General features: G+C 72.1%; 50 protein-coding genes and 1 tRNA gene (2 of these 51 running past the window's edge). 36 read left to right on the plus strand and 15 right to left on the minus strand.

Annotated features, from left to right (window positions below):
• Nucleotides 1–916, minus strand: the 5' portion of a protein-coding gene (locus O7629_RS31340) for a DUF559 domain-containing protein (protein ID WP_278173855.1). It extends 65 nt beyond the left edge of the window; 916 of the gene's 981 nt are visible here — the first part of the coding sequence; its start codon is at nt 914–916; the stop codon falls past the left edge of the window.
• 256 nt (nt 917–1172) lie between these two features.
• On the opposite strand from O7629_RS31340, the gene O7629_RS31345 reads away from it, so the two are divergent.
• Together O7629_RS31345 and O7629_RS31350 are read left to right on the plus strand one after the other, a co-directional pair.
• Nucleotides 1173–3560 carry a hypothetical protein gene (locus O7629_RS31345; protein ID WP_278173856.1) on the plus strand — a complete coding sequence of 796 codons (2388 nt, stop codon included), beginning with the start codon at nt 1173–1175 and terminating at the stop codon, nt 3558–3560.
• 25 nt (nt 3561–3585) lie between these two features.
• Complete coding sequence (locus O7629_RS31350; RefSeq protein WP_278173858.1) at nt 3586–4752, plus strand: hypothetical protein; 1167 nt, start codon at nt 3586–3588, stop codon at nt 4750–4752.
• 25 nt (nt 4753–4777) lie between these two features.
• On the opposite strand, the gene O7629_RS31355 is transcribed toward O7629_RS31350, so the two are convergent.
• Complete coding sequence (locus O7629_RS31355; protein WP_278173860.1) at nt 4778–5002, minus strand: winged helix-turn-helix domain-containing protein; 225 nt, start codon at nt 5000–5002, stop codon at nt 4778–4780.
• 211 nt (nt 5003–5213) lie between these two features.
• Here O7629_RS31355 and O7629_RS31360 point away from each other — a divergent pair, with 211 nt between their 5' ends.
• Complete coding sequence (locus O7629_RS31360; protein ID WP_278173861.1) at nt 5214–5588, plus strand: hypothetical protein; 375 nt, start codon at nt 5214–5216, stop codon at nt 5586–5588.
• Between the two features lie 61 nt (nt 5589–5649).
• Here O7629_RS31360 and O7629_RS31365 read toward each other — a convergent pair whose 3' ends face one another.
• The gene (locus tag O7629_RS31365; RefSeq protein WP_278173863.1) at nt 5650–6408 is read right to left on the minus strand and encodes a cyclase family protein; all 759 of its coding nucleotides are present in this window, start codon (nt 6406–6408) and stop codon (nt 5650–5652) included.
• 155 nt (nt 6409–6563) lie between these two features.
• Here O7629_RS31365 and mfd point away from each other — a divergent pair, with 155 nt between their 5' ends.
• The 3 genes from mfd to O7629_RS31380 are packed head-to-tail and all read left to right on the plus strand — an operon-like array spanning nt 6564 to nt 12077.
• Complete coding sequence (gene mfd / locus O7629_RS31370; RefSeq protein WP_278173864.1) at nt 6564–10319, plus strand: transcription-repair coupling factor; 3756 nt, start codon at nt 6564–6566, stop codon at nt 10317–10319.
• A gap of 13 nt (nt 10320–10332) precedes the next feature.
• Nucleotides 10333–11028, plus strand: a complete 696-nt coding sequence (locus O7629_RS31375) for a hypothetical protein (protein WP_278173865.1) — start codon at nt 10333–10335, stop codon at nt 11026–11028.
• On the plus strand, nt 11025–12077 hold the full coding sequence (locus O7629_RS31380) for a MazG family protein (RefSeq protein ID WP_278173867.1): 1053 nt from the start codon (nt 11025–11027) through the stop codon (nt 12075–12077). Before O7629_RS31375 ends, O7629_RS31380 begins: the two co-directional genes overlap by 4 nt.
• Here the strand turns inward: O7629_RS31380 and O7629_RS31385 are convergent.
• Together O7629_RS31385 and O7629_RS31390 are read right to left on the minus strand one after the other, a co-directional pair.
• The gene (locus O7629_RS31385; RefSeq protein ID WP_278173869.1) at nt 12021–12683 is read right to left on the minus strand and encodes a signal peptidase II; all 663 of its coding nucleotides are present in this window, start codon (nt 12681–12683) and stop codon (nt 12021–12023) included. The two genes, O7629_RS31380 and O7629_RS31385, sit on opposite strands and share 57 nt — an antisense overlap.
• Before the next feature lie 59 nt (nt 12684–12742).
• Nucleotides 12743–13279 carry a hypothetical protein gene (locus O7629_RS31390; RefSeq protein WP_278173872.1) on the minus strand — a complete coding sequence of 179 codons (537 nt, stop codon included), beginning with the start codon at nt 13277–13279 and terminating at the stop codon, nt 12743–12745.
• A gap of 158 nt (nt 13280–13437) precedes the next feature.
• Between O7629_RS31390 and O7629_RS31395 the strand changes: the two genes are divergently transcribed.
• Complete coding sequence (locus O7629_RS31395) at nt 13438–15054, plus strand: DUF885 domain-containing protein (protein WP_278173874.1); 1617 nt, start codon at nt 13438–13440, stop codon at nt 15052–15054.
• Here O7629_RS31395 and nudC read toward each other — a convergent pair.
• Entirely contained in the window at nt 15040–15966 is a 927-nt protein-coding gene (nudC, locus tag O7629_RS31400; protein WP_278173876.1) for an NAD(+) diphosphatase, read from the minus strand. The two genes, O7629_RS31395 and nudC, sit on opposite strands and share 15 nt — an antisense overlap.
• A 10-nt stretch (nt 15967–15976) precedes the next feature.
• On the minus strand, nt 15977–16687 hold the full coding sequence (locus O7629_RS31405) for a hypothetical protein (protein ID WP_278173877.1): 711 nt from the start codon (nt 16685–16687) through the stop codon (nt 15977–15979).
• A gap of 215 nt (nt 16688–16902) precedes the next feature.
• On the opposite strand from O7629_RS31405, the gene eno reads away from it, so the two are divergent.
• The 13 genes from eno (at nt 16903) to O7629_RS31470 (ending at nt 28819) form a co-directional block, all read left to right on the plus strand.
• Nucleotides 16903–18186, plus strand: a complete 1284-nt coding sequence (gene eno / locus O7629_RS31410; protein WP_278173878.1) for a phosphopyruvate hydratase — start codon at nt 16903–16905, stop codon at nt 18184–18186.
• 138 nt (nt 18187–18324) lie between these two features.
• The gene (locus tag O7629_RS31415) at nt 18325–19026 is read left to right on the plus strand and encodes a septum formation initiator family protein (protein ID WP_278174769.1); all 702 of its coding nucleotides are present in this window, start codon (nt 18325–18327) and stop codon (nt 19024–19026) included.
• Nucleotides 19027–19055: 29 nt separating this feature from the next.
• Nucleotides 19056–19577, plus strand: coding sequence for a DUF501 domain-containing protein (locus O7629_RS31420; RefSeq protein ID WP_278174770.1), 522 nt, complete (start codon nt 19056–19058; stop codon nt 19575–19577).
• A 9-nt stretch (nt 19578–19586) separates the two neighbouring features.
• Entirely contained in the window at nt 19587–20114 is a 528-nt protein-coding gene (locus O7629_RS31425) for an amino-acid N-acetyltransferase (RefSeq protein ID WP_278173880.1), read from the plus strand.
• A gap of 108 nt (nt 20115–20222) precedes the next feature.
• Entirely contained in the window at nt 20223–21227 is a 1005-nt protein-coding gene (locus O7629_RS31430; RefSeq protein ID WP_278174772.1) for a Ppx/GppA phosphatase family protein, read from the plus strand.
• A 141-nt stretch (nt 21228–21368) separates the two neighbouring features.
• The gene (locus O7629_RS31435; RefSeq protein WP_278173881.1) at nt 21369–22076 is read left to right on the plus strand and encodes a dienelactone hydrolase family protein; all 708 of its coding nucleotides are present in this window, start codon (nt 21369–21371) and stop codon (nt 22074–22076) included.
• Between the two features lie 91 nt (nt 22077–22167).
• Entirely contained in the window at nt 22168–22902 is a 735-nt protein-coding gene (locus tag O7629_RS31440; protein WP_278174774.1) for a uracil-DNA glycosylase, read from the plus strand.
• Nucleotides 22903–22949: 47 nt separating this feature from the next.
• Nucleotides 22950–23699: a DUF4129 domain-containing protein gene (locus tag O7629_RS31445; protein ID WP_278173882.1), complete on the plus strand. Its 750-nt coding sequence runs from the start codon at nt 22950–22952 to the stop codon at nt 23697–23699.
• A complete protein-coding gene (locus tag O7629_RS31450; protein WP_278173883.1) occupies nt 23692–24276 on the plus strand; it encodes a hypothetical protein in 585 nt (194 codons plus the stop codon). Before O7629_RS31445 ends, O7629_RS31450 begins: the two co-directional genes overlap by 8 nt.
• Nucleotides 24273–25310 carry a MoxR family ATPase gene (locus O7629_RS31455; protein ID WP_278173884.1) on the plus strand — a complete coding sequence of 346 codons (1038 nt, stop codon included), beginning with the start codon at nt 24273–24275 and terminating at the stop codon, nt 25308–25310. Before O7629_RS31450 ends, O7629_RS31455 begins: the two co-directional genes overlap by 4 nt.
• A gap of 16 nt (nt 25311–25326) precedes the next feature.
• The gene (locus O7629_RS31460) at nt 25327–26796 is read left to right on the plus strand and encodes a DUF58 domain-containing protein (RefSeq protein ID WP_278173885.1); all 1470 of its coding nucleotides are present in this window, start codon (nt 25327–25329) and stop codon (nt 26794–26796) included.
• On the plus strand, nt 26793–27356 hold the full coding sequence (locus O7629_RS31465; protein WP_278173886.1) for a hypothetical protein: 564 nt from the start codon (nt 26793–26795) through the stop codon (nt 27354–27356). Before O7629_RS31460 ends, O7629_RS31465 begins: the two co-directional genes overlap by 4 nt.
• Before the next feature lie 113 nt (nt 27357–27469).
• Nucleotides 27470–28819 (plus strand): NAD(P)/FAD-dependent oxidoreductase, encoded by a 1350-nt coding sequence (locus tag O7629_RS31470; protein WP_278173887.1) that lies wholly within the window; start codon nt 27470–27472, stop codon nt 28817–28819.
• Here the strand turns inward: O7629_RS31470 and O7629_RS31475 are convergent.
• Complete coding sequence (locus tag O7629_RS31475) at nt 28812–30674, minus strand: hypothetical protein (protein ID WP_278173888.1); 1863 nt, start codon at nt 30672–30674, stop codon at nt 28812–28814. The genes O7629_RS31470 and O7629_RS31475 overlap by 8 nt on opposite strands.
• Before the next feature lie 138 nt (nt 30675–30812).
• Between O7629_RS31475 and O7629_RS31480 the strand changes: the two genes are divergently transcribed.
• The 3 genes from O7629_RS31480 (at nt 30813) to O7629_RS31490 (ending at nt 32281) form a co-directional block, all read left to right on the plus strand.
• A tRNA-Leu gene (locus O7629_RS31480) sits at nt 30813–30893 on the plus strand.
• A 179-nt stretch (nt 30894–31072) separates the two neighbouring features.
• A complete protein-coding gene (locus O7629_RS31485) occupies nt 31073–31894 on the plus strand; it encodes a Bax inhibitor-1/YccA family protein (protein ID WP_278173889.1) in 822 nt (273 codons plus the stop codon).
• Between the two features lie 69 nt (nt 31895–31963).
• Nucleotides 31964–32281: a hypothetical protein gene (locus O7629_RS31490; protein WP_278173890.1), complete on the plus strand. Its 318-nt coding sequence runs from the start codon at nt 31964–31966 to the stop codon at nt 32279–32281.
• A 79-nt stretch (nt 32282–32360) separates the two neighbouring features.
• On the opposite strand, the gene O7629_RS31495 is transcribed toward O7629_RS31490, so the two are convergent.
• Nucleotides 32361–33140 (minus strand): SGNH/GDSL hydrolase family protein, encoded by a 780-nt coding sequence (locus O7629_RS31495; RefSeq protein ID WP_278174776.1) that lies wholly within the window; start codon nt 33138–33140, stop codon nt 32361–32363.
• Nucleotides 33141–33208: 68 nt separating this feature from the next.
• A complete protein-coding gene (locus O7629_RS31500) occupies nt 33209–34288 on the minus strand; it encodes an SGNH/GDSL hydrolase family protein (RefSeq protein WP_347403706.1) in 1080 nt (359 codons plus the stop codon).
• Nucleotides 34289–34575: 287 nt separating this feature from the next.
• Here O7629_RS31500 and O7629_RS31505 point away from each other — a divergent pair, with 287 nt between their 5' ends.
• Nucleotides 34576–34932, plus strand: coding sequence for a YkvA family protein (locus O7629_RS31505; RefSeq protein ID WP_278173891.1), 357 nt, complete (start codon nt 34576–34578; stop codon nt 34930–34932).
• 120 nt (nt 34933–35052) lie between these two features.
• Nucleotides 35053–36429, plus strand: coding sequence for a cystathionine beta-synthase (locus tag O7629_RS31510; protein WP_278173892.1), 1377 nt, complete (start codon nt 35053–35055; stop codon nt 36427–36429).
• A gap of 360 nt (nt 36430–36789) precedes the next feature.
• On the opposite strand, the gene O7629_RS31515 is transcribed toward O7629_RS31510, so the two are convergent.
• Nucleotides 36790–37344: a GNAT family N-acetyltransferase gene (locus tag O7629_RS31515; protein ID WP_278173893.1), complete on the minus strand. Its 555-nt coding sequence runs from the start codon at nt 37342–37344 to the stop codon at nt 36790–36792.
• A gap of 808 nt (nt 37345–38152) precedes the next feature.
• On the opposite strand from O7629_RS31515, the gene O7629_RS31520 reads away from it, so the two are divergent.
• Nucleotides 38153–39220, plus strand: coding sequence for a helix-turn-helix transcriptional regulator (locus O7629_RS31520; protein WP_278173894.1), 1068 nt, complete (start codon nt 38153–38155; stop codon nt 39218–39220).
• Between the two features lie 50 nt (nt 39221–39270).
• Here O7629_RS31520 and msrA read toward each other — a convergent pair whose 3' ends face one another.
• Complete coding sequence (gene msrA / locus O7629_RS31525) at nt 39271–39927, minus strand: peptide-methionine (S)-S-oxide reductase MsrA (protein ID WP_278173895.1); 657 nt, start codon at nt 39925–39927, stop codon at nt 39271–39273.
• Nucleotides 39928–40063: 136 nt separating this feature from the next.
• Between msrA and O7629_RS31530 the strand changes: the two genes are divergently transcribed.
• The 3 genes from O7629_RS31530 to ilvA all read left to right on the plus strand — a co-directional run bounded on the left by O7629_RS31530 (nt 40064) and on the right by ilvA (nt 43932).
• Nucleotides 40064–41206, plus strand: coding sequence for a cystathionine gamma-synthase (locus O7629_RS31530; protein WP_278173896.1), 1143 nt, complete (start codon nt 40064–40066; stop codon nt 41204–41206).
• A gap of 117 nt (nt 41207–41323) precedes the next feature.
• Nucleotides 41324–42715, plus strand: coding sequence for an amidase family protein (locus O7629_RS31535; RefSeq protein ID WP_278173897.1), 1392 nt, complete (start codon nt 41324–41326; stop codon nt 42713–42715).
• Complete coding sequence (gene ilvA, locus O7629_RS31540) at nt 42712–43932, plus strand: threonine ammonia-lyase (RefSeq protein ID WP_278173898.1); 1221 nt, start codon at nt 42712–42714, stop codon at nt 43930–43932. The genes O7629_RS31535 and ilvA overlap by 4 nt, the downstream gene beginning before the upstream one ends.
• 62 nt (nt 43933–43994) lie before the next feature.
• On the opposite strand, the gene greA is transcribed toward ilvA, so the two are convergent.
• Together greA and O7629_RS31550 are read right to left on the minus strand one after the other, a co-directional pair.
• Nucleotides 43995–44495, minus strand: a complete 501-nt coding sequence (gene greA / locus O7629_RS31545) for a transcription elongation factor GreA (protein ID WP_278173899.1) — start codon at nt 44493–44495, stop codon at nt 43995–43997.
• A 154-nt stretch (nt 44496–44649) separates the two neighbouring features.
• Nucleotides 44650–45084 (minus strand): DUF4307 domain-containing protein, encoded by a 435-nt coding sequence (locus O7629_RS31550; protein ID WP_278173900.1) that lies wholly within the window; start codon nt 45082–45084, stop codon nt 44650–44652.
• Nucleotides 45085–45212: 128 nt separating this feature from the next.
• On the opposite strand from O7629_RS31550, the gene mca reads away from it, so the two are divergent.
• From mca to purE, 7 genes are all read left to right on the plus strand, one after another.
• Nucleotides 45213–46097, plus strand: a complete 885-nt coding sequence (gene mca / locus O7629_RS31555) for a mycothiol conjugate amidase Mca (RefSeq protein WP_278173901.1) — start codon at nt 45213–45215, stop codon at nt 46095–46097.
• A 51-nt stretch (nt 46098–46148) separates the two neighbouring features.
• Entirely contained in the window at nt 46149–46406 is a 258-nt protein-coding gene (locus O7629_RS31560; RefSeq protein ID WP_278173902.1) for a hypothetical protein, read from the plus strand.
• A 270-nt stretch (nt 46407–46676) separates the two neighbouring features.
• Nucleotides 46677–49277, plus strand: coding sequence for a bifunctional diguanylate cyclase/phosphodiesterase (locus O7629_RS31565; RefSeq protein WP_278173903.1), 2601 nt, complete (start codon nt 46677–46679; stop codon nt 49275–49277).
• A complete protein-coding gene (locus O7629_RS31570; protein ID WP_278173904.1) occupies nt 49274–49876 on the plus strand; it encodes an HAD-IA family hydrolase in 603 nt (200 codons plus the stop codon). The genes O7629_RS31565 and O7629_RS31570 overlap by 4 nt, the downstream gene beginning before the upstream one ends.
• Nucleotides 49877–49957: 81 nt before the next feature.
• Entirely contained in the window at nt 49958–52009 is a 2052-nt protein-coding gene (locus O7629_RS31575) for a thioredoxin domain-containing protein (RefSeq protein WP_278173905.1), read from the plus strand.
• A gap of 12 nt (nt 52010–52021) precedes the next feature.
• The gene (locus O7629_RS31580) at nt 52022–53197 is read left to right on the plus strand and encodes a 5-(carboxyamino)imidazole ribonucleotide synthase (RefSeq protein WP_278173906.1); all 1176 of its coding nucleotides are present in this window, start codon (nt 52022–52024) and stop codon (nt 53195–53197) included.
• Nucleotides 53194–53688 (plus strand): 5-(carboxyamino)imidazole ribonucleotide mutase, encoded by a 495-nt coding sequence (gene purE, locus O7629_RS31585; protein WP_278173907.1) that lies wholly within the window; start codon nt 53194–53196, stop codon nt 53686–53688. The genes O7629_RS31580 and purE overlap by 4 nt, the downstream gene beginning before the upstream one ends.
• A 68-nt stretch (nt 53689–53756) precedes the next feature.
• Here the strand turns inward: purE and O7629_RS31590 are convergent, their stop codons facing one another.
• Nucleotides 53757–57671 carry the 3' portion of a permease gene (locus tag O7629_RS31590; RefSeq protein WP_278173908.1) on the minus strand. The gene runs 1179 nt beyond the window's last position, so the window shows 3915 of its 5094 coding nt (coding positions 1180–5094); its start codon lies beyond the right edge, outside the window; its stop codon occupies nt 53757–53759.

Raw genomic sequence — 57671 nt, forward strand, 5'->3', positions numbered from 1 at the left:
CGTCGTCCGCAGTGAAGCGCAGTACGAGCCAGCCGGCGGCCCGCAGCGCGTTGTACCGACCCACGTCACGGCGGAACGTCGCCCGCTCCCGATGGTGGTCACCCTCGTACTCGATGGCGATCCGCCACTGCGGGTAGGCAAGATCGACCCGAGCAATTAAGCGACCCCGGCCGGCACCATCCGATGCCTGTCGTCGCGATGTCGTATGCCGTTGCGGCCTCGCCTGCGGCGGCCTCGCCTGCTGCGCCGGCCGGCGTACTTCGTACTGCACTGTCGGGCGGGGCAGGCCGGCATCGTGCAGCACGAGCCGGAGCCGCGACTCCATCGGCGACTCGGCCAACGGCTCGGCGAGCGTGACGAGTTCGCGCAGTTGGGCGATGCCACGTCCGCCGGTGTTGGTGTCGAGGTAGCCGGTGAGGGCTTCAGCGCGCAGCAGACGGCGGTGCAGCATGGCGTCGAGTGCGGCGAGCGCGTCGGCCCGGGGCAGCAGACGGCCCAGGTCGAACGCCGTGCGTATCTCGGTGGTCAACGCGATACCGCCGAACGAAACGGTGATGTCGGTCGGGTCGAGCGCGCGACGGGAGACGGCCAGCCGGGGGTGCGCGCCGAGTCTGGCCGAGCGAGGCAGGGTGACGTGCACCGGGCTCCTACGGGGGAGCAGGCCGACACCCCACAGGTACGCGGCGCTCAGTCCGCTGATCGCCCCGCCGACGGGCAGCTTCACCGCCACCGCCTCGCACCACATCCGGTGGTCGTCGGGGTCGAACGCCGCCGCCTCCACGTAGACGTCGGGAAGCAGCCGTTGCCAGGCAGGGCCACGGAGCATCTGCCAGGTGGCCAGGCCGGCAGCCACCGCTCGGCTACCGGAGAACGGGGCGAACCTCAACTCGCGAGGGACTCTGGCGGCGACAGACATCGGCAGAGCCTGCCCGACAGGCTTCACTGACCGCTGCCCCAGCGACCGGTTGCGTCACCGATCCGACTGCTCCTGTACGAAGACGCCTTCGCACCACGAGTGACCGGGCTACGTTGACCGCGATGGCAGGGGGCACTTCGCCCCAGCTGGACGCGCCGTGGACGGGGGTACGGTGATGCGCGGCTGGCTCGGAAGATCCTGGCTCTTGTCCCCCCGCGTCTGGTGGGCCCGCTTGGTTCGTCGAGCCGAGATAGAGGTGGAGTACCAGTCTCGGCCCCTCCTGCAGCGTGCCGTCGAGCCGCGGCAGACCGACGCCCGCCCGTGGCACCGAACCCTGTGGTTTGCCCTCTGCCGAGCGGCATTGGTGCTGATCGCTTTAGTCGTCGTGATCTTCCAATTGTTGGTTCCCCTTTACAGCATCTTTTCGCGCTGGCATGACTGGGACAGGCTAATTCCGCCATGGTCGTACCAATGGCTGCAGTGGAGCCCAGCCACGGCGTGGGGTGAGATGAAGACCGTTCTCGGTCCGATTATCAGCATCGCCTTCGCCTTTGTCGTCTACTACATATTTGCGCATTGGCGAATCATCCGCTTCTATCGGAAGAAGGCGCATGATTCGCCGACGGAACTCGTGGAGACCGCAACAAAGATTATCGATGACGTGCCTGGTCGCCGGGAGTTGTGTGAGGTGCTGATCGAGCGAATTCGGGATCCGGCGACTCGGTCTCCGATGGTGCTCATCGGTGGGGTGGGTGCCGGAAAGACTGCAACGCTGGTCGAGCTGACCCGGAAGTTGGCTGCACAAGATATCGTGCCTATCCCGATCCGGCTACGGGACACGGCTGGGAAGGAAGAACTCAACTTCAAGGAGCTGGCTAGAGAGAAGTTCAAGAAGGAAGTCGATTCGAAACTGTTCAGTGACGGCCACATGGAGCGGCTCTGGCGGGAGCTCTTCCGCTCCAACGAGGTGGCTATCCTCGCGGACGGACTCGACGAGGCAATTCAGGGAGCGCCGGCTAGGGATAGTGCGATCCGGGAAGCTATTCAGCAGGCCGTCCATGACGGTCTGCCGTTGGTGATCGCTTCCCGCCCTTACGATCCGCTACGCGGTATGAAGTCGACGGTCATCGCGTTGGAGCCGCTCGGTGAGGGTGCCGCCATCGAATATGCGAGTAGATCCGGCTCCCGATCGAATCAGTCGATCGCCGATATCGCGACTCTTGTGCACGCAGCGGACGTCGCGGAGTCGCCGATGTTTCTGCGCATCATCCGTGATCTGGAAGTTATAGATCAGTTGCCCAATGAGCTAAGTGGTGGCACTGGTCTTGATGCCAAGAGTTCCTGGCGATCAAGGGACCGTGCTCACGTTCGACTCTCCCTGCTGCGAAAATGGTGTGAAGCGCTTTGTGAAGGCACCTTTCGTGTGGATTACGCTCACACGAAGGAAGAGCGTAGGATCACTGAGGAGATCCTCCAGGCATTCGCTTGTCTTGGTCTCGGCCTCGGACAGCAATCACCGCAGTTCGTACGCTTCGACGATCTTCACAAAGACGAGTTGCGCTTCGATGATCCCCATAAAGATAAGGGGGATGGCAAATTTGCCAAAGTCGTCAGGGGGAGTCTGAGTGATCGACTGAGGAAACATGTTTCGAGTAACCAAGTTGACATCAATAACAGGGATGATGTCGTTATCGCCACCCAGCGAGGTGAGGCGCTGGGGTTCGTGCACGAAGCAAGTGGTGGTGTGCGTTTTCAGTATGGCGACCTTCAGGCGTACCTTGCCGCCGAATTCATGATTGGCCTCCGGCCTGATGATCTTCAGCGGGTAATGGCTAGGTTTGGGTTGCCAGCTAGCGGCGAGGGTCGTCCTGATCATCGCCAGCCGAGCCGGGAGCTACTGGACTCGTTGATAACAATGTCGCGAATTTCGGGCGAGGAATTGAATAGGTGCGGATTCTCTCCGGACGGGGTTGTGGAAATTCTTCGCGCAGAGGCGGGCAAGGCTGATGGGAAAGGACGGTTAATTCCATGTTGGCGCCTAGAGATGTATGCTGCGGCATTGGAGATCGATGTCATCTGCGAAAACCCGCTACAGCGTCGGATAATTGGGCAACTGCTCAAGCAATGGGACAACTTCCGAGAGGAAGAAACCGCACCTGATCGACCACTGGACGAAGCGAAGCTCCATCTGGTGCGGCGAGCCGGTGATGCTGCGCGAATACTGCATGATCGAGCCGTCGTCGGTGAGGTGCGCAGTATGATGATGCCGTACGACCGGTTGTTTGAGATCGCGATTAAGGAGAACTCGTACCGTGTTCGGCTGGCAACCGCTCGCGAGGTTGGTCTCGGCGGAGTTGACGCGACCCGGCAGTTGTGCGTGGGAGATCTGCTGGCACCGCCACCTTTGACGAATGCTGATCGAGGGCCGGAGACCGTCCATGCGGCGGAGGTGACTGCTAGCCGCAATTCGTTTCTCCGCTGGCGGTCCCTGCATCGGTCAGGTCGGAAGGTCGCAGGGGAAGATACCTCTTCCTTCACCGTACGTGCGGCGGTCTCTGCCAGAAATTTGCAGTTAGGGACCAGTGCAGAGCCAACCGGCCTGCCGGTCCGTGAGGCGGAGACTTCGCAGGGGGCGCGAGAATGAAGACCGCTACCAGATCATCGGATGGATGCTACCGCTGCTCTGCCTTTCTGTCAGTCTGGAAGAGCAAAATTCTCAGGAAACCGACAGCAAAACCAGGTCGGCCAAAATTCCTGTTTCCAGATGTAACAAAATTCTCACCGAGAAGCTCGACCAGTGGCTGTTTGCGTTGCCCAAGCGGGATCCCGCCCAACCCTATGTGCGTTTTCCGATCCGGGCGGAGTTGGCGCTGGCGCAGGGCTTCCGGCTCGCTGCCAACCTTCGTCGCCTGCCCCGAGGCTCCCGAGTGCGAGACCGCAGCTTTCTGATCGAGCGGGCCGAGTTGGCGCTGCGCAACTCCGGGTTCTGGTACAGCCAGATCGCTCTGATCCAGGCGCTCACCCTGCTTTCGCTCCCCGATGATCCGAATGCGTCGGCTCCGCCGGGCGGGCATGTTGCCGATCCCTGGGCCCAGGTCCAGTACTGGATCGGTCTGGCCGGCAGCGCCGTTCCAGGTGGCGAGAGGGGCAAGGCACATCCATTTGTCACCGAGGTCGGTCGCTTTTGTTTGTCTGCGCTGCTCACCATGCGTCCCGAACGTTACATCTGGATCGACGAGAGCGAGACAGCAAGCAGGGTCGGTGCGTGCAGCCCGTCGGAGGATGTCCGGTGGCACCAGACGTCGTGGATCCCGGATTCGATGGGCTGGAGTCTGCTGGTGCCCCGAGCGCAGCGTCTGCTGGCCGACGTCATGCTGCTCTACAACCTTGCCGACCGAGGGGAGAGCCCGGACCGCCGGGAGGTGCGGCTGGCCAGGTCGGACCGTAACGATCTGCCGCCTTGTATGACGAGTGACCGCGAGGCATTGCAGGCCAAGCGGAACCTTGACCTCAAGGAACGTGGCGAACCGGGCAAGACCTGCCTGCACGGCTGCCCGTTTCGACTCTGCCCGCTGCCAGCTCGAGGCGAACGCCTGACGTATCAGTTGGACCAGAGCTTCTGTGCGCGCCAGGCGGACCTGGCCAGCACGATGAGGGTCGATTTCTGGCACAGCGATTTCTGGAAGTCAGGCTATTGGCGGTACGGCCCGTGGCGCCCAGAATTATGGCGAGCCTGGTTCGTCAACCGGGCAACCTGGCAGGCGGTGCCCCGCTCGGCGCTGAGCCGGTTCTGGCGGCAGATGTCAGAGCGTGACCTGCCCGACGACCGCTGGTAGTGAGCGCCTCGGGTCTGCCGGATCGTCATCGATCCGACTGCTCCCGCACGAAGACACCCTCGCCTTGGCGGCCTTCGATCAGACCTTCGGCCTTGAGGATCAGCAGAGCCGTCCGGACCGAGCCGTACGACACGCCGTAGTGCTCGATGAGCCCCTGCGTCGTCGGCAGCTGGTCACCGGGTCGTAGCTCGCCTGAGCGAATCTGGGCTCGGATGGCGGAAGCCACCCGTTCGTACTTCGGCGTGGTCATGTCGGTTGGTCTCCCTGGCTCGCAGCGCCAAGTAGACCACCGAAGATCGACAGCGTCTATTACGTCGACAGTGTCGACAATGTCGACCCTCTGTCGTAACCTCGGTACTGCTCTCCTTGGCTCGCAACCGGGTGGAGCAGGACTTGTAGGCGGCCCGGGTGGAGTTGGCGCTCCAGGATCCCGGGCCTTGACCGGGAGAGGACCCCGGCCCATGAGCAATCTACCGAAGCGTGCCCACCCGCCGTGGTGCCTGCGCGGCGCCGACTGCGCCACTACGCCCGACAGTGCCGCCTGGCACTCGTCCCGCCTGCTGCGAGTCGCCGCGACCGACGTGCACCCGTGCGTGGACGTCGCCGTCGGCCGCTGGCAACTCGATCCGGCCGAACCAGCGCAGGCGGCCCGAAGGCAGCCGACCGGCGCGACCGGTACGGCGGCGCTGCTGGCTGGCGGCGTACTGCTGGAATTTCGGCTCGGTGACGACGTCGACCAGTGGCCGGTCGACCGGGCGCAGGCGCTCGCCCTGACCTGGCTCATCGCGCGACTGCTGCGCGACGACGTCCCGTCCCGACGCCGCCGCGCAGTCTGACCGCGCCGGCTGCCGGTCGAGGCCGGCGCGTCGCCGGTCGGCGACCGTAGGTTCAGTGCGTTCAGTCGACGATGGCGTACGCGCGGACCGGCGCGGTGTCCAGCCCGGCGAACATCGGCGGTACGGCGCTGAACCGGAACCCGTACGCCGGTAGCTCGCCCAGCCCACGTAGGTGCTCGACGATCGGGATCCCGGCGGCCAGCAGGATGCTGTGCGCCGGCCGGGCACCGTTGGCCGAGGGCGCGGTGTCGTCGATGTTGATCGAGTCGATGCCGACCAGGGCGACTCCTGCCGAGACCAGCAGTTCCGCCCCGTCTGCCGTCAGGTACGGGTGGTCCGGGGCGGCGTACCGCTCGGTGCCGAAGTGTGCCGACCAGCCGGTGTCCAGCAGCACCGCCCGTCCCGCCAGCGCCCCGCCGGCGGCCGTGCCGTCGCCAGCGGCCGTGCCGCCGACGACCGTGCCGTCGACGACGGCTGCCCCGGCCAGGTGCGGGCGCAGCAGCGCGGCGTCCACCGCTCGCGTGGCGGACGGCACCCGGACCACCACGCCGGGCAGATCAGCCAGCTTTTCCAGCGGCAGCCCGGCCAGGTCCGCCCCGTCGGACCAGCGGTGCGACGGGGCGTCCAGGTACGTTCCGGTGTTGCCGATCATCGTGATCTGGTTGATCCGGAACGTGGTGCCGGCCGCGTACCGCTCGGCCGATGCCTCCCGGCTGAGCCACTCGGTGATCGCCGGGGCGGGTAGCCCCGGATAGGTGACCATGCCGTCCCGGACGACGTGGCTGAGTTCGACGAACCGTTTCTCGGTCGGTGTGCCCATGTCCGGCGAGGTTAGTGGGTGAGGGCGGATCAGCGGGCGGATAGGCTGGTAGGCCTGACCCCCCGCCCGGACCGGGCGTGGGGTTGTCGTCGCGTGTGCGCCCTAAGCGTGCACCGCCGCACAGCAAGGCGTATCCCACCGCGAAGGTTGTGACCATGACCGCGCTCGCCGGCCTGCTCAATGCCGCTCTCGCCGATCCCGCCCTGACCCGGGTACGGGATCTGGCAAAGATCGCCACGCCAGAAAAAGACGGGCTGGACGTCACCGCGCCGCCGGCGCTGCGCCCGTTCACGGTCGCGGCGGTGGCCGCCGAGACGCAGGCCGGCGGGGCGGGGCGACCGGTGCTGGCGGTCACCGCGACCAGCCGGGAGGCCGACGACCTGGCCGCCGCCCTCGGTGAGCTACTGCCGGCCGGCCAGGTCGCGGTCTTCCCGAGCTGGGAGACGCTGCCGCACGAGCGGCTGTCGCCGCGTTCGGACACCGTCGGGCGGCGGCTCGCCGTGCTGCGCCGGCTGGCGCACCCCGACGCGGACACCGGACCAACGGCCAGCGACGGCAAGTCCGGCGACGGTACGCACGGCGAGCGACAGCGGCAAGGGCCGCTGCGGGTGGTCGTGGCGCCGGTCCGCTCCGTGCTGCAGCCGCAGCTAAGAGGGCTCGGTGACCTGGAGCCGGTCCAGCTGACCGCCGGAGGCAACTCCGGCGGCCTGGAGGAGGTCGTCGACCGGCTGGTCGCGATGGCGTACGCACGGGTCGACCTGGTCACCAAGCGCGGTGAGTTCGCGGTACGCGGCGGCATCCTGGACGTGTTCCCGCCGACCGACGAGCACCCGTCCCGGGTCGAGTTCTGGGGCGACGACGTCGAGGAGATCCGCACCTTCGCCGTAGCCGACCAGCGCACCATCGAAGCCGTCGATCGGCTGTGGGCACCGCCGTGCCGGGAACTGCTGCTCACCGACCCGGTACGCCAGCGGGCCGCCGAGCTGGCCCAGCAGCATCCCGAGCTGGGCGAGATCCTGGACAAGCTGGCCGAGGGCATCCCGGTCGAAGGCATGGAGTCGCTGGCCCCGGCCCTGCTGGACGGCACCGACAGCATGGAGCTGCTGCTGCACTGCATGCCGGCCGGCACCCACGTACTGCTCTGCGACCCGGAGCGGATCCGTACCCGGGCGCACGATCTGGTCCGTACCTCGGCGGAGTTTCTCGAGGCCAGCTGGGCCGCGGCCGCCGTCGGTGGCCAGGCCCCGATCGACCTGGGCGCGGCCGCCTTCCGCACCCTCGCCGAGGTACGCGCGGTGGCCGCCACGCTCGACCAGCCGTGGTGGACCCTGTCGCCGTTCGGCCTGGCCGAAGCCGACGCGGACACCGCAGGCGCAGCAGCAGGCGCGCAGCCGTGGGAGGATGCCCCGGCTCCGGTGAGCGTCAGCCCGGACGCCGGGGACGCGGTGGCGCTGACCGCCGCCCCCGCGCCGCTCTACCACGGGGAGACCGCCCGGGTCGTCGACGACCTGAAACGCTGGACCGGCGACGGTTGGTCGGTGGTGCTGGTCTTCGAGGGGCACGGGCCGGCGCAGCGGTCGGTGGCCGTGCTGCGCGACGCGGGGCTCGGCGCGACGCTCGTCGAGAACGTGCCGACCGCCCCGACGCCCGGCGACCTCGTCGTCACCTGCGGCAGCCTCGGCAACGGCTTCGTCGCCGAACGGGCCCGGCTGGCGATCGTCACCGGCGCCGACATCAGCGGCGGCCGGGGCGCCTCCACCAAGGACATGCGCAGGATGCCGAGCCGGCGGCGCAACACCATCGACCCGCTGGAGCTGCGCGCCGGCGACCACGTCGTGCACGAGCAGCACGGCATCGGCCGCTACGTCGAGCTGGTGCAGCGCAAGGTCAACGGCGCCGACCGGGAGTACCTGGTCATCGAGTACGCGCCGGCCAAGCGCGGCCAGCCCGGCGACCGGCTGTTCGTCCCGACCGACCAGCTGGACCAGCTGTCCCGCTACGTCGGTGGGGAGCAGCCGACGCTGCACAAGATGGGTGGCTCGGACTGGCAGAAGGCCAAGACCCGGGCCCGCAAGGCGGTACGGGAGATCGCCGCCCAGCTGATCCAGCTGTACGCGGCCCGCAAGGCAGCCAAGGGGCATGCGTTCGGCCCGGACACCCCGTGGCAGCGGGAGCTGGAGGACGCCTTCCCGTACACCGAGACCCCGGACCAGCTGGCGGCGATCGACGAGGTCAAGGGCGACATGCAGCAGTCGACCCCGATGGACCGGCTGATCTGCGGCGACGTCGGCTACGGCAAGACCGAGATCGCGGTACGGGCGGCGTTCAAGGCGGTGCAGGACGGCAAGCAGGTGGCGGTGCTGGTGCCGACGACGCTGCTCGCCCAGCAACACTTCAACACGTTCGCCGAGCGGATGGCCCAGTTCCCGGTCGAGATCCGGCAGCTGTCCCGGTTCGCCACCCCGAAGGAGACCGAGCAGACGCTGACCATGGCCGCCGAGGGCACCGCCGACATCGTCATCGGCACCCACCGGCTGCTGCAGTCGGCCACCCGCTTCAAGGCGCTCGGGTTGATCATCGTCGACGAGGAGCAGCGGTTCGGGGTGGAGCACAAGGAGCACCTGAAGTCGCTGCGTACCTCGGTCGACGTGCTGACCATGTCGGCGACGCCGATTCCGCGCACCCTGGAGATGGCGATCACCGGCATCCGGGAGATGTCGACGATCGCCACCCCACCGGAGGAGCGCCATCCGGTGCTGACCGCCGTCGGGGCGTACGACGACAAGCAGGTCGCCGCCGCGATCCACCGCGAGCTGCTCCGCGACGGCCAGGTCTTCTACCTGCACAACCGGGTCGAGTCGATCGACAAGGCGGCGCGGCGGCTGCGCGAGCTGGTGCCGGAGGCGCGGGTCGCGGTGGCGCACGGCCAGATGGGTGAGGACGCCCTGGAGAAGGTGATGGTCGGCTTCTGGGAGAAGGAGTTCGACGTCCTGGTCTGCACCACGATCGTCGAGTCGGGCATCGACATCCCGAACGCGAACACGCTGATCGTGGAGCGGGCCGACCTGCTCGGCCTGGCCCAGCTGCATCAGATCCGCGGCCGGGTCGGCCGGGGTCGGGAGCGGGCGTACGCCTACTTCCTCTACCCGCGCGAGAAGCCGTTGACCGAGCACGCCCACGAGCGGCTGGCGACCATCGCCCAGCACACCGAGCTGGGCGCCGGCATGTACGTGGCGATGAAGGACCTGGAGATCCGGGGCGCCGGCAACCTGCTCGGCGGCGAACAGTCCGGCCACATCGAGGGCGTCGGGTTCGACCTGTACGTGCGGATGGTCGGCGAGGCGGTGCAGAACTTCAAGGGCGAGGCGCCCGACGACGCCGAAACCGCCGAGGTGAAGGTCGACCTGCCGGTCGACGCGCACCTGCCGCACGACTACATCGGCGTGGAACGGCTGCGCCTGGAGATGTACCGCAAACTTGCCGGGGCCCGCGACGCCGCCGCGCTGCAGGAGATCGTCGCCGAGATGACCGACCGGTACGGCGAACCACCGGCGCAGGTCGGCAACCTGGTGGCGGTGGCGCGGTTCCGGCTGCTGGCCAAGGCGTACGGGCTGACCGACGTGTCGATGCAGGGCAAGCATGTCCGGTTCGCCCCGCTGGTGCTGCCCGACTCGAAGCAGCTGCGGCTCAAGCGCTACCACCCGGACGCGGTCTACAAGTCGGCCGCCGACCAGGTCAGCGTGCCCCGGCCGACGACCCGGCGGATCGGCGGCGAGCCGCTGCGTGACCAGGCGCTGCTGGACTGGTGCGCCCAGCTGCTGCGCGACCTGCTCGGCGACCCGCCGACCACGGGTTCCGCGCCGTCGACGGACAGTGCACGGGTCGGTGCACCGGCCGGCAGGGGTGCGTGAGAGAGTGTCGACCATGCAGCGTGTCCGTCGCCTGGCGTCGATCACCGTCATTGCCCTGGTCGGGGTCGCCGCACTGTCCGCCTGCCGGTCGCAGCCCGGGGTCGCCGCCTACGTCGGCGACGAGCAGTACACCGAGGAGCAGGTGACCAGCGTCGTCGACGACCTGAGCGACCAGCTCGGCGAGCAGGCCGGTGAGCAGGGTGCCCCGCCGCTGCCGACCCGGCAGCAGGTGGTCAGCGCCCTGGTGCTGGCCGACGTCTGCGCGCAGCTCGACGTGCCGGGTGGTGCGCAGCCGATCTCCCCGGAGCAGTACGCCCAGCAGTTCGGTCTGCCGCCCGACTCGGAGTACGTGCGGGCGGCGGCGCAGGCCTGGACCTGCATCACCGGCCTGCAGGCCGGCGGCCAGGTGCAGCCGACCCAGGAGGAGCTGTTCGACCTGGTCGACCGGGGCCGGGCCGCCGGGGTGATCCCGGAGGACGTCACCGACGAGGAGGCCGCCGGTCAGCTCGACGGTGAGCAGTTGCGGTCCGCGTTGGCCGCCCGCGACGCGATCGCCGACGCGGTCGTCGAGCAGGACGTCACGGTCAACCCGCGGTACCGTCCGCTGGAGTTCCCGGTGCTCAGCTTCCAGACGGCCCAGGGCAACGTGGTCGCGGTCGGCATCCCGCTGGGTGGCGGCGACTCGGGCACGGTCTCCGAACGGCAGTGACCGCCCGGATCGTCCTGCTGGTCACCTCGCCCCGGCTGCCGGCCGGGCTGCTGACGGCGCAGGCCTGGGACGTCGTACGCCGGTTCCCGGTCCTCGCCGGTGCGGACAGTGAGCTGACCACGGCGATCCGCGTCGCCGGCGGCACGGTCACCGTGCCAGTGCCAGTGCCAGTGTCGGAGTCGGAGTCGGAGTCGGTTGAGCAGACGCTGTTGACGGCGGCGGCCGAGCACGGCACCGCTGTGTGGCTGGCCGGTCCGGCCGGCGACGAGGACCTGGCCCGCCGGCTGGGGCTGCGGCTGGCCCGCGAGCCCGGCCTGGCCGAGCTGGAGCTGATGTACGGCTCCTGGGATCCGCCCGGTGCCCGGCTGCTCGACGCGGTCGAGGTCATGGACCGGCTCGTCTCGCCCGGTGGCGACCCGTGGAAGCGGCAGCAGACCCACGACTCGCTGGCACGGTATCTGCTGGAGGAGAGCTACGAGGCGTACGACGCCATCGCGGCCGGTGACCTGACGGCATTGCGCGACGAACTGGGTGACGTGCTGCTACAGGTGGTGCTGCACGCCAGGCTCGCGCAGGAGTTGCCGGACGGCGAACGTTGGGACGTCGACGACGTGGCCGGTGGTCTGGTGGCGAAGATGATCCGCCGTAACCCGCACGTCTTCGCCGGTGTCGCGGTGGCCGACGTCGATGAGATCGTCGACAACTGGGAGCAGATCAAGGCCGCCGAGCGGGCCGCGTCGGGTGCCGCCTCCGGCGCGGGCGACAGCCCGTCACCGATGGACGGGATCGTGCTCGCCCAGCCGGCGCTGTCGCTGGCCGACAAGGTGCTGCAGCGGGCCGGGCGGGCCGGGGTCGACGTACCGCTGCCGGAGCCGGACCCGGCCGTGGACCTGCAGCCGGACGGTGTGGTGGACCCGTCGACGCGGCTCGGCGCGCAACTGCTCGCGCTGGTCGCGCAGGCCCGCGCCGAGGGCCTGGACGCCGAGGGCGCGTTACGCCGTGCCACCCTCGCGTACGCCGCCGCCGTCCGCACCGCCACCACCGACTGACGTTTCCGATTCGCCGGACGGCTCCGACGAATCGGATGAATCGGATGATTCCGGCCGGAGCCGGATGCCGAGCAGTTCCAAGGTGAGGAACGTGACGACCCCGAAGAAGAGCGCGATGTCGGCGACGTTGCCGATGAACCAGTCGAAGTAGGCGATGAAGTCGACGACGTGGCCCTGCCCGAACGACGGCTCGCGGAACAGCCGGTCCAGCAGGTGGGTGAACGCGCCGCCGAGTACCAGGCCGAGTGCGGCCGCCCAGGCCCGGGAGCGGGCCCGCCACGCGAACCAGGCGGTCACGCCGACACCGATCGCGGCCGCGATGGTGAAGACCCAGGTGGTGTTCTCGCCGAACGAGAACGCGGCACCCGGGTTGTAGATCAACTGAATGCCGAGGGCGTCGCCGATCAGCGGGGTCCGCTCGCCGCGGGTCAGCGTCGCCTCCGCCCACAGCTTCGTCAACTGGTCGACGACGAGCACCGTTGCGGCGATGCCGAAGGCGAGCCACGGAGCGCGGCGGGTCCACCGCTGCTGCCGGGGCGCGCGTGCTGCCGTACCGCCGTCGGTCGGTTCGTGGGCGGTCTCGTCGGTGCCGTCCTGCTCGCTCATGATCGGTGATTCTCCCACCGCTTCCGGGCAGCCCACAGCCACGTCGTCCGCCCGGTGGCTCATGCTTGCCGGGCGTCTGGTCGGGGCGCTGTGTAGTGACGGAGCCCGAGCTTGGCGTATACGGCGGTCGGCGGGGTACGGGCGGCGCGACCAGCGAGGTCCTCCAGATACCGCCAGGTCGCCGCGCCGGTCTTGGCCCGCTCGGCGAGGACGAAGGGCGCGACGCACTCCCAGACCCGGCGGATGGCGGTGCCGTTCGACCCGATGATCAGCTTCTCGTCGACGATGCCGTGCGCCACCAACTTCCCGAGATCGTCGTAGCGGCCGGCGACGGTCCGGACCCGCATCCGCACCCTGCCCGGCAGGTCGGAGTACGCCACCGGCGGGTCGTACTCCTGGTTCAGCCGGTCGAAGATGTACTCGCGGGCGTCGAAGAACTCCTGGGTGCGGAACTGGTCGAAGATTTCGAGGACGACTGGCAGCGCGTAGCCGGCGGACGCCGTGCGGTTCTGCCGGACGGCGAGCACCACGGAGACGGTGAGCGAGACGACCGAGAGCACGATCGCCGCGAGATTGGTAAGGGTCTCGACCGGCACCACCCAAGCCTAGGTGGACAGTGCAAGCGGTCTCATCCCTTGCGTGATCGACGTGCGTGGACCATTCACGTTTCGCCGGACGAACTGGAGTCGGCGGTCCGGATACTCGCCGGGTTGATCGACGCATGGCGTCGGTGGGATGGCCTAGGGTCGGTGGCATGGCGTCGTTCGTACCTCTGGCTGAACGCATCATCGACGCGCTGCTGGCCAGCGATCCGGCCCTGGCGTCGTCGGCCGGTGACCACCGCCACGACGACCGGTTGCCGGACCTGTCCGTCGACGGCGTCGCCGCCACCGCGACGATGCTGCTGGACGCCACCAACGCGCTCGCCGAGGTGGACGCGGACGCACTGTCCACCCAGGAGCGGGTGGATCACGCGATCCTGTCGGCGATCGTCGACCGGCGGCTGTTCGAGCTGACCGAGGTGCGTGCCCGGGAGTGGAATCCGCTGGTCTACAACCCGGGGCCGCTGCTGCACGGGTTGATCGCCCGCCCGTTCGCGCCGGCCGCGCAGCGGCTGACCAGTCTGGCCGGACGGCTCGGCGCCGTACCGGACGTGCTGGCCACCGCGCGCGACACGCTGCGCGGCGTACCGGCGATCCACGCCGAGACCGCCGCCGGTCAATTCGCCGGCACCGCCGCGCTGGTCCGCGACCAGGTGCCGGGGCTGCTGGCCGAGGAGCCGGGACTGCGGGACAAGGTCGAGCCGCTGGCGGCCGAGGCGGCGTTCGCGTTGGACGAGTTCGCCGGCTGGCTGCGCGACAGCCTGGACCGCGACGTCGACCGGCGGGACCCACGGCTGGGCCGGCGGCTGTGGGAGGCCCAGCTGTGGCACACCCTGGACACCGAGCTGACCGCCGCCGACGTGCTGGACCGGGCCTGGGCGAATCTGGAGCGGGTAACCGGCGAGATCCGGGTGGCGGCGGCCGAGCTGACCGGTGGGCCGGCCACCGACGACACGGTACGCACCGCGTTGGCCCGGCTGGCCGCCGAGCATCCGGACGACTCGTCCATCGTGTCGCTGGCGCAGACCGCGATGCGGGAGACCACCGAGTTCGTCGCCGCCCACGATCTGGTGTCGATGGTGGACGACCGGTGCGTGATCCAGGAGATGCCGGAGTTCGCCCGGGGCGTCGCGGTGGCCTACTGCGACCCGCCCGGGGTGCTGGAGCGGGCCGACGTTCCGACGTTCTACTGCATCGCGCCGACGCCGACGGATTGGCCCGCCGAGCGGGTCGAGTCGTTCTACCGCGAGTACAACGACCACATGGTGCGTAACCTGACCGTGCACGAGGCGATGCCGGGGCACTTCCTGCAGTTGGCGCACGCCCGCCGGTTCCTCGGCACCACCCGGGTGCGGGCGGTCGGCCGGTCCGGGCCGTTCGTCGAGGGCTGGGCGGTGTACGCCGAGGAGATGATGGTCGACGCCGGGTTCGGTGGCCTGCCGGTACGGCTGCAGCAGTTGAAGATGCAGCTGCGGATGACCATCAACGCGATCCTGGACCAGCTGACGCACTGCGCGGAGCTGCCGCAGGCCGAGGCGATGGCGCTGATGACCGGTCGGGGCTTCCAGGAGGAGGGCGAAGCGGCCGGCAAGTGGCGTCGGGCGTTGCTGACCTCCACCCAGCTGTCCACGTACTTCGTGGGCTACGCCGAGGTGGCGCAGGTGGCGGCGGCGCGGCCAGCCGGCGTACCGGCGCGGCAGTGGCACGACGCGATGCTGGCGCACGGCTCCCCGCCGCCGCGGCACCTGCCGGCGCTACTGCCGATCTGACCGGGCTGTTGAGGCCCGGCCTTGCTGGGCTGTTGAGGCCCGGCCTTGCTGGCCTGCAAGGCCCCGACCGCCCCGCTGGTGTTCGATCAGCCAGCGGGAGATCGAGTACGTTGCCGGCAGCTCGGCCGGCAGGTCGTCCAGGGCGAACCACCGGGCCTCGGCGATCTCCCGGCCGTCGACGACCGGTTCGGCGTCCGGCCCGGCGCGGGCGGTGAAACCGGCGAGCACCACGCCGGGGCCGGACATCGCCCACGGCTGGCTGCCGAAGTAGTCCACCTCGTGCACGTCGAGGCCAACCTCCTCGGCGACCTCGCGGTGCACCGCCTCCTCCAGCGTCTCGCCGGCCTCGACGAACCCGGCGACCAGGGCCCAGACGGCGGTCGGCCCGTAGGTGTGCCGGACCAGCAGCAACTCGTCACCGTCGGGGCCGGGGCTGCGGGTGATCGCGGCCAACACAGCGGGGGAGAGCTGCATCGGTACGTACAGGTCGCAGCCGGGGCAGCGGCGGGCGTGCTCGCCGGGCACCTCGGCGAGTTCGGTGGCGCAGGCTCCGCAGAACCGGTGGGTACGCCGCCAGGTGATCACCTGCAAAGCGCGTCCGGCGAGCGCGGCGAGTGGCTCACCCAGCTCGCCGGCCATCGCCGGCCAGCTCCGCCAGCCGCCGAGCTGGTCGTCAACGGCGGGCAGGCCGGCTGCCCACACCCGGGTGCCGTCCAGGCTGCCCAGCGGCACCCACTCGGTGCTGGCCGGTAGATCGGCCACCGACGGTAGTCCGCCGTCGGCGCTGACCAGCAGTCGGCGGCCGGCCACCACCAGGCACGGATCGGCCGGGTCGGCGCCCCGGCCCACCCGGGCGTCGGGAACGAATCTGCTGGGCGGGGCCGGATCGCTGGGCGGGGCCGGATCGGCCACGGACGGCCCGTTACGCGGGGCCGGGTCGACGGTCGACGGACCGTGCTCCGTGGGGGAGCGTGAAGGCGGTCTCGTCGGCAGTGTCACTGTACCGGCTTATCGCGAATTCGACGGTCTGTCCATCGACCACCCCGGTGAAGCTGCCCAGCGCGCCTTCGGTGGTGACACACACGTCGAACTGGGACGCCGCCGCCCCCTGCACCTGGCTGACCTGCACACAGGTGGCGTGTCGGCCGGCGATCGTGGTGTCGTTCTGGCTCACCACGGCCGCCGGATCCAGTGCGGTGGCGTTGAGTAGCGTGATCACCACCGGTGGGGTGACCAGGCCTCCGGCGTTGGCGTCGGTGAACAGCTCCGGATCGGGTTGGGCGGACGGGGACGGCCCGCTGGTCAGGGTGCAGACCGGCGGGGAGTCGTCGGTGTCACACTCGGTGGTGGTCTCGTCGGTGACGATCAGCTTGCCGCCCGGGTAGACGTACGCCGTACGTTGCGGGGTCTGTGCCTGCACGATGCTGGCACTGGCCCCGCCGACCAGCTGGTACTCGGCCGAGTAGGTCAACGCCCTGGCCCCGTCGAGTCGGGCGGCCAGCTCGTTGACCAGGTCGGCCGGCTCGATGGTCTGGCCGGCGTCGGCGATGGTCTGGCAGCCGGCGACCAGCAGCAGCGTGCCGGCGGCGGTGGCCGCTGCGGCGCGGCGGAACCGGTTCTCCGTTGCACGCATGGTGACAGGGTGACCGATCCTGTCCACCCACCGCAAACCGATTGCCATCAATGTCAGTAAATGGGATCGATGCCGGATCCGGGTGGTTCCCGACGCGTACATCCCGCGTTTCGGAAGCCAGCGCCCGCAGCGTCACCGTCGCCCGATACGCTGCCACCGGAACGGTCGGCCGCACCGTCGCGGCCTTGCGGGACTTGATCACGAGGAGCGACACAGTGGCTACCATCGAGGGAATCGTCGCCAGGGAGATTCTCGATTCGCGCGGCAATCCGACCGTCGAGGTCGAAATCGGGCTTGACGACGGCACCATCGCCCGCGCTGCGGTGCCGTCCGGCGCGTCCACCGGGGCCTTCGAGGCGATCGAGCTGCGTGACGGCGACGCGGACCGCTACTCCGGCAAGGGCGTCGAGCAGGCGGTGGCCAACATCGAGGAGCGCATCGTCGACCAGCTGGTCGGTTTCGAGGCGAGTGAGCAGCGGCTGATCGACCAGAAGATGCTGGATCTGGACGGCACCGCGGACAAGTCCGGGCTGGGCGCGAACGCCATTCTCGGCGTTTCCCTGGCGGTCGCGAAGGCCGCCGCGAACAGCGCCGAGCTGAGCCTCTTCCGGTACCTCGGCGGGCCGAACGCCCACCTGCTGCCGGTGCCGATGATGAACATCCTCAACGGCGGCGCACACGCCGACTCCAACGTCGACGTGCAGGAGTTCATGATCGCCCCGATCGGCGCGCCGACCTTCCGGGAGGCGTTGCGCTGCGGTGCCGAGGTCTATCACAAGCTCAAGTCGGTGCTGAAGAAGAAGGGCCTGGCCACCGGCCTCGGTGACGAGGGTGGCTTCGCCCCGGACCTGCCCACCAACGCCGCCGCGCTGGACCTGATCGCCGAGGCGGTCGGCGCCGCCGGCTACCAGCTCGGCACCGACATCGTGCTGGCGCTCGACGTCGCCGCCACCGAGTTCTACCGCGACGGCGCGTACGTCTTCGAAGGTGCCGGCAAGACCTCCGACGAGATGGTCGCCTACTACACCAAGCTGGTCGGCGAGTACCCGATCGTGTCCATCGAGGACCCGCTGGGCGAGGACGACTGGGCCGGCTGGTCGGCGATGACCGCCGCGCTCGGCGACCGGATCCAGATCGTCGGCGACGACCTGTTCGTCACCAACCCGGAGCGGATCGCCCGGGGCATCGCCGAGCAGGCGGCGAACGCCGTTCTGGTCAAGGTCAACCAGATCGGCTCGCTGACCGAGACGTTCGACGCGGTCGAGCTGGCCCACCGCAGCGGATTCCGCTGCATGATGAGCCACCGGTCCGGTGAGACCGAGGACACCACGATCGCCGACCTGGCGGTAGCCACCGGCTGTGGTCAGATCAAGACCGGCGCACCCGCCCGCTCCGAGCGGGTGGCCAAGTACAACCAGCTGCTGCGGATCGAGGAGGAGCTGGCCGACGCGGCGCGCTACGCCGGGGCCGGCGCGTTCCCGAGGTACCGTTCCGCCTAGCGTCCCGCCGGTTCGACCGGCCCGGTCCTGGTGACCGGGTCCGGTCCGACCGGTCCCGGCGCGCCGACGGTTCGACCAGCCGTCGGCGCACCCGACCGGTCCCGTACAGCCAACCGCCCGGGGAGGGGTGTGACGACGGTGCCGCAACGGCGCACACCGAGTGGTCAGGGCCCGGCCCGCCGGCCGGGACAGCCCGGCCGGTCCGGCTCGCGCGGGCCACTGCGGCTCGCCGGCCGCGATACCGCTTCCGACGGCGGCTCCCGGGCCGACCAGCGCGGCAGAGCGTCCCGGCCGGCGGGTGCCGACCGGGTCGCTGCGCCCCGCTCCGGCGCGCCCCGCTCCGCTGCGGGCCGCTCGGGCGACCCGGGTCGCCCGGCCAGCCGGCCGGCTGCCGGCCGCCGGGTGCCCGGCGGCCCGGTCAAGCGGACCACCGCGCCGCAGCCCAACCGGTTCACCGGCCGGGCGACCGTGCTGCTGGTGGTGCTGGTCGCCCTGGCGCTGGCGTACACCTATCCGGTGCGGGTCTACCTGGCCCAGCAGTCCGACATCGCCCGCATCGAGCAGGCCCAGCAGGCCCAGCGCGAACGGATCGCCGAGCTCAACGCGCAGGCCGAGCGCTGGCAGGACCCGGACTTCATCCGGATCGAGGCGAAGCGGCGGTTCTACATGGTCTACCCGGGTGAGGTCCCGCTGCTGGTACTGCACGATCCGGACGGTGCCGCCCGCGACTCGGGCGAGCCGCTCGAGCCGGCCGGTGAGCGCGACGGCCCGGCCGGCCCGTGGTACGACACGCTCTGGTCGAGCGTGCAGGCCGCCGACGCGGAGGGCATCCCCCGGTGAGTGAAGCAGCCAATGGCGGCGACGGCACCGTGCCCGACCTGGCCACCCGCGAAGCAGCCGACGAACGCGATTTTGCGGCGGTCGCCGCGCAGCTCGGCCGGCCGCCGCGCGGCACCCGGGCGGTCGCCCACCGCTGTCCGTGTCAACTGCCCGACGTGGTCGAGACGGTGCCCCGGCTCGCCGACGGCACGCCGTTCCCGACCCTGTTCTATCTCACCTGCCCCCGGGCGACATCGGCCTGCAGTCGGCTCGAATCGGCCGGACTGATGCGTGAGTACGCCGCCGAGCTGGCCGAGGATCCCGAGTTCGCCGCCGACTACCGGGCGGCGCACGAGGACTACCTCGCCCGGCGGGAGGCGATCGGCCACGTCCCGGAGATCGCCGGAGTGTCGGCCGGCGGCATGCCGGGCCGGGTCAAGTGCCTGCACGTCCACCTGGGTCACGCGCTCGCCGTCGGCCCCGGCGTCAACCCGATCGGCGACCGGGTGCGGGAGCTGATCGGCCCCTGGTGGGCCGGCGGCCCCTGCGTACCGCCGCCGGAGTCGGACTAGGTGACCGGCGTGACGGATCCCGGATCCGACGCCGGCCTGGTCGTCCGGCGGGCCCGGACCCGCGACGTACGGGGCATCCGCCGGCTGATCGACCTGTACAGCCCCGACCGTCGGCTGCTCAGCAAGGCCACGGTCACGCTGTTCGAGGACGTCCAGGAGTTCTGGGTCGCCGAGCGGTCGGCGGACGGGGCGATCGTCGGCTGCGGCGCGCTGCACGTGATGTGGGAGGACCTGGCGGAGATCCGTACCGTCGCGGTCGACCCGCAGTGCCGGGGCCGGCGGATCGGGCACCGGATCGTGACGGAGCTGCTCGCCGTCGCCCGTCAGCTGGGCGTGGCCCGGGTGTTCGTGCTCACCTTCGAGACCAGGTTCTTCGCCAGCTTCGGCTTCGTCGAGATCGACGGGGCCCCGGTGCCGGCCCAGGTCTACGAGCAGCTGCTGCGTTCGTACGACGAGGGCGTCGCCGAGTTCCTCGGGTTGGAGCGGGTCAAGCCGAACACGCTCGGCAACACCCGGATGCTGCTGCACCTGCGCTGACGTGCTGCTGCACCTGCGCTGACGTGCGACGCACCCGCGCCCGACGGCGTCGGCCGCCGGCCCGGCAGCGGCTGCGCACCCGGTACGGTGTCCGGTGTGGCGACGCGGGTGGCGGGCATCGACTGTGGCACCAACGCGGTTCGGTTGCTGATCGCGGACCTGCCGGACCCGTGGCAGCCGGCAGAATCCGGGACCGGCCCGGTCACGGGGGCCGGCCCGGTCACGGAGGCCGGCTCGCCGGTCGGGTCGGTCGCCGCGCCGCTGACCGACGTGGTCCGTCGGATGGAGATCGTCCGGCTCGGGGAAGGCGTCGACCGGACCCGCCGGCTCGCCTCGGCGGCCATCGAACGGACCCGGCAGGCCCTCACCGGGTACGCCGCCGAGCTGGCCGCGCACGGCGTCGAGCGGGTGCGGATGTGCGCCACCTCGGCCAGCCGCGACGCCGACAACGCCGACGAGTTCGTGGCGATGGTGCAGGCCACCCTCGGAGTGACCCCGGAGGTGGTGACCGGCGACGAGGAGGCCCGGCTCACCTTCGCCGGGGCGGTCGGTGGGCTGGCCGCCACCGCGCCGGCACCGTACCTGGTGGTGGACATCGGCGGCGGGTCGAGCGAGTTCGTCGTCGGCACCGACACGGTGCACCGGGCGGTGTCGGTGGACGTCGGCTGCGTACGGATGACCGAGCGGCACCTGCGTGCCGATCCGCCGACCGCCGCCCAGATCGCCGCCGCCGAACGCGACATCGCGGCGGCGGTCGACCGGGCGCTGTCGGTGGTGACGGGGCCGGACCGGTCCGGCCCGCCGCCGACGCTGGTCGGGCTCGCCGGGTCGGTGACCACGGTGGCCGGGATCGCGCTGCGGCTGGACAGCTACCGGGCGGACCGGCTGCACCACGCCCGGATCAGCTACGACCAGGTGGCCGAGGTGACCGCCGACCTGCTGGCCATGCCGGTCGGGCAGCGGCTGCGGATCCCGGTGATGCACCCGGGCCGGGCCGACGTGATCGCCGCCGGCGCCCTGGTGCTGCGGATCGTCATGGAACGCGCCGACGTGTCGTCGGTGGTGGCCAGTGAGCACGACATCCTGGACGGGATCTGCCTGAGCTTGCGGTGACCGGCAGACGTACCGCAGCTCACCAAGAGGCGTACGCCACCCTCCGCGCGCCTTCCCCGGCCCCACGGCGCGTGTCAGGCTACCCGGACACGTGCCCCACTGCGCGCCAGCCAACGATGACTGACCGACAGGAGGACCCCCATGGGCGAGATGGTGAGCTACCGCAGCAACGGCGGGACCAGCGAGGGATACCTGGCCCTGCCACCGGCACCCGGGGAGGGCGGCGCGGCGGGCGCCGCACCTGCGGTCATCGTGATCCAGGAATGGTGGGGGCTGGTGCCGCACATCACCGCGGTCGCCGACCGGCTTGCCGAGGCGGGGTTCGTGGCCCTCGCTCCCGACCTCTACCACGGCGTACAGGCGACCGAGCCGGACGACGCCCGCCGGCTGCTGATGGGCCTGGCGATGGACCAGGCGGCCAAGGACATCGCCGGCGCCGCCGAGTACCTCGCCGGTCGGGCCGAGTCGGCGGGCGACACCGTCGGTACGGTCGGCTTCTGCGCCGGCGGCAGCCTGGCGCTCTGGTCGGCCACGCTGACCGGGCGGATCGTCGCCACCGCCGGGTTCTACCCGGCGCTGCCGTGGGAGCGGATGCGTCCCGACTGGGCGGGCTACGCCGGCAAGTCGGCGATGATCCACTGCTCGGAGCAGGACGGCACCTCCGCCGCCGACGGGATCCAGCAGGCCAAGGGCTACATCGAGGCGGCCGGCGGGGGTTGCGTGGTCTACGACTACCCTGGCACCCGGCACGCGTTCTTCAATGACGACCGGCCGGAGTCGTACGACGACGACGCGTCGACGCGTGCCTGGGCGCGGACCTTGGAGATGTTCCGGACCCGACTCGGCTGACGCCACGGCCGGCCGGTCTCGGTCTCGCGGTGCGTCGTCCGCTGGCCGACCGACGTCGGAAGGAGCCGTGGTGACCGGTACCGCAGCCGACATGACCAGCGCGGCCGACGTGACCAGCACGGCGGCGCGGGTACCGGACCTGCCGGCACTGGACCACGCGATAGCCGGCTGCCGGGCCTGCCCCAACCTGGTGGCCTGGCGGGAAGAGGTCGCCGCGACGAAGCGGGCGGCGTTTCGTGACCAGACCTACTGGGGCCGTCCGGTCCCCGGCTTCGGGCCGCCGGACGCCCGGATCGCGATCCTCGGGCTGGCGCCGGCGGCGCACGGCGGCAACCGCACCGGTCGGGTCTTCACCGGCGACCGCTCCGGCGACGTGCTGTTCGCCGCCCTGCACCGCGCCGGGCTGGCCAACCAGCCGACCAGCGTCGCCGTCGATGACGGTCTGCGGCTGTCGGACACCCGGGTGGTGGCCGCTGTCCGCTGCGCCCCGCCGGCGAACCGGCCCACCCCGGCCGAACGGGACACCTGTGCGCCCTGGCTGCACCGGGAGATCGCCCTGCTGAGACCGACGCTGCGGGTGGTGGTCGCGCTCGGCGCGTTCGCCTGGGCCGCGTGGTGGCCGGCGATGACCCGGGTGTACGGGCGACGACCGCCCACACCCCGGCCGGTGTTCGGCCATGGGGCACACTGGTCGGGCGGCGGGGCGGTGCCCGACGTGCTGGGCTGCTACCACGTCAGCCAGCAGAACACGTTCACCGGACGGCTCACTCCCGCCATGCTCGACGAGGTGTTCACCGAGGTGAATCGCCTGGCGGGGCGGATTTGATCGGGCCGAGACGACCACTGGAGGACTCGAGGGGGCACCCGCCGGCAATGGATTCCGCGGCTATCCGCAGGCTGTGGCCACTCGCCGCCGTCGCCGTACTGCTCGCGCTGACCGCGGTCGCGGCGGCGAACTCCACCCTGCCGGTCGGTCGCACCGACGCCACCGTCGAACGGGACATTCCCGCGCTGCCGGACTACCAGCAGCCGCAGACGGCACCGACGTACCAGCCGCCGCCGGACGACTTCGCCGCCGCCGACCAGCAGCAGCTTCCGTCCTGGGTTCCGCTGCTCGCCGGGGCGCTGTGCGGCCTCACCGTGCTGGTCGTCGCCGGCTTGCTGCTGTGGACCCTGCTGCGTGACGTGGTGCGGCGCCGACCCCGGTCGACCCCGGTCGGTATCCGTCGCCGGAGCACCGCAGGGCCCGGCCCGGCCAGCACCGCCGAAGTGGTCGCCGCCGTCGACGCCGGCCTGGTCGAGCTCTCCGCCGCCGACGCCGACCCGCGCCGGGCGGTGATCGCCTGCTGGGTACGGCTGGAGCAGGCCGCCGCCGCGGCCGGCACCCCCCGCCAGATCGGCGACACCCCGACCGACCTGGTCACCCGGCTGCTCGCCGGGCACGAGATCAGCGCCGAGGTGCTGTCGGCGTTCGCGGGCGTCTACCGCGAGGCCCGCTACGCCCGGCACGACGTCGACGAACGGACCCGGGAGCAGGCGCGGTGGGCGCTGCGCCGGCTGCGTACCGAGCTGACCGCCGCAGTCGGCCCCGGCGAAGGCGAAGGCGGGCCGGCCGGTGAGTGACCCGCAGACCAGCATCGACGACCTGCTCTACCACGACGAGGAGGCGCCGCCCCGGGAGCGTCGCGCACCCGGCCGGGTCCGGTCCTGGCTGACGGCGCTGGCGCTGGCCGCCGCCGGCACCGCTGCCGTCCTGCTCGGGCTGCGGCTGTTCGGCCTGACGGTGCCGGTCGAGGCGGTCTTCGCCGGCTGCCTCGCGCTGGTGGTGCTGCGCCGCACCGTACGGTCGGTCGCCGCGCCGCCCCCGGTCAAGCTGCGCCGGGTCGGCTCCGACCCGGAGGACGGCAGCTACGTCTTCGGCAGCGAGGACGGCCTGCGGGAGGCGGTCGGCCGGTGGGAGCGCCGGCTGCGGGCCGGTCAGGGCGACGCGGGCCGGTTCGCCGAGGTGACCCTGCCGGCGCTCGGCGAGCTGGTCGACGAGCGGCTACGGCACCGGTACGGGCTGACCCGGGCCACCGACCCACAACGGGCCCGGGAGATCTGCGGGGACGAACTGTGGAACTTCCTGAACACCCCGGCCCGGCGTAAGCCGTCGGCCAAGGACTGCGCGGTGTTCGTCAGCCAATTGGAGATGATATGAACGACGTGGTGGCAGCCCCGACCACCGAGGTCAGCCGGCTCGCGCACGCCGTACTGGACTCGGTCGGCACCGTGCTGGTCGGCAAGCGGGACGCGCTGGAGCTGGTCCTCGCCGGCATCCTCGCCGGCGGGCACGTGCTGCTGGAGGACCTGCCCGGGCTGGGTAAGACGCTGACCGCCCGGTCGTTCGCCCAGGCGTTGGGGCTGGACTTCCGTCGGCTGCAGTTCACCCCCGACCTGCTGCCGGCCGACGTCACCGGTTCGTTCCTCTACGACCAGCGCAGCGCCGACTTCACTTTCCGGGCCGGTCCACTGTTCACCAATCTGCTGCTCGCCGACGAGATCAACCGGACACCGCCGAAGACCCAGTCGGCGCTGCTGGAGGCGATGCAGGAGAAGCAGGTGTCGGTCGAGGGGGTCACCTACCGGCTTGAGGCGCCGTTCCACGTGCTGGCCACCGCCAACCCGATCGAGTACGAGGGAACCTACCCGCTGCCCGAGGCGCAACTCGACCGGTTCCTGCTGCGGGTGTCGTTCGGCTACCCCAGCCACGAGGAGGAGTGGGAGGTGCTGCGTCGGCGCATCTCCCGCCGCCAGGAGGAGACCGAACTGGCCGCCGTGGTCGACGCCGCCGGGCTGCGGGCCATGCAGGCGGCGCTGGAGAACGTGGTGGTCGAGGACTCCATCGGCCGGTACATCGTGGCCCTCACCGCGGCCACCCGGGAACACCCGTCGGTCCTGGTCGGAGCGTCGCCCCGGGGTTCGCTCGCGCTGCTGCTGCTGGCCCGGGCCAAGGCGGTGCTCGCCGGCCGGGACTTCGTCGTGCCGGAGGACGTCAAGGAGGTCGCCGCCCCCGTACTGGCACACCGGATCACCCTGCGGCCGGAGATGTGGCTGCGCCGGGTGGATCCGTCCTTCGTGGTCGGCGAGGTGCTGGCGCAGACCCCGGCCCCGGCCAGCGGCGCGCTGCCCAGCTACGGCGGCGGGTTCGGCCCACCGGGCAACGCGGCGGCCGGCCGCCGCGCGGCACCGTGACCGGCGGCGGCGTGTCATGACCGCCACGCAATGGCAGCCGACCCGGGCGCTGGGCCGGGCGGTGCTGATCACCGGCCTGCTGCTGATCACCGGGGTGATCCTCGGTCGGGTCGATCTGGTCGCCCTGGCCACCCCGTTCGCGCTGGGCACCGCGTACGCGCTGCGCCGCCGGCCGGCCGCCGCACCGGTGCTGGACCTCGGGGCGGTCGACGCCAACCTCGTCGAGGGCGGCCAGGTCGGTGCCCGGGCCGCCGCCGCCAACCCGGCCGACGCCGACTACGACCTGGTGGTGGTACGCGCGTTGGTGTCGCCGTGGCTGCGCATCGACGAGGTCGGGGTGCTGGCGCCGATCTCGATCGACGGCGGTCGTTCCGGTAGTGGACGGGACGCGGAACCGGGCGACCCGTCCGCCGACCCGCCTGCCGGTGGTGGCCAACTGCTGGTACTCGAACGGTTGGCGGCGGCGGCCCGTCCCCGGCCCAGTGGTGGAGTGCCGGACCGCCCGTTCGGCCTGGCGGTGCCGACCGGCTCGGCGGCCGGTTTCGAACTGTCCGGGGTGGCGCTGCGCTGGGGCCGGCAGCCGGTCGGGCCGGTCGCCGCGCGGGCGATCGCCTGCGACGGGCTGCTGTCCTGCCGGCCGGTGGTCGCCGAACCGGTCCGGGTGCCGGTCTACCCGGTGATCGACCCGTTCAACGCCGACGAGGCGATGCCCCGCGCCGCCGGGCTGGTCGGCGGGCACCGCTCCCGCCGGCCGGGGGAGGGCGGTGAACTGGCCGGGGTGCGCATCTTCGGCCCCGGCGACCGGCTGCGCCGCATCGACTGGCGGGTGTCGCTGCGGGCCCGACAGCTGCACGTCGCCGCGACCCTGTCCGACCGCGACGCCGAGGTGGTGCTGCTGCTCGACGTCCTCACCGAGGTCGGCCGCTCCGGTGGGGTGTCCGGCGGTGCGTCGGTGCTGGACACCACGGTCCGGGCGGCGGCCGCGATCGCGGAACACTACCTGCACCGCGGTGACCGGGTGTCGATGCTGGAGTACGGCCCGACGGCCCGCCGGCTCCGTCCGGCCACCGGCCGTCGGCAGTACCTGACGGTCCTGGAGTGGCTGCTCGACGTCGAGGTGCGGCCCACCCCGTACGAACCGTACGACCAGGTCTTCGGCCCGCAGCTGCTCTCCTCGGACGCGCTGGTCGTGGTGCTGACCCCACTGGTGGACCCGCGTTCGGCGGAGATGCTGGCCCGGATGGCCCGGTCGGGGCGGATCGTCGTCGCCGTCGACACGCTGCCCACCACGGTGGCGCCGCCGCCCCGGCAGGGCCAGTGGACCGAGGTGGCGTACCGGCTGTGGCGGCTGGACCGGGAGAACACCGTCGGACAGTTGCGTGAACACGGCGTACCGGTGGTGAACTGGGCCGGGGCTGGAAGCCTCGACCAGGTGCTGCGGGACGTGGCCCGGCTGGCGTCGGCGCCGAAGGCGGTGCTGCGATGATCACCGCGATCCGGGACCGGGTGGCGGCGGTGCGCACCGGATTCACCCGGGTCACCCTCGCGCCGGTGCTGCTGCGGGGCGTGGTGGCGGTCACCGCGCTGCTCGCGTTCGGGCTCGCGTACCCGGCCGAAGTCTTCCTCGGCCGGGCCGGCCCAGCGCTGCTCGCCGTCGCGCTGCTGCCGGCGTTGGCGCCGCGCGGGCACGCGCCGACGGTGACGATCCTGGTCGGGATCGGCGGCTGGGTGCTCGCCACCACCTGGTACGGGACCCCGGTGCAGCTGTGGCGGCTGTTGGCGGTCGGCGCGCTGCTGTACCTGACCCACAGTCTCGCCGCGCTGGCCGCCGCCGTGCCGTACGACGTGGTGCTGGCCCCCGAGGTCGTGGTGCGCTGGTCGACCCGGGTGGCGGCGGTGCTGCTCGCCTCGGCGGTGCTGGTGGTGCTGCTGATCACCGCCGCCGGCCGGACCGCCGGTCAGCCTTTCCTGCTCGCGGTGCTGGCCGGCTTGGCGGTGGCGGTCGGCGCGGTCGCCCTGCTCGCCGCCCTGGGCCGGCGCCGCTGACCGTCCGGCGTCGGCGTGGTCGGCCGGCGTGCGGCGGCTCACACGGGCGTGCTCGGTCACATATCTGGCTTTCGAGGCGGCGTCAAGAGGCAACCGGGAGGAAGATGGGGTGCGTGAACAGGCAACGGATCCTTGTCGTCGGTGCCGGGCATGTCGGTCTCTACGCCGCCCTGCGCCTGTCCCGCAAGATGCGTCGGGGCGAGGTCGAGGTGATCGTGGTCGACCCGCAGCCGCACATGACCTACCAGCCGTTCCTGCCGGAGGCGTCGGCGGGCAACATCTCACCCCGGCACTCCGTCGTGCCGCTGCGCCGGGAGCTGCGCCGCTGCCACGTGATCGCCGGGGCGGTGACCAGGATCGAGCACGCCCGCAAGGTCGCGGAGGTGCAACCTATCGTCGGGCCGCCCCGGGAGATCAGCTACGACCATGTGATCGTCGCCCCCGGTTCGGTGTCCCGCACCCTGCCGATCCCCGGTCTGCGCGAGCACGGCATCGGGTTCAAGACCATCGGCGAGGCGATCTACCTGCGCAACCACGTCCTGGAACGGCTTGATGTGGCGGCGGCCACCGCCGACGAACAGGTCCGCCGGACCGCGTTGACGTTCGTCTTCGTCGGCGGCGGCTACGCCGGTATCGAGGCGCTGGCCGAGATGGAGGACATGGCCCGGGACGCGCTGCGCTACTACCCCGAGCTGAAGCCGACGGACATGCGCTGGGTGCTTGTCGAGGCGACCCAGCGGGTGCTGCCCGAGGTCGACCGGGACATGGGCGCCTACACGGTGCAGCAGCTGGTCAAGCGGGGGATGGACATCCGGTTGGACACCCGGCTGGAGTCCTGCGTCGACGGGCTGGTGCGGCTCTCCGACGGCGACAGCTTCCCGGCCGACACGATCGTCTGGACCGCCGGGGTGAAGCCGTCGCCGATGCTCGACGCCACCGATCTGCCCCGCGACGAGCGGCGGCGGATCAGCTGCCGGCCGACGCTGCAGGTCGTCGACGGCGACCGGACGGTCGACGGCGCGTGGAGCGCCGGTGACTGCGCCGCGGTGCCGGACCTGACCGGCCCGCCCGGGGCGTACTGCTCGCCGAGCGCCCAGCACGCGGTGCGCCAGGCCCGGACGATGGCCGACAACATCCTGGCGGTGGTCCGTGGGCAGCAGCCGGTCGAGTACCGCCACAAGCACGCCGGCAGTGTGGCCAGCCTCGGCCTGCACAAGGGCGTCGCCCAGGTGTACGGGATCAAGATGACCGGGCTGCCGGCCTGGTTCATGCACCGTACGTACCACATGAGCCGGATCCCGTCGCTGAACCGCAAGGTGCGGGTGATCGTCGACTGGACGCTCGCGCTGGTGCTCAAGCGTGAGGTGGTGGCGCTCGGGCAGCTGCACGACCCGCGCGAGGAGTTCCTCGGGGCGACCCCGCAGCTCGACCAGCCAGGTGCCGCGCCGGCCCGGGTCAGCTGACCGGCCAGGTCCAGGCGTCGGCCACCCGCTGGCCCGGCCCGAGCAGGTCCTCGGTGGTCTGCCGCAGCTCGGCAGCGTGCGGGGTGTCGTCCACCAGCACCACGCAGTCGGCACCCCAACGGGTCAGGTCACGACGGGCCCGGGCGCGTTCCTCGTCGGTGATCTCCGGCACCTCGCCGGTCCGGGCCACCTCGGCGAGGATCTTCGACGTCGGCAGCTTGAACGTGCCCATCGAGGCGTCGCCCCCCGGGGCGTACGGGCCGATGAAGAACCCTTCCGGCATGCCGAAGTCGACCGTGGTCGCGGTGGCCCAGGCCATCGGCCACGGCTGCGGCGGGGTGGCCGGCGGCACCGGCACCAGCACGCCGCCGGACGGTACGCAGCTCCGCCAGTGACCGCCGGCGATGAACTCCGGCAACTGGTCGCGGTCCATCGCCGGCAGCGGGGCCGGCACGACCGGGATCAGCGCCACTGCGACTGCGGCTGGGACGGCCAGCCGGGCCGGTCGCCAGCCGAGCCGCAACGCCCGGTCGACGGCGAGGGTCAGGATGACGGCGATCAGCGGGATCACCGCGAGGGCGAACCGCATCGGCAGCGCGCCGTCCACCACCGGCATCCCGTCGAGCAGGGCGTACGGCCCCGGGACGTCGGACTTGGCGCCGTCGACGACGATCCGTGGGCCGAGTGAGAGACCCGCCATCAGCAGCGTCCCGGCGGCGCAGGCGACGACCACCGGCCGCCGGATCAACCAGGCGGTGGCGGCGGCCGTGACCAGCACCAGCGGCCAGCCGAGGAAGGTGTTGTACTCGGCCGGTCCGGTGGTCAGCTCGGCGGCGGCCGCCGAACCGGCCACCGACAGCTCGGACACCGCCGGCCAGCTGGCCAGATCGGCCGAGAAGTACGCCGGGTCGAACACGCCGTCGGAGACGCTCTGCGGCCCGGCGAACTGGAACCACAGCGGATACCCGAGCAGCACCACGCCGACGGCCACGGCGACCAGCATCCCGGCGACGAAGTTCGGCAGGATCCGCCACGCGTACCGGGGTCTGGTCGCGGCGAACGCCGCCGCCATGATGATCAGCGTGACCGCGGTGAGGAAGAGTACCTCCTCGCCGACGAACACCTGGACCGCGACGACCACCCCGAGCCAGCCGCCGGAGGTGACGATCCGGCGGCGGTCGGGCCGGCCGGCCGGCCCGAGGATCCGCCCGTCGGGTGTCGAGCCGGTCGGGTCGGCGGCCCGCATGATCCGGATGAGCAGCCACATCATGACCGGGATCAGCCACAGCGCGGTCATGTGCAGGTGGCTGTTGCTCTGCGAGACCATCCCGGGGGCGAACCCGCAGAACGCGCCGCCGGTCGCGGCGGCCAGCCGGTGCGCGCCGAGGGGCCGGGAGAACAGGAAGTAGAACGCGATCGCGCTGGCGGCCAGGTTGCCGGCGACCAGCAGCGCGAAGCTCACCGGGGCGCCGAAGAGCACGGTGACCGGGGCCATCAGGAAGCCGAGCGCGATGACCGTCGTGTTGGCCATCAGATTCACCCCGTCGGGGGCGTTCAACCGGTCACTGAGCAGGCCGAAGTCGCCGAACAGCAGCCGCGCGTCGCTGGCCAGGAACCACTCGTACAGGGTCTGGTCCTCCGGGTTGAAGGCCAGCAGGTGGGCACCGGGTGCGGGCCAGAGCCGGTGGGTCAGCACGCCGGCGAACAGGACGAAGAACAGGCACACCACGGCGTCCACCCGGTGTCCGCGAGCCGCCGCGGCGATCCGGGACCACCGGGAGCCAGCCGTCGAGGGTCCGCCGGGCCGGGGCGGAACGGGGCCGGTGTCCTGCGCTGCGGTTGCTGAGCGGCTCACGGTTCGCACCCTAGTGCCGTGGGCCGGCCGGGCTGCGTCCGGCTGGGCGCGACCCGCTACCGTGACATCTGCCGTCGCGTACCAACGCGTGGCGTGTCGGCGATCGGTCCGACCGGGCGCAGCCCGGCCGACCCGCCGGCCCGGGTGGTGGAATGGCAGACACGGCTGCCTTAAAAGCGGCTGCTGAAAAGCGTGCGGGTTCGATTCCCGCCCCGGGTACCTCGCGGTGTCCCCTGGCGCCCCCCTGGTGCCGTTCGAGGCCCAGTGCCACCGGCCGGAGTCCGCCCGTTCCACCGGACCCAGTCCGCCGGTGACCGGCGGTCCTGCACAGCGTCGATCGAGCCGTCTACCCTTGACCTCACACCATCGTGTGACAACCCCCTGAGGGAGGCTGGACAGTGAAGACATCCAACCCGGTCCTGGCCCGGCTCGGCCAGGCGGCCGAGCGGGAGCGGGCCACCGGGTACGCCCCTGCCGGTCCCTACGGGCAGCCCGGCACCGGGCAGCCATATCCGACGCAGGCCGGTTACCCGGCCGCGCCACCCACCGTCGCGCCGATGACGGTCGACGACGTCGTCGTCAAGACCGTCACCCTGCTCGGCATCACCGGGCTGTCGGCGGCGGCGGCCTGGATCCTGGTCCCCGACTCGCTGCTGTTCGGCGCCTGGATCGGCGCCGCGATCGTCGGTCTGGTACTGGGGCTGGTCATCTCGTTCTCCCGGGTCGCGAACCCGGCGCTGGTGGTCACCTACGCCGTCGTCGAGGGTGTCTTCGTCGGCCTGGTCAGCAAGTTCTTCGAGGTGGTCGCCGGCTATCAGGGCATCGTCCTGCAGGCGGTGGTAGCCACCTTCGGCGTCTTCTTCCTGATGGCCGCCCTCTACAAGATGAAGGTCATCCGGGCCACTCCGAAGTTCACCCGTGGCCTGATCGCCGCGATGGTCGGTGTCTTCGCGGTCATGATGATCAACCTGGTGTTGTCGCTCTTCGGCGTCGACACCGGGCTGCGTAGCGGCGGTCCGGTCGCCATCATCTTCAGCCTCATCTGCATCGTGGTCGCCTCGCTGAGCTTCGTGTTGAGCTTCCACGAGGTCGAGGAGGGCGTCCGGCTCGGCCTGCCGCAGCGCTACTCCTGGACTGCGGCGTTCGGCATCCTGGTCAGCCTGATCTGGCTCTACATCGAGATCCTGCGCCTGCTCAGCTTCTTGCAGGGCGACGACTGACCGTCCGTCCGCGCCGCGCCGCACTGTCGGCGCGGCGCGGCTGTCGTCCGCCGGCACTAGACTGCGGCGGTGGCCGCAGCGCACCTGACCCGCCTGGTCGACCTCCTGGTCCGGCAGGTGGCCCACTGGGAACAGCCCCGATGGGCGGCGGGTGACGGCCACCGAGCGGACGAGTTCCATGACCTGGTGCAGTACCTTGCCGACTTGGGCGCGGCCGCCGAAGGGCGGCCCGGCCGGCAGGTACCCCGGCTGAGCCGGGACACCGCGCTGCCCGACCAGTTGCGGGTGGTCGCCGCCGACCTGATCCGGGCGGCACCCGACCCCGCGGTGCTCGAATCGGCGGCGGTTGCCGCGCAGCGGCTGCGCGGCCGGCTCGAAACGCTCTGACCCGCCACCGGGGCCACCGGCAACGGCCCCGTCGGCCGCCGACCGGCCCGGGCCGGTGCGGTCAGTGGTACGCGGTGGGTCAGCGGTGCGGGGCGGTGTTCGCCGCCGCGAGTACCGCCGGAAGCAGCGCGTGCGCCCAGATCCGGTACCCGTCGGCCGACGGGTGGTAGCCGTCATGGCAGTAGGTGTTGGGGTCGGCACGGAACACCGCCCCGGTCTCGCCGGCCAGGTCGACCACCCTGGCGCCGGCGTCCCGGCCGGCGCGGGCCTGGGCCCGGGCGGTCCGTCGCCCGAGCAGCCCGGCGAGCTGACGCAGCGGCGGCGCGATCGCCCGGGCGGCGCCGAGATCCGGGCAGGTGCCGACCACCACCTCGGTCCCGGCGCCACGTAGCCGACGTACCGCTGCGGCGAGATGAACCGCCGACTCGCCGGGCCGACGCAGCGCGGCCGCGTCGTTGGTGCCGATCAGAACGACCGCGACGTCCGGTCGTTCGCCCAGCAGCGCCCGGGCGACCTGGGTGGCCAGGTCCCGTGAGCGGGAACCGGCCACACCGACGCTGGACAGCAGGACCCGACGCCCGGTGACCGCCGAACCGCCCTCGTGCTCGGCGAGTAGCCGGGCCAACTGGCCGCCGACCGTGTCGGCCACCCGGTCCACTCCCACTCCGAGGGTCACCGAGTCGCCGAGCAGCACCAGCCGCAGCGGCGCGCCGCCGGCCGGACCGAGCGCCACCCGTACGGCCAGGCCCAGCTCCGGCTGGGCGTACCGGCGGTGACGGGCCAGCACCGCCTCCCCGACCAGCAGCGCGGCGCTGCCCACCGCGCCGGCGACGACCGCGGCGGCGGTGACCTGGCCCATCCGTACAGCGATGTTTCTCGACGTCACGGCGGTCACCTTCCGTCGGTACGGTTGCGGTCGCGCACGGCTCAGTCCTGCGGTCCGGCGGTGGACAGGCCCACCCGCTGATCGGAGGATACGGCCGACTTGCGGTGGTCGCCGTCCCGATCGCCGCCCGGCGGACCGAACAACCAGTTGAGCGCGGCGGTCTGCCAGGATCGGCCGGCGAACCTCGGCCGACGTCGCAGCCGGGCCCAGCGGCCGGCCGGACCGCGTTCCCGGCCGGCCACCCGGGTGCCGCGGACCTCGGTGCCGGCGTGGCGGACGGCCTCGTGCGCGGCCTGGGGCAGCGTCCGCACCTTCTCCCGGCCGGCGACGCCACCACGCGAGGCGGTGCTGGCACCGAGCGCGCCGAGTGCCGCCGGCAGCAGGACGGCGGCGGCCATGGCGTACCCCTCTGCCGAGGGGTGGAACCGGTCCCAGGAGTAGAGCCGGCCTGGTTCGGCGGCGAACCGTGGACCGAGCAGGTCGCCGAGGGAGACCGTCCAACCGCCGGCCTCGACCACCGCGACGGTCTGCGCCGCGGCGAGTTGTCGGCTCCACCGACGGGCCAGCCAACGTAGCGGCGGTTTGATCGGCTTGATCGCGCCCAGATCCGGGCAGGTGCCGACGACCACCTCGGCCCCGGCCGCGCGCAGTTGCCGTACCGCGTCGACGAGGTGCCCGACCGCGACCTCGGGCGGGGTGCGGTGGGTGACGTCGTTGCCGCCGATCAGGATGACCGCGAGGTCCGGCCGCAGCTCCAGCGCCGCCTCCACCTGCGGGACCAGGCCGACCGACCGGGCACCCACCACCGCCAGCCGGTGCAGCCGGACCGGTCGCCGCTGCCGGCGGGAGATGCCGGTGGCCAGCAGCGCGCCGGGGGTCTCCCGGGGGCGGTGCACGCCGTAGCCGGCGGCCGACGAGTCGCCGAGCACCACCAGGGTCAGCGGCGGTCCGGGCAGCCGGGAACCGTACACCCCGTCGCCGCGTGGCGGCGGCGCCTCGGCCAGCGGGATGATCCGCCGGGCCTGCTTGGCCTGCCCGTAGAGGGTGCCGGCGGTGGCCACCGCGGCCGCTGCGGCGGCACCTGCTCCGAACGCCGCCAGCCGGACGGCCCGCGTAGCCACGGTCCAGTCGGTCGGACGTGTCCCCGCGCCACCCGTGCCCATCGCGCCCCCCGACTGCGATCCGCTGCTGCCGTCGTGCTAGGTCCTTCGAGATTATCTCGGCCCGCGGTACCGGGCTCAGCCCGATTCTGGCCGGGGTCCACCGGCCTGGGGACGCGTGTCCGGCGACAGTTGCCGATCCCGGGCATCATGGAGGGCAGGGCACCACGGGTCGACGACCGGAGTACGGTCGGCGGCCGGTGGGCACACATACATCCGGCAGGCCCGGTGACGAGGAGGTGGCCGCGATGGCCAGGACACTCAAGCGGGCGGCGGCGTTCGCGGCGCTGGGGCGGGCGCTGACCGCAGGCGCCCGCGGTGGTCCCTCACTGGGGCGGCGGCTGGCGGCGCTGCCCCGGATGATCCGGGCCACGATGCGCGGCGAGTACGACGGCGGCCTGCGGCTGGCGTTGATGACCGCGGCCGTGGCCTACGTCGCGTCCCCGTTCGACCTGGTGCCGGAGGCGATGCTGCTGATGCTCGGCATCGTCGACGACGCGCTCGTGGTGACCTGGCTCGCTGGCAGCGTGCTCGCCGAGACCGAACGCTTCCTGGACTGGGAGGCCCGGCGCGAGTCGGTGGTGCCCGGTCAGGTGGTCGGCTGACCGGCCGTGCACCAGTAGGCTGACCCCGACATACTCCACCGCCGGCAGCGGGCTGTTGTCGGCTGACGACCTCAACCCGACGATGGCGCCTCGCCGGCGTCAGCAGAAGGGCACAACGAGGTGCGTTACCACGACAGCGTTGTCGATCTCATCGGCGACACCCCGCTGGTGCGGCTGCGCAACGTCACCGCGGGGATCTCCGCGACGGTGCTGGCCAAGGTCGAGTACTTCAACCCGGGCGGCTCGGTGAAGGACCGGATCGCGCTGCGGATGGTCGAGGCCGCCGAACAGGCCGGGCTGCTCCGTCCCGGTGGCACGATCGTCGAGCCGACCAGTGGAAACACCGGCGTCGGTCTGGCGCTGGTCGCGCAGCTGCGCGGCTATTCGTGTGTCTTCGTCTGCCCCGACAAGGTCAGCGAGGACAAGCAGAACGTGCTCCGGGCGTACGGTGCCGAGGTGGTCGTCTGCCCGACGGCGGTCGCGCCGGAGGACCCCCGCTCGTACTACCAGGTGTCCGACCGACTGGCGGCGGAGATCCCCGGCGCGTGGAAGCCGGACCAGTACGCGAACCCGGCGAATCCGCAGTCGCACTACGAGGCCACCGGGCCGGAGCTGTGGACACAGACCGAGGGACGGATCACCCATTTCGTCGCCGGGGTGGGCACCGGCGGGACGATCTCCGGGGTGGGCCGCTACCTGAAGGAGGTGTCCGGCGGCGCGGTGCGGGTGGTCGGCGCCGACCCGGAAGGCTCGGTCTACTCCGGCGGTTCAGGGCGGCCGTACCTGGTCGAAGGGGTGGGGGAGGACTTCTGGCCGCAGACCTACGACCGGTCGGTCTGTGACGAGATCGTGGAGGTCTCCGACCAGGAATCGTTCGAGTTGACCCGCCGGCTGGCCCGGGAGGAAGGGTTGCTGGTCGGTGGCTCGTGCGGGATGGCCGTCGCGGCGGCGCTGCGGGTGGCCCGCCGGGCCGGGCCGGACGACGTGGTGGTGGTGCTGCTGCCGGACGGCGGACGCGGCTACCTGTCGAAGATCTTCAACGACGAGTGGATGGCCCGGTACGGGTTCCTGGGGGTCGAGGCGGCTGAACCAACCGTCGGTGACGTGCTGGCGGCGAAGCCGGGCGGCCTGCCGGAGCTGGTGCACGTGCACCCGACCGAGACGATCCGCGACGCGGTCGACTACATGCGCGAGTACGGCATCTCGCAGCTGCCGGTGCTCAAGGCGGAGCCGCCGGTGGTGACCGGCGAGGTGGCCGGGTCGATCGCCGAACGGGATCTGCTGGACGCGCTGTTCAGCGGCAAGGCGCAGCTGCACGACACGATCGAGCGGCACATGGCGCAGCCGCTGCCCATGGTGGGCGGTGGCCAGCCGGTACGCGAGGCGGTGGCGCTGCTGGCCGGCACCGACGCCGCTCTGGTGCTGGTCGACGGCAAACCACGTGGGGTGATCACCCGTCAGGACCTGCTGGCACACCTGGGAAAGTCCGGCCGATAGTCGCACAGTGTGTCCGGTTGATCGCTGGTAGCTGGGGTTGACTAGGGCCATGGAAGCGCTGCCCCGGCACGGTTCGCCACCGGGGCAGGCGACCATGGTGCTTCACCACCGCGGTGACCCTGGGCGCCCGCCAGCATCCCGGGGTCCCGCACTGTTGCCCGCCCACGCCGATCAACCGGCACGCCTCCGCCGGTTGAGCGCCTTCGGCCAGGCGTTTTCCCCCGGTTAGGGCGGGCAGTGCCGGGCGAGAGTGCGGGGCTGGACGGAACCCCCGCAGCAGCGGTCCCGTACTCTCGCCCGGCCGTCAAGCCCTGTGCGGCGGCGCGGCGGTCAGACCTGTGACGCTCAGACCTGTGGCGCTCAGCCCTGTGCGGCGGTCGGTGTCGCCGGCTCAGCTGCGGCGACCGTGAGGTCGAGCGCGTAGCGCAACTGCGGAGTCGGCACCGGCCCGAGCCAGCCGTCCCGGCCGACCCCGTCCGGGCGCCAGCCGCCCGCTTCGTAGAAGTCTCGGGCCCGGTGGTTGGCCGCGTACACCCAGAGCACCGCGCGACGGCACCGGCGCTCGCGCATCGTGCCGAGCGCGTCGCGGATCAACGCCCGGCCGACGCCGCGGCCCTGGTGCCCGGGATCGACGTGGATCGCGTACAGCTCACCGGTGGCCGGCTCGCCGTCCTCGTGTGGCCCGACGTAGGTGAACCCGATCAGCCGCCCCTGGTGTTCGGCGACCGTCAGCCGGTGCGTGTCACGTTCGTGGCTCCACCGCTCGACCCACCACCGCGCCGCGGCGTCCGCCCCGTAGGTGTCCAGCGCGGCATCCGGCACCATGCCCTGGTACGCGCTGCGCCGGGACCGGTGGTGCAGGTGACCGACCGAGGCGATGTCGTCGAGGATGGCCGTGCGCAGGGTGACCGCCACCCGGCCGAGCCTACCGGCATGAAACGACCCCCGGGGCTTCCGCGTCTTCGACGCGGGCCGGCTGGACTGGGCCGGCACCCCGGGGGTCGGGTGGCTGTCGTGGATTCGCCGCACCGCTGCCACACGGTCTCGACGATCGGAGCTGTCAAGGACAGCGGCTAGCGGGCAGCCACCTCACGAGTCCTATAGCTATACAACGCTGGACCACCTCCTTTCCCGTGTACGGCCACGCTAGCCGGCGGCTACGGCCGCCGGCAACGATTTTTGTCGCAGACCGGGGTGCCGGCGTGGACCGCCTGGCCGGGGTGCCGGCGTGGACCGCTCGGTCGGGGTGCCGGCGTCGACCGTCGGCGCGGCTCGCGGGCCAGTCCGGTCGGTGGAACCGGCGGCCGGTCGCACCCGGCTGGCCCACCACCCGAAGGTGACGAATAGTTACTTTGCCCTTACTTTGAGTGGTTAATGACAATGATTGATTAAGGTCTTAGTCTCGTCTGGCCTCGGGTATCGCGCCACTGGAGATCGGATGAAGTCTGCTCGGACTTGTCCAGCACGGCTGACATCTGCCATCGTCTTTGCCGGATGGTGTACCTACCCCTAGAACGTTGGTGTACATGGTGGCCTGTCGCTGGCATGCTGGTCGATGGGCCGCGAGGTCGGCGGGCCGTTACGCCGAGTCGGTGGAGGTTCGGTCCAACGCGTCCACGCGCCATCCCCGCGGCCTCTGACCAATAGCGTCACGGGCAGTCGAAGGTCAGGAAAAGCGCGTTGGGTTTTCAGCAGGTCTTCAATACAGGTGGGCAGGCGGAATATGAGCGATACGGGTGAGACCCTGAGGAAGGCCCGGGAATCCGCTGGTGTCAGCCTGGCGAAAATGGCCGCGCTGAGCCACTTCAGCAAGGGTCATCTGTCGAACGTCGAGGCGGGGCGGCGGACAGCGACGGCCGACGTGGTGACCGCCTACGAGCAGGTCTTGGGGGACCATATGCAACGTCGGGGCCTGATCACCGGGCTCGCCGCCGCGGTGGTGGCACCGGCCGCCGTCTCCGAGTTGATCCACCGCGGCTTCACTGCGGCGCTCGGCGACCCGGCGGCCGAGGAACAGTGGCAGGAGCGGGCCGGCAATCTCGGGCGCGACTACATGTCCGTCGGAGCCGGTGAGCTGCAGGACCGGCTCGCCAGCGACCTCGTCGTGCTGCAGCAGCAACTCGGGTCCCCGGTGATGTGGGGACTGGCCGCCCGCTTCCTCAGCGTCTACGGCAAGACCACCGGGGAGGCGCAGGAGGCCGTCCGGTGGTACCGGTTGGCCGCGGTCAGCGCGGACCGCAGCGGCGACCGGAGCGTGCGGGTCTGGGTCCGGGGCCGCGCCGCGCTCGCCCTCGGCTACGAGGGTGCCGCCCTCGCGGTCGCGCAGGACCTGGCCGACCAGGCCCTCACGTTGACCGACCGACCGTCGCTCGGGCGGCTCAACGCGTTGATGGCCAAGGCGCACGTCGCTGGCGTCCGTGGCGACCGTACCGCCGCGCTGGCGCATCTGGACGCGGCCCGCCGGGTCTTCGACCAGACCTGCTCCGCCGAGCAGATCTCCGACTTCGCCGTGCCCGAGTGGCGGATGGCGACCTTCACCAGCATGCTGCTCGCCCGCCTCGGCGACCCGGCTGCGGTCGACGCCCAGGAGTGGGCGGACCGGACCCGGCCGGCCAGCCTGGCCCGGTTCGCCACCCACATCGAGCTGCACCGTGGGCTGATGCTGGTCAAGTCGGGTGACCGCGTCGAAGGGCTGCGGTACGCCCGGTCGGCGCTGGCGAGTCTGCCATCGGCCAAGCACAGCCAGTCGCTGCGGTTGATGCTGCGGGAGGTGGAGCGGGCCGCCGCCTGATCGGCGACGGCCAGCTTCCAGGTCGGTATCGGCGACGGGCCGGTTCCGGGTCAGTCGGCGCTGCGCGCGACGCCCACCGGGCAGGTCATCCCGTTCGGCCCGTGGTTGCAGTAGCCGCCCGGATTCTTGTGCAGGTACTGCTGGTGGTAGCCCTCGGCGTAGTAGTACTCGCCGAGCGGCCGGATCTCCGTGGTGATCCCGTCCCGGCCGGCCGCGGCCACCACCGGAGCGAACGCGGCCCGGGACTCGGCGGCCTCGGTCGCCTGCTCGGCATCGGTGGTGTAGATCGTCGACCGGTACTGCGTACCGACGTCGTTGCCCTGGCGCATGCCCTGCGTCGGGTCGTGGTTCTCCCAGAACACCTTCAGCAGGTCGGCGTAGCCGATCCGGGCCGGGTCGTAAACCACCTGGACGACCTCGGCGTGCCCCGTCCCGCCGGAGCACACCTCCTCGTACGTGGGGTTCGGCGTCTCGCCGCCGGCGTACCCGACCGAGGTCGACACGACCCCGGGCAGTCGCCAGAACAGCCGTTCGGCCCCCCAGAAGCAGCCCATCCCGAAGACCGCCACCCGGGTACCGGCCGGCCACGGGCCGGTCAGCGGCGTACCGAGCACCGCGTGCCGGTCCGCCACCGGCATCGGCCGGTCCCGGCCGGGCAGGGCCTGCCCCGGTTCGGGCAGATTCGCTTTCATCGGTCGCAGGAACACCGTGCGACTCCTCTCGTTCGTGGCCTCTCGGACAACACCGGTGGGGGCCAGCTCGTTCCCGCCGGGGTACCCGCAGGTCGGGCGGGCATCCGTCCCACCGGCGGTGGCGCTCGGACCGATGGCCTAGCCTCGTGCCATGACATACGGGTTCGACACGGTCGCCATCCACGCCGGGCAGGAGCCGGAGGCTCGGACCGGAGCGGTCGTGCCGCCGATCTACCAGACCAGCACGTACGCCCAGGACGAGGTGGGCGCGCCCCGGGCCGGGTACGAGTACAGCCGGTCGGCCAACCCGACCCGGGACGCACTGCAGGAATGCCTGGCCGCGATCGAGGGGGGCCGGGTCGGGCTCGCCTTCGCCAGTGGTCTGGCGGCTGAGGACACGCTGCTGCGTACCGTCTGCCGGCCCGGCGACCACGTGATCATTCCGGACGACGCGTACGGCGGCACGTTCCGCCTGTTCGCCAAGGTCGCCGAGCGTTGGGGACTGGCCTGGACCGCCGCGCGGATCTCCGACGTCGACGCGGTCCGGGCAGCGGTACAACCCGGTCGTACCCGGATGATCTGGGCGGAAACCCCGACGAACCCGCTGCTCGGCATCGCCGACATCGCCGGGCTGGCCGCCCTGGCCCGTGACGTCGCGGCGCGGCTCGTGGTGGACAACACCTTCGCCTCGCCGTACCTGCAGCAGCCGCTGGCGCTCGGCGCCGACGTGGTGGTCCACTCCACCACCAAATATCTCGGTGGACACTCCGACGTGGTCGGCGGCGCGCTGGTCACCGACGATCCGGAGCTCGGCGCCGAGCTGGCCTTCCACCAGAACGCCATGGGCGCGGTCAACGGACCCTTCGACGCCTGGCTCACCCTGCGCGGGATCAAGACCCTGGGCGTACGGATGGAACGGCACTGCGACAACGCCGAGCGGATCGTCGAATTCCTCGACCACCACCCGGCGGTACGCCAGGTGCTCTATCCCGGACACCGCGACCACCCCGGCCACGAGACAGCGGCCAAGCAGATGCGCCGGTTCGGTGGGATGGTCTCGTTCCGGGCAGCCGGCGGTGCGGCGGAAGCGGTGCGGATCTGCAACCGGGCCCGACTGTTCGTACTCGCCGAATCGCTCGGCGGGGTCGAATCGTTGATCGAACATCCTGGACGGATGACCCACGCGAGCGCCGCCGGCTCGCCTCTTGAAGTCCCCGGCGATCTCGTGCGACTGTCTGTCGGAATCGAAACCGTGGACGACCTGCTGGCCGACCTGGATCAGGCGCTCGGCTGAGGATCCGTCGGCGAGATCCGACGGGCGGGCCCACTCCGGGCCGGCCCGACACCCGGGCGGGTCCGGCGACGGGTCCGCACAGCGACGCGAACCGCGTACCGGCTGCCTGGAGGTGCCGTGCACGACATCGTACCGACCTGGGTCGGGACCACCGCCCGGCAGATCGCCCGGGCCGTACGCCGGGGTGACACCTCGGCGACCCGGGTCGTTGCCGACCATCTCGACCACATCGCCCGGGCCGACCCGGAGCTGTCCGCCTTCCGAGCGGTCCGTGGCGGCGAGGCCATCGTCGAAGCGGAGAAGGTCGACGAGCAGGAGGACCTGGCGAACCTGCCGCTGGCCGGGGTGCCGGTGGCGATCAAGGAGAACACCCCGGTCGCCGGGCTGCCGACCTGGCGCGGATCGGCCGCCGCGCGGACCCCGGTCGCCGAACACGACCACGAGATCGTCCGCCGGATGCGCGGTGCCGGCGCGGTCGTCGTCGGGGTCACCCGGATGCCGGAGCTCGGGCTCTGGGCGACCACCGACGACGCCACGGCGACCAGCCGCAACCCCTGGCAGCTGTCGCGTACCCCGGGCGGTTCCTCTGGTGGCGCGGCGGCTGCGGTGGCCAGCGGCATGGTGCCGATCGCACACGGCAACGACGGATTCGGCTCGATCCGGATCCCGGCTGCCTGCTGCGGCCTGCTCGGGCTCAAACCGGGCCGCGACGTGGTTCCGCGACAGCTCGGCACCGAGGACTGGTTCGGCCTCACCGAGCACGGCATCCTGACGACCTGCGTGGCGGACGCCGCGACCGGCTTCGCGGTGCTCGCTGGCCGGCGACCGGAGAAACTGGTCCAGCCGGGCCGGCTGCGGGTGGCGGTCTCGCTCACCTCGCCGGTGGCCGGGCTGCGGGCAGATGCGGCCAACCGGGACGCGGTGGCGGCGACGTCGCGCCGGCTCACCGAGGCCGGGCACGACGTGGTCGGCACCGAGCTGCCCTATCCGGCCTCGCTGGGGCTGCGGGGACTGTCCACCTGGTTCGCCGCCGCGGCCGAGGACGCCGCCGCCGGCCGGGCCGGCGGCCGGGAACTGCAACCACGGACCCGTCGGCACGTCGCGCTCGGCCGGTGGGCACAACGGCGCGGGTACGTCCGGGAAGCCGACCGCACCGCCTGGCGGGACCGGATGACCGGGTTCTTCACCGACCAGCGCGCCGACGTGCTGCTGACGCCGGCGCTGGCCGGTACCCCGCCGGCCGCGACCAGCTGGGCGCGCCGGTCCTGGACGGCGAACATGTGGAGCTGTGTTCGGTACGCCCCGTACGCCGCGCCGTGGAACATGGCCGGACTGCCCGCGTTGGTGGCGCCGGCCGGGCTGCGCCCGGACGGCTTGCCGGTCGGGGTCCAGCTGGTCGGGCCGCCCGGCTCGGAGCTGCTGCTGCTCGCGGTGGCCGGCCAGCTGGAGATGATGGCATCGTGGCCCCGGCACGCCCCGTCGTGGCCGAGAGTGGACAGCCCGGTATGACGGAACTGGTCGGACTGCCGGACGTCCTCGCCGCCCGGGACGTCCTGGCGGACGTGGTACGGGTGACTCCGCTGGAGCCGTCCCGCCCGTTGACCGCCCTGCTCGGCGGGCCGGTCTGGTTGAAGTGCGAGAACCTGCAGCGGGCTGGCTCCTACAAGGTACGCGGCGCGTACCTGCGGATCTCCCGGCTGACCGAGCAGCAGCGCCGGCGCGGGGTGGTCGCGGCCAGCGCCGGCAACCACGCCCAGGGCGTGGCGCTCGCCGCCGGGCTGCTGGACATCGGCGCGACGGTGTTCATGCCGACCGGCGCTCCGTTGCCGAAGGTCACCGCGACCAGAGGGTACGGTGCCGAGGTCGAGTTCGCCGGCACCACCGTGGACGAGGCGCTGGACGCGGCCCGGGAGTTCGCCGACCGGACCGGTGCGGTGCTGATCCACCCGTTCGACCATCCGGACGTCATCGCCGGTCAGGGCACCGTGGCGCTGGAGATCCTGGAGCAGTGCCCGGAGGTCACCACCATCGTCACTTCGGTGGGTGGCGGTGGGTTGATCTCCGGAATCGCGGTGGCGGTCAAGGCACTGCGCCCGGACGTACGGGTGATCGGCGTGCAGGCGGACCGCGCGGCCGCGTACCCGCCGTCGCTGGCCGCCGGTGCCCCGGTGCGGTTGGCCGACTACCGTACGATCGCCGACGGCATCGCCGTGGGACGCCCCGGTGACCTGACGTTCGCGCACGTCAGCAAGTTGGTCGACGAGATCGTGACGGTCTCCGAGGAGGACCTGTCGCGGGCGCTGCTGATGCTGCTGGAGCGGGGCAAGCAGGTGGTCGAACCGGCCGGCTCGGCCGCGGTGGCGGCGCTGTTGTCCGGCGCGGTGCGGCCGGCCACCCCGACGGTCGCGGTGCTCTCCGGCGGCAACATCGACCCGTTGCTGCTGTTGCGGGTGATCGAGTACGGCCTGGCCGCCGCCGGCCGGTACCTGCGGTTCACCGTACGGTGCGGCGACCGGCCCGGTGAGCTGGCCGCGCTGCTGGCGCTGATCGCCGAGCAGCGGGCGAACGTGGTCGACGTCGATCATCAGCGGCGCAACCCGCATCTGCGGTTGGGTGAGGTCCAGGTCGGCCTGTCGGTAGAGACCCGCGGCCCGGAGCACTCGACCGAGCTGGTCGAGGTGCTCCGTGATCGCGGCTACCAGGTGGCGTTCGCCGCCGCTGACTGACCCGCCCTCGCTGACTGGCCCACCGCTGCTGACGGACCCACCGCCGCTGCGGCGGCCGCAACTCAGCCGGCGAAGGGCTCGAACTTGTCGACAGTGACCTTGATGTCCGCGCCGCTCGGCGCGGTGTAGGTCACCGTCTGACCCTGTCGGCTGCCCAGGATGGCCTGACCGAGCGCGGACTCCGGGCTGTAGACGGTCAGCTCGGTCGTCGAGGAGATCTCCCGGGAGCCGAGCAGGAAGGTCTCGGTGTCGGCGGGGTCGTCGTCAAAGTGGATCGTGACGACCGTGCCGGGCGCGACGCTGTCCGCGTCCGGTGCCTCGCCGACCTTGGCGGTACGCAGCAGCTCCTGCAGGTAGCGGATCCGGGCCTCCTGCTTGCCCTGCTCCTCGCGGGCGGCATGGTAGCCGCCGTTCTCCCGCAGGTCGCCTTCCTCCCGACGGGCATTGATCTCGGCGGCCATCGCCGTCCGTCCGGCGATCAGCTCGTTGAGCTCGGCCTGGAGCCGGTCGTAAGCGTCCTGGGACAGCCAGGTGGTGGGCGCCTCGCGGTCGGTCGTGGACACAGACGATCTCCTTGTGGGCTTGCGGGCGGTCGAGGTCGAACTACCAACGTACCAGCGATCCGCACCGAGGTGCCGGGGTTGCAACGGCCCGGGTGTGCCGGCCGCCGGATCGCCACCCGCCTCGGCGGGTGTGGCGAGGGTCACGGTCGGCTGGTCAGTCGGCGGGTCGGCAACGTGGCACCTCGCCCAGGAACGCGACCCGTTCGGTGGCCAGCCGGTACGTGGTGCGGACGTGTCGTTCGCCCGGTTCGGCCCGGACGGTCACCTCGGACCGGCCCACCTCCGCCCCGTCCCGCGACCGGGCCCTGACCAGGCAGGTCGTCGCACCGCCGGGGGGCACCGTGACGGCGAAGTCGATGGTGATCCCGTCCTCGGTGGCCTCGGTGTAGGTGATCACCTCGGGCTGGTGCAGCGGGTCGCCGTAGAGCGTGTAGAGCCGGCCGGCGATCGCCGTCCCGACCAGCACCGCCACCGCCGTGAGCAGCGCGACGAGCCACGGCCGGCGCGCTCGGGGCGCGCGTCGTCGTCCGTACCGCCCGGGTGGGAACATGGCGGCGGTCGGTGCGGTTGTGGCGGACGTGTCGGTCACCCGGGACGGAACTCCTTGGCGGACGTGTCGGTGGGGTCGGCGAGAATGGTCGACGGGCCCCATTGTCGCAGCCGGGCCCGGACGCCGCCGGCAGGGGATGTCAGGCACGGGATGAGGGAGCGTTTTCGTTGGCTGAGCAACTGCGTCTGATGGCGGTGCACGCCCATCCTGACGACGAGTCCAGCAAGGGTGCCGCGACGATGGCTCGGTACGTCGCGGAAGGTGCCCAGGTGCTGGTGGTGACCTGCACCGGCGGGGAGCGGGGCAGTGTGCTGAACCCGAAACTCGACCGGCCGGACGTGTGGGAGAACATCGCCGAGATCCGCCGGGCCGAGATGGACGCCGCCCGGGCGATCCTCGGCGTCGAGCAGGCCTGGTTGGGTTTCGTCGACTCGGGTCTGCCCGAGGGCGATCCGCTGCCGCCGCTGCCGGACGGGTGTTTCGCCCTGGAGCCGCTGGAGGAGGCGGCCGGGCCGTTGGTGCGGTTGATGCGGGAGTTCCGTCCGCACGTGGTGACCACCTACGACGAGGACGGCGGTTATCCGCACCCGGACCACATCATGTGCAACCGGGTGAGCGTCGCCGCGTTCGAGGCGGCCGGTGACCCGGCCCGCTACCCGGGTGTCGGTGGCGAGCCGTGGCAGCCGTTGAAGCTGTACTACTGCATGAGCTTCACCAAGGCGCGGATTCTCGCGCTGCACGAGGGGATGCTCGCGATCGGTCGGGAGTCGCCGTACCAGGAGTGGATGGACCGGTGGGAGGAGCGCCCGGACAAGGGCGACCGGATCACCACCCGGGTCGACTGCGCCGACTACTTCCCGGTCCGCGACGACGCGCTGCGCGCGCACGCCACCCAGGTCGATCCGGACGGCTTCTGGTTCCAGGTGCCGATGGAGGTGCAGCGGCAGGCCTGGCCGACCGAGGATTTCGAGTTGGTCCGGTCGTTCGTCGATAGCCCGAAGCCGGAATCCGACCTGTTTGCCGGGATTCGCGAGGGGCTCGGCCACTCCTGATCCGCCGGGCGTAACGTGTAGTCGACGTCAGCGACGCAGAGGGGTCCGATCGTGCTGAGTGCTGTCCATGTCCTGGCGGTGAACAACTTCGGGGACACCCGCAGCGGTGGTCTGGCCGGGCCGATGGGGCTGTTCCTGCTCCTGGTGCTCGCCGCCGCGACGGTGTTTCTGATCAGGAACATGAACGCCCGGCTGCGTCGGCTGCCCGAGCGGTTCGACGACGCGGCGCCGGGCAGCGGGTCGGCGGCGGCCGAACGCAATGTCCTTGATCCGACAGAAGGCGACTCGCGTCCCGGATCCCCTTTGTAAGCGCTTGCATGCGCTCTCACCAGGGACTTTTCTCCCCTCCAGTGGGCCTCCGCCGGTAAACCGGCCCAGTGGCCCCTGTTGCCGGAATCGGCTTTGGCTTAGCCTTCCGCCGGGGACCTTCAGTTCCTCCGACCGCGCGCGGAAAGGGGCGACCATGGATCGCACAGCTGTCGTCCCTGGTCGTACGGAACGGACGCGAGGGATGCTCATCATGGTCGGTCGTCCGCGCCGGGCGTCGGTCCACGGCCCGGCGGTCACCGGGAGTGACCCGTGACGCCGGCGCGGCCGGAACCGGCTGCGACCGCGGACCAGGCGACGACCGAAACCCTGGACGGCGGGGGCCAGTGGCGGCTGCCCGTCTTCACCGTCGCCGTCGGTGTGGCCGCCGTCGCCACCATCGCCATCGGGCTGCTCACCGGGTCGGCCCCGCAGACGTCGGCGCTCCCGCCCCCGGCCGGATTCGCGATCGTCGCGGCGCTGCTCGGCGTCGCGCAACTCGCCCGACTGCGGTTCCGCATCGGAACCGGCACGGTCAGCTTCACCTGGGGCGAGGCCGCCCTCATCGTCGGGCTCTACGTCCTCCCGGCCGGCTGGCTGCCGGCCGCCGCCGCAGTCGGCGTGGGCATCGCCTGGACCCTGCTGTCGATCTTCTCCGAGCCCCGTACCGTGCCGGAGATCCTCCGGGTCACCGCGTCGTTGACCGTCGCCGTCGCGGCGGCCGGCGTCGCCGCCCGGGCGGTCGCCGACCCGTACGCCCAGCAGCTCACCCCACTGCTCGCCGCCGCCATGCTCCTCGGCGGGCTGGTCTATCTGCTGATCACCGCCGCCCTCGCCACGGTCGCCCTGTCACTGCGGCACGGCCGGCCGTTCGGTGCCACCCTGCTGCACGCGCTGCGCAACAAGCTGCTGATGTTCGTCGGCAACGTCCTGGTCGGGCTGGTCACGGTCGGGATGCTCGGTCACGATCCGCGTTGGCTGCTGCTGCTGCCCCCGGTGCTGTGGCTGCTGCAGCAGACCTACGGCCACCGGCTGCGGGTTGAGGACGAGCGTCGGGCCTGGCAGGAGTTCGCCCGGGCGACCCGGGCGCTCAACCAGCTCGACGAGCCGGCCGTCGTCGGTGCCGGGGTCGCCGGCGGGCTGGCCCTGTTCGGTGCCGAGCGGGTCGAGATCGACGTGCGGCAGGTCGACGGCAGGCTGTGGCGCTACGTCGGCGACGCCGACGGCGGGTTGCGCCGATCGGAGCCGCCGGCCGATCCCGTCGACCCCGTCGCGGCGGCTGAGGACGTCGCGGACGATGCTGCGGACGACGCCACCGACCAGATGCTCGTCCACCCGCTCACGGTCGGCCGGACCGGCGTCGGTGAGCTGCGGATCCACCTGCCGGCCAGCACCATGCCGAGGTCCCGGGACCGCAACGCGCTCTCCGCCTTCGGTGACGCGCTCGCCGCAGCCCTGCACGACGCGGCGACCGAGCGGGCACTGCGCCACCTCACCGACCGGACCATGCACCGGTCGATGCACGATCCGGTGACCGAGCTGCTCAACCGGGCGGCGCTGCTCACCAAGGGGGACGCCGCTCTGCACCGGCTGGAGCACGATCATCCGGTCGCTCTGCTGCTGCTCGACATCAAGGGCTTCAAAGAGGTCAACGACACCCTGGGCAACGCCGCCGGCGACGAGCTGCTGCAGTCCGCCGCTCGGCGGCTCAGCGACCGACTCCGCCCCGGCGAGCTGCTCGGCCGACTCGGCAACGACGAGTTCGCCCTGCTCCTGACCTCGCTGAGCCCGGCGGCGGCCGGTTGCGTCGAGCGGACCTCGCCGACCGGGGTGGCGATGCGCCGGGCCCGCGAGATAACCGCGATGCTGGCCGAGCCGACCGAGGTCGCCGGCGTGCGGATGTCGGTCGAAGGCGCACTCGGCGTGGTGGTCGCCGGTGCCGGCACCGCCGACATGAACGAACTGCTCCGCCGGGCGAACATCGCGATGAGCCAGGCGAAGGCGATCGGCGGTAGCGTCGCCGGCTACGACAGCGCGAAGGACGCCGCCAACACCGACCAGTTGGCACTACTGGCCGAACTGCGCGCCGCGCTGGACGTCGACGACCAGCTCGAACTGGCCCTGCAACCGGCGGTCGACCTCGCCACCGGCGGGCCGACCGGGGTGGAGGCGCTGATCCGGTGGCGGCATCCGCGCCGCGGCCGGCTCACCCCGGTCCACTTCGTCAGAGCGGTCGAGGGCAGTGAACTGCTCGCCCCGTTCACCCGGTACGTCGTCGACCGGGCGTTGTCGGCCGCCGCCGAGTGGGCGGCGCACGGCATCGACGTACCGATCTCGGTCAACATCTCGGCCCGGAGCCTGCTCGACCCGCAGTTGCCGGCCGAGATCGGCGAGCTGCTGCGCCGCCACCAGGTCCCGGCCCACCGGTTGGTGCTGGAGATCACCGAGACGGTGGTGATGAGCGAGTTGGAGATCATCGACGAGGTGCTGGCCAGCCTCCGGGAGATGGGCGTCCAGCTCGCCGTCGACGACTTCGGCACGGGGTTCTCCTCGCTGGCCTTCCTGACCCGGGTCACCGTCGACGAGTTGAAGGTCGACCGGTCCTTCGTGGTCCGGATGGCCGACTCGCCACGCGACGCCGCCATCGTGCGACACACCGTCCGGCTGGGCCGGGAGATGGGCCTGCGGGTGGTCGCCGAGGGGGTGGAGACCGCCGACCAGCGGGCCACCCTGGCTGCCCTCGGCTGCGCCGCCGCCCAGGGCTACCACTTCTTCAAGCCGATGCCCGCCGACAAGGTGCTCGCGGTGCTCCGGTCCCTGGCGGACTCCGCGCAGGCCCAGATCTACCCGCTGCGCGCGGACGGTGCGTCGTGACCGGCGGGCCCAGCGGTGCCGTCCGGGACTGGCTGGTCTTCGACTACGGCCAGGTCATCTCGCTGCCGCAGCCGTCGGCTGCGGTGGCCGCCATGGCCCAGCTGGCCGGCCTGCCGCAGGCCACCTTCGACGAGGGGTACTGGCGGCACCGGGACGCCTACGACGCCGGCTGGCCGGCCGACCGCTACTGGAGCCACGTGGTCGGTCGGCCGCTGTCCGCCGACGATCCGCTCGTGGCCGAACTGGACCGGGCCGACATCGCCAGCTGGTCGCAGCTGAATCCGCGTACCGTCGAACTCGTCACCGGCCTTGCCGCCGACGGACACGGCCTGGCGCTGCTGTCCAACGCCCCCGAGTCCATCGCCACGGCGATCGACTCGGCCGACTGGGCGGCGGTGTTCCACCACCGGCTGTTCAGCTGCCGGCTGGCGTTGACCAAACCCGATCCGGCGATCTTCGCGGCGCTGCTGCACCGGCTCGGCGCGCCTGCCGACCGGGTCACCTTCGTCGACGACCGCCCGGAGAACGTCCAGGCCGCCGCCGAGGCGGGCCTCACCGCGCTGCGATACCCGGACGTTCCGGTGCCGACCCGGCGGTGAGCCGCCCACCGACTGGCTATGGTCGGAACGTGCGACCCCACACCGTCGGAGTCGTGCCACGACCCCGAGGAGCGACCCAGCGTGAACCGGCTCGGTGAGGCGACCAGCCCGTACCTGCAGCAGCATGCCGACAACCCGGTCGACTGGTGGCCGTGGTGCCCGGAGGCGTTCGACGAGGCCCGCCGCCGGGACGTGCCGGTGCTGATCTCGGTCGGGTACGCGGCCTGCCACTGGTGCCATGTGATGGCGCACGAGTCGTTCGAGGACGACGCGGTCGGGCAGTTGATCAACGACAACTTCGTCGCGATCAAAGTGGACCGGGAGGAACGCCCCGACGTGGACGCGGTCTACCTGGCCGCGACCCAGGCGATGACCGGTCAGGGCGGCTGGCCGATGACCGTGTTCGCCACCGCCGACGGCACCCCGTTCTTCTGCGGGACCTACTTCCCGCAGGCGAACTTCGTCCGGCTGCTCCACTCGGTCGGTGCCGCCTGGCGCGACCAGCGCGACGCCGTGCTGCGCCAGGGGGCCGCGGTAGCCGAGGCGGTCGGCGGCGCGCAGGCGGTCGGCGGGGCGACCACGCCGTTGACCGCCGACCTGCTCGACGCCGCCGCGGCGACGCTGGGCAAGGAGTACGACCCGACGCACGGCGGGTTCGGCGGGGCACCGAAGTTCCCCCCGCATCTCAGCCTGCTCTTCCTGCTGCGGCATCATCAACGCACCGGCGCCGCCGACAGCCTGGAGATCGTCCAGCACACCTGCGAGGCGATGGCCCGGGGCGGCATCTACGACCAACTCGCCGGGGGCTTCGCCCGGTACGCGGTGGACGGCACCTGGACGGTGCCGCACTTCGAGAAGATGCTCTACGACAACGCGCTGCTGCTGCGGGTCTACACGCTGCTGTGGCGGCTCACCGGCGACCGGATGGCCGGTCGGATCGCCCGGGAGACGGTCCGCTTCCTCGCCGAGGCGCTCGCCGTACCCGGTGGTGGCTTCGCCTCCGCGTTGGACGCCGACACCGGCGGGGTCGAAGGCGCCACCTACGTGTGGACTCCGCAGCAGCTGATCGAGGTCCTCGGCGAGGCCGACGGCCGGTGGGCGGCCGACCTGTACGGGGTGACCGGCGACGGCAGCTTCGAACACGGCACCAGCGTGCTGCGGCTGGCCCGTGACGTCGACGACACGCCACCGCAGCAGCTGGACCGGATCCGGGCGGCGCTGCGCCGGGCCCGTGCCGGCCGGCCGCAGCCGGCCCGCGACGACAAGGTGGTGACCGCCTGGAACGGCCTGGCCGTCACCGCACTGGTCGAGTTCGCCACCGCCGCCGACGCCCTGACTGGTGCCGACGCCCTGGCCGGTGCCGATACCCTGGCCGGTGCCGCGGCCGGCACCGACGGCGACGTCGAGCTGGCCACCGAGTTGGCGGTTGCGACCGGGGCGCATCTGGCCCGTACCCACCTGGTCGGCGGGCGGCTGCGCCGGGTCTCCCGGGACGGTCTGGTCGGCGCGCCAGACGGGGTGCTGGAGGACTACGGCTGCCTCGCCGAGGCGTTCTGCTCGCTGCACCAGCTCACCGGGGAACGCCGATGGCTGGACCTCGCCGGTGAGCTGCTGGACGTCGCGTTGGCCCGGTTCGCCGCCGACAACGGCGGCTTCTACGACACCGCCGACGACGCCGAACAGCTGGTCGCCCGGCCGGCGGACCCGACCGACAACGCCACCGCGTCCGGGCTGTCGGCCACCGCCGCCGCGCTCACCGGGTACGCGGCGCTGCGTGGCGCCCCGCAGTACCGGGCCGCCGCCGAGGCCGCGCTGGCCACCGTCGCGCCGGTGGTCGCCCGGCATGCCCGGTTCACCGGCTACGCCGCCGCCGTCGGCGAGGCGCTGCTGTCCGGTCCGTACGAGATCGCCGTGGTCACCGAGGACCCGACCGGTGACCCGCTGCTACGGGCGGCGCGGCGGCACGCGCCGCCCGGTGCGGTGGTGGTGGCCGGCCGTCCCGACCAGGCCGGCGTACCGCTGCTGGCGGACCGGCCGATGATCGGCGGGGCGTCGACCGCGTACGTCTGCCGGGGCTTCGTCTGCGACCGGCCGGTCACCTCCGTCGCGGACCTGGTCGCGCAGCTGGGTTAGGCTGTCGCCGCCATGGATACCCGTACCGGACTGCCCGTCGTCGGCATGGTGGGTGGTGGGCAGCTCGCCCGGATGACCCATCAGGCCGCGATCGCGCTCGGCCAGTCGCTGCGCGTGCTGGCCCGTACGCCGGAGGACGGCGCCGCCCTGGTCGCCGCCGACGTGCAGTACGGCGAGCACACCGACCTCGCCGCGCTGCGTACCTTCGCCAAGGGCTGCGATGTGGTCACCTTCGACCACGAGCACGTGCCGGGCGAGCACATCCGGGCGCTGGCCGCCGACGGGGTGCGGATCCACCCGGGCGCCGACGCGCTGCGCTGTGCCCAGGACAAGGCGGTGATGCGGCAGCGGCTGACCGAGCTGGGTGCCCCGGTGCCGCGCTGGCGGCGGATCGGCTCGGTCGACGAGCTGGCCGAGTTCGGCGCCGAGGTCGGCTGGCCGGTGGTGGTCAAGACCGCGCGCGGCGGCTACGACGGCCGCGGGGTGTGGTTGCTGGACACGCCGGCCGAGCTGGTCGCCGCCGGGCTCGACCCGGCCGGCCCGTCGGCCGACCCGGCGGTGGAGCTGATCGCCGAGGAGCGGGTGAAGCTGGTCCGCGAGCTGGCGGTACAGGTGGCCCGCTCGCCGTTCGGTCAGCTGGCGGTCTACCCGGTGGTGGAGACCGTGCAACGGGACGGCATCTGTGTCGAGGTGCTGGCGCCCGCGCCCGCCCTGCCGCAGCCGCTCGCCCTGGCGGCCCAGCAGCTGGCCATCGACCTGGCCAGCGCGCTCGACGTGGTCGGGCTGCTGGCGGTGGAGCTGTTCGAGGTGACCGGTGGCGGTGGCCTGGTGGTCAACGAGCTGGCGATGCGGCCGCACAATTCCGGGCACTGGACCATCGAGGGGGCCCGTACCTCCCAGTTCGAGCAGCATCTGCGGGCGGTCCTGGACTATCCGATGGGTGACACCGGGCTGACCGCCCCGGCGGTGGTGATGGCCAACGTGCTGGGCGGCGCGGATGGCGGGATGGGCATCGACGAGCGGCTGCACCACCTGTTCGCGACCGACCCCGGCGCCAAGGTCCACCTGTACGGCAAACAGGTCCGGCCGGGCCGCAAGATCGGCCACGTGACGGTGCTCGGCGAGGATCTGACGGACGTCCGGAACCGGGCCGCCCGGGCCGCCCGCTGGCTACAGGAGGGTCGATGATCGGCGTCATCATGGGCAGCGACTCGGACTGGCCGACGATGCGGGCCGCCGCCGAGGCTCTCGCCGAGTTCGACGTCGAGCACGAGGTGCGGGTGATCTCGGCGCACCGCACCCCGCACGGCATGCTCGACTATGCCGGCACCGCCGCCGACCGTGGCATCCAGGTGATCATCGCCGGGGCGGGCGGCGCGGCGCACCTGCCGGGCATGGTCGCCTCGGCGACGCCGCTGCCGGTGATCGGGGTGCCGGTGCCGTTGAAGCACCTGGACGGGATGGACTCGCTGCTGTCGATCGTGCAGATGCCGGCGGGCGTGCCGGTAGCCACGGTGTCGATCGGTGGCGCCCGCAACGCCGGTCTGCTGGCGGTGCGGATCCTCGCCGCCACCGACCCGGGGCTGCGCGCCCGGATGCTCGCCTACCAGCAGGAGCTGGTCGAACTGGTCGCCACGAAGGACGCCGCGCTGCAGGCGTCACGCGGCGGTACCACCTAGCCCTGGCCGGATCTGCCCGGCCGAGTCGGCCCGGCCGGGCCGACCCGGCCAGGGCTAGGCGGCCGGCCTCAGCGCATGCCGCGCAGGGCGCCCCGCACCCGCTCCTGGGTCTGCCGGCGCCACTCGCTGCTCGCCCCGAGCGCCAGCAGCACCAGACCGACCGGGATCAGCACCAGCCACGGCCCGAAGAAGGTCAACGCGTGCAACGCGGTCACCGCGCTGACCACCGTACCGACCACCACCGGGGCCTGCTGCTGACTCATCGCCCCGACCAGCAGGGTGCCGACCGCGCCGAGCAGCAACAGGACCTGCCGGAAACTGTTCTCCCCCGAGCTGATCACCAGTACCAGGGTGGGCAGGAACGCCGCGGCCAGTGCCGGCCCGTACGCCGTCCAACTGCTCAGGTCCGGCCGGTGCCGCAGCTCGAGCACCCCGACTAGCAGGGCGAGGACGGCGAACGGCAAGGTGTACGCCTCGGTGAGCGCCACATCGGTGATCCGCATCAGCATCCACCAGGCGGTGATCTCGCAGCCGACCGCCAGCCAGAACAGCACCCGGCGCTCCATCGCGCGGCGGCCAGGCCGGGTGGCCGTCACCCCGAGCACCGCACCCCAGGCGGCCAGCAGCCCGGCCAGATGCGCGGCCGAGTCGTACGCCAGGGCCAGTGCGAGCAGCGCGGCCGCGTAGCTGCTCCACTCGACCACCGCCGCCTCGCGTACCGCCTCGGGGTGGCTGAGCCGGGGCAGCCGGGTCGCGGACAGCAGCAGGCCGGCACCGACGGCGAGTACGCCGAACGCCGACCAGCTCGGCGGAAGGCCGGCGACGAGGCCCATGGTCAGCACGAACATCTGCGCCATCACCGAGGCGAACAGCCAGCCGAGGATCCGGGCCGGCTGGCTGCGCCCGGCGTACGCGGACACCGCTCCGACACACACCGAGCTGCCCAGCGTGAAGACGGTCAGTTGATCGTTGGCCAGCGCCCCGGCGAGTCCGGCGCCACCGGCGGCGAGGCCGATCAGGAACAGCAGCCGGCGGGCGATGCGCAGCGGCCGGTGCCGCTCGGTGTCCGGCGGCGGTTCGGTCAACGCCAGTCCGACCATGGCGACCGCGAAGACCAGCAGCGCCGCCATGGTGCCCGCCGGCCAGCCGACGCCGAACGACATCGGGGTGATCAGCAGGGTGATCGCCACGCCGGGCAGTACCACCGGAACCGCCTGGCCCGGCTGGCCGGTGTTGAACCCGGTCGCGGCCAGCGCCGCCGCGACGGTGAGCAGCAGCGCCGCGAGCACGTTGGTCGGGTCCACGGCGGCGGCCGGCGGATCGAGCAGCCCGGCCGGTGGTCCTTGCCAGATCGCGGTCAGGGTGCGGTACGGCTCGACCAGTGCGGCGGTCAGCGTCGGCGCCACCGCCGCGACGGCCAGCGCGGTGGGCAGCGCGGCGGCCGCCAACGCTCCCTTGACCGGGCTGATCGCCCACTCCTGGCCGATCTCCAGCGGCCCCGGCTGGCTCCACCGGCCGCCGAGCCCGGACCATCGGCGACTCGGCCGGGACAGGTCCACCGGCGGTGGGGTGGCGGCCCGGAGCAGTTCGGCGAGTACGCCGAGCAGTGCGGCTCCGGCGGCGTACATGCCGGTCGGCAGGCTGGTCGGGAGCGAGGCGAGGGCGGTGACCGTCGCGCCGGCGGCCAACCCGACGGTGGCGTACGGCAGGTAGTGCGGGACCCGGCGGCGGACCATGGCCAGCACGGCGACGCCGAGCGCCGAGGCGGCCAACGCCCCGGTCAGCACGATCTCCGTGGTCCAGCCGAGCGCGGCGGCCAGCGCGGCGACCGCTCCGGGCAGTGCCAGCAGCGCGGCCCCGGTCGCCGCGCCACCGATCTTCGACAGGTGCGCCGGCATCGACTCCCGGTTGGGGACGGGCGGCCCGCTACCTGCCTGGTCGACCTGGTCAGCCTGAGCAGTTTGGTCGGCCAGCGTCACGGTGGCGACGACCCGGGCGAGTACCGCCACCACCACGCAGGTCAGCACCACGACACCGAGCGCGGCGGCGGTGGTCCACGGACGGACCAGGCTGGCGCCGATGGCGTACAGGGCGACCGCCACGGCGACGCCGGCCCGGGCGGTGGCCGCCTGTGGATCGTTGGCGGCCACCGAGACGATCCCGTACCCGATCGCGACCAGGCAGCCGACCACGATCGGTGACCACCAGGGCAGGCCGAGCGCCGCCGGGGTGCCGACGGTGGCGAGCGCGACCAGCACGCCGGCGGCGTGGAACGACCAGGGTCGGGGCAGCGCGACGGCGGCGGCCAGCGCGAGCAGCACCAGGGCCAGCGGCACCTGCCAGGAGTTGGCGGCGACCTCGGTGGACCAGGCGGTCAGGTCCGCCTGCCAGAGCTGGCCCGGAGTGGCCAGTGCCTGGACGCCGCCGGCGACCGCCGTGTAGCCGGCGAGGACGGCGATGACCCCACCGCTGACCGCGGTGCCCAGGACCGGTCCGCGCCGCCAGTGCTCGGGCAGGGCGCGTACGGCGACCGCCACCAGCAGGGTCAGCGCCGCGCTGGCCACCAGTTCGGTGCCGGGTACCACGATCGCGCTGACCCTGGCCAGCGTGCCGACCAGCGCGGCGGTGGCCGCCGCCGCGGCGTAGTCGGGACCGTCGAGCAGCCGGTCCGCCCGCCGGCCGGCGTCGATCGAAGGCGCCATGAGCAGCAGCCCCGCGGCGACCAGCAGCCCGACGGCGACCCACACGTCGGCGATGGCCGCACCGGGCGAGCCGAACGCCGCGGCGGTGACCGCGAGCGCCCCCAGCCCGGTGCCGATGGTCAACGGTCGGGGGATCTGCCGTTCCGCCACCTGCGCCAGCGCCGAGTAGCCGAGCGTGCCGCAGACCGCGAGGAAACCGGCGGCCAGGATCGGGGCGGTCGTCTCCTGGACGGCCAGCGCGGTCGGCCCCGGCGGCGGTACCAGAGCGGTGACGAACGCCGCCACCCCACCGGGCAGGGCGAACGCGGCGCCGCCTGCGGCCCAACCCCCGACCGCGTCCCCGGCGGGCCGGCGGCGTACCTCCGGCAGCGTCCCGGCTACTGCGATCAGTACGCCGGCGGCGGCCAGCACCAGCAGGGCGGCAGCGGTGGAGCCGGGTCGGGCCAGCGCCGCACCCGCACCGGCGGTGCCGAGCACCGCCGCGCAGATCACGTGCACCCGGGCGGCCCGGGTGGTGTCGGTGAGGAAACCGGTGCCGGCCACCGCGACGGCGGCGAGCACCGGCAGCCACGGTGCGGCGTACCAGGGCAGGGCGAAGGACGCCGGTACGGCCAGCGCGGTCAGCGTCACGCCGACGACGGTCGCCTCGCGACGCCATTCGACCGGCATGGCGACCGCCGCCGCGATGGTGATCAGCAGCGCGGCCAGGGCGAGCTGCCAGTCGGCGGGCCTGGCGTAGTCGACCAGGCTCTGCTGGTAGCCGGCCAGGTCGGCCTGCCAGGCGGGCAACGCGGCGCGGACCGGCGCCAGCGCCGCCCGCAGCGCGCCACCGGCGACGAGTACGCCGAGCACGGTCAACGCGGCCGCCGCCGCGAGCTGCGGGCCGCGGCGGACCTGCTCCGGCAGGGCCCGTACGCCGATCCCGGCGACGGCGACCACGGCGGCGATCAACAACAGCGCCGGGCCCGGCAGGGCGACCGCCGCGACCCGGCTGGCCGCGCCGATGACTGCCAGGGCGAACACGCCGGCGGCCAGGTCCGGCAGCGGCGGGTGGCCCAGGGTGAATCCGCCGACGAGCCCGACCCCGGCGGCGATCAGCAGCACCGCCGCCGCGACCAGCGTGGCGGGCACCGTGTCGGCGCGCAGCACCGCCACCACAGCGAACAGCAGCGCGGCGGTTACGGCCAGCCCGTGCAGGGTCCAGATCAGGTCGCGTAGCCAGAGGACGGCCGCAGTGGGTGCCGGCGGCAGCCAGCCCGGCTGTCGGCGACCGGCGCCGCC

It is taken from the genome of Solwaraspora sp. WMMD792, from assembly GCF_029626105.1.
GTDB lineage: Bacteria > Actinomycetota > Actinomycetes > Mycobacteriales > Micromonosporaceae > Micromonospora_E.

What these genes read in the sequence shown, in the direction of transcription:
- O7629_RS31505 (WP_278173891.1), top strand. Translation starts at nt 34,576, where the DNA reads ATGGCCAGGACACTCAAGCGGGCGGCGGCGTTCGCGGCGCTGGGGCGG.
- O7629_RS31375 (WP_278173865.1), top strand. Translation starts at nt 10,333, where the DNA reads ATGCAGCGTGTCCGTCGCCTGGCGTCGATCACCGTCATTGCCCTGGTC.
- O7629_RS31440 (WP_278174774.1), top strand. Translation starts at nt 22,168, where the DNA reads ATGACCAGCGCGGCCGACGTGACCAGCACGGCGGCGCGGGTACCGGAC.
- O7629_RS31435 (WP_278173881.1), top strand. Translation starts at nt 21,369, where the DNA reads ATGGGCGAGATGGTGAGCTACCGCAGCAACGGCGGGACCAGCGAGGGA.
- ilvA (WP_278173898.1), top strand. Translation starts at nt 42,712, where the DNA reads ATGACGGAACTGGTCGGACTGCCGGACGTCCTCGCCGCCCGGGACGTC.
- O7629_RS31365 (WP_278173863.1), bottom strand. Translation starts at nt 6,408, where the DNA reads ATGGGCACACCGACCGAGAAACGGTTCGTCGAACTCAGCCACGTCGTC.
- O7629_RS31520 (WP_278173894.1), top strand. Translation starts at nt 38,153, where the DNA reads ATGAGCGATACGGGTGAGACCCTGAGGAAGGCCCGGGAATCCGCTGGT.
- O7629_RS31580 (WP_278173906.1), top strand. Translation starts at nt 52,022, where the DNA reads ATGGATACCCGTACCGGACTGCCCGTCGTCGGCATGGTGGGTGGTGGG.
- O7629_RS31445 (WP_278173882.1), top strand. Translation starts at nt 22,950, where the DNA reads ATGGATTCCGCGGCTATCCGCAGGCTGTGGCCACTCGCCGCCGTCGCC.
- O7629_RS31460 (WP_278173885.1), top strand. Translation starts at nt 25,327, where the DNA reads ATGACCGCCACGCAATGGCAGCCGACCCGGGCGCTGGGCCGGGCGGTG.
- O7629_RS31455 (WP_278173884.1), top strand. Translation starts at nt 24,273, where the DNA reads ATGAACGACGTGGTGGCAGCCCCGACCACCGAGGTCAGCCGGCTCGCG.
- mfd (WP_278173864.1), top strand. Translation starts at nt 6,564, where the DNA reads ATGACCGCGCTCGCCGGCCTGCTCAATGCCGCTCTCGCCGATCCCGCC.
- O7629_RS31405 (WP_278173877.1), bottom strand. Translation starts at nt 16,687, where the DNA reads ATGCGTGCAACGGAGAACCGGTTCCGCCGCGCCGCAGCGGCCACCGCC.
- purE (WP_278173907.1), top strand. Translation starts at nt 53,194, where the DNA reads ATGATCGGCGTCATCATGGGCAGCGACTCGGACTGGCCGACGATGCGG.
- O7629_RS31385 (WP_278173869.1), bottom strand. Translation starts at nt 12,683, where the DNA reads ATGAGCGAGCAGGACGGCACCGACGAGACCGCCCACGAACCGACCGAC.
- O7629_RS31355 (WP_278173860.1), bottom strand. Translation starts at nt 5,002, where the DNA reads ATGACCACGCCGAAGTACGAACGGGTGGCTTCCGCCATCCGAGCCCAG.
- O7629_RS31360 (WP_278173861.1), top strand. Translation starts at nt 5,214, where the DNA reads ATGAGCAATCTACCGAAGCGTGCCCACCCGCCGTGGTGCCTGCGCGGC.
- O7629_RS31395 (WP_278173874.1), top strand. Translation starts at nt 13,438, where the DNA reads ATGGCGTCGTTCGTACCTCTGGCTGAACGCATCATCGACGCGCTGCTG.
- O7629_RS31530 (WP_278173896.1), top strand. Translation starts at nt 40,064, where the DNA reads ATGACATACGGGTTCGACACGGTCGCCATCCACGCCGGGCAGGAGCCG.
- O7629_RS31495 (WP_278174776.1), bottom strand. Translation starts at nt 33,140, where the DNA reads ATGGGCCAGGTCACCGCCGCCGCGGTCGTCGCCGGCGCGGTGGGCAGC.
- O7629_RS31350 (WP_278173858.1), top strand. Translation starts at nt 3,586, where the DNA reads ATGCTACCGCTGCTCTGCCTTTCTGTCAGTCTGGAAGAGCAAAATTCT.
- O7629_RS31465 (WP_278173886.1), top strand. Translation starts at nt 26,793, where the DNA reads ATGATCACCGCGATCCGGGACCGGGTGGCGGCGGTGCGCACCGGATTC.